This is a genomic window from Streptomyces sp. NPDC042100 (genome assembly GCF_055582325.1).
This window is the reverse complement of record NZ_JBVJDK010000015.1, coordinates 1-55,147: the sequence shown is the minus strand read 5'-3', so window position 1 is coordinate 55,147 and position 55,147 is coordinate 1. Positions and strand designations below refer to the sequence as shown.

Sequence of the window (55,147 nt, the reverse complement as noted above, 5' to 3'; positions counted from 1 at the left end):
GAGCCAGATCAGCACCTCGTGGGCGTCGTCGCCGTCCCGCGCGGCGGCGGCCTCCAGGATGTCCACGGCCTCACCGAGGCCGCCCGACGTCTCGGTGAGCGCGGCGCGACCCGTCAGGATCTCCACCTGCGGCCGCCACGCGGGATCGCGCGGCGTGCGGCGCCGCAGCACCGCCTCCGCCTCGGCGAAGTCCTCCAGGCTGCGCAGCGCCAGGCCCTGGGTGGTGAGCGCGTGCACCCGGTGCCGGGCGACGGAGCGACCGCCGTCGGCACGCCGGGGCATGAGCCGGTCGGCGTCCTCGAAGAGCGACACGGCCCGGACGATGTCGGCGGGATCGTGCGAGAGCTCGTAGCGGAAGGTCAGCAGGGCGCCGAGCTGGGAGAGGATCGATGCCCGCTCCTGCTTGTAGTCGCCGGCGAACGGCGACACGGCCCACCGGAACGTACGGCTGAGGGCCTCGGCCTCGTCGCTCGCCTCGATGGCCCGCTGGAGGTCGTCGTAGGTGCGCAGGAACGCGAAGCGCGTATGGAGTACGTCACCGAGCCCGAGCAGGACCGCGAAGCAGATCGTCCGGCTCAGCGGAGGCCACACCTGGCCCTCGTCGGGGTACCACTGGGCCCGCCACCACCGCCGCACCGACGCGCGCCACGGACCCCTCGGCGCGGTGAGCCAGATCCGGCACAGCTCGGCGGCCCGCCTCTGGTGCGTGATCGCCTCGTCCACATCGGCCCGGTCGCCGCGCTCCTCGAACCGCCGCAGGAGGCACTCCGCGAGGAGGCCGCGGTCGTAGGCCTCCGTTTCCCAGCGGACGGGCGGGTCCGCGACCGCCTCCAGCCCCAGGGCCACGGCACGGTCGAGGAGGTCAGGGGCGCGGAGGACATCGGAGGCGGGCGCCAGCACGCAGATCTCAAGCCTGCGCATCAGATCGCGTGCCCAGCGCGGAAGGGCGTCCGCCGTGCGGATCGCGTCGATGCGCCGGATCAGGTCCGGGAGCGCGGCCGCGTCCCGGCGCTCGACCGCCCGCAAGGCGCGGGTCCCCAACGGCCGCCACCTCACCAGGAACAGCGACTGGAAGCGGAGCGACGCGAGCGGCCCGGTCGACGGCCGCGCGGTCATGGACACTCCTCCACCGTCTTGAGCTGCGTCAGCGCGCTCGCCGCCACGTCGACCGTCGTGCCTCCGGTCTTCAGGAGGATCCGGCCCTGACGCACTCCCGTCACGGTGCCGCACAGCTTGCCGGTCGCCGGGGTGCTGAGCTCGACCGCCGGAGGCTTCGCGCTCGGCCCGTACCAGGTGCTCGCGACGGCGCAGACGAGGAACAGCACGCACCCCGTGGTCATCGCGATGCCGCCGCGCAAGGCGCGCCGGGCCGAAATGACCTCAAGGTGTTCGGTCGCCGAGCGCGTGGTGCGCGCGCCCAGCCGGGACGGTTTCGGTGCCCCGTGAGCCGCCCGGTTCAGCAGGTACGCCCCACAGGCACCGGAGACCAACGCCAGCAGGAGCAGGCACCCGACGCCCAGGGCCCACCGGTCGGCCAACTGGCCCACGTCGGTACGCCCTTTGATCAGGCCGAAGGCGACCAGGCCGGCCATCAGCGCCCCGGCCGCGTTCCGCCAGCCCAAGGAGGCCGCGCGCACCCTCGGCAGGGCCTCGGCGGCCAGCCGGTGGCGCTCCTGCGAGGCCAGCAGGTCCGCGGCCGTGGCCGTCGGACCGGCGGCGATCCGCCGGGGAGTGCGCGGGGGCGTCACAGCAGCTCCAGGGTCCAGTACGCCCCGCAGCCGCTGCGCCCCGCGGGGCAGCCGGCGTGGAGGTCGCCCTGGCAGCGACAGCTCATCGGCAGGACGGTGCTCGGGGCGGCGGCCGCGGGGGCGTTGGCGGCCCCGAGGGCGCGGAACCCGGGCTCGAAGAGCGGGTCCTCCTGCGCGGCGCCGCAGCGCGGGCAGGTGAAGACGATCACGTAGGCGTCCGACTTGACGTGCTGGAGCTCGTGGTCGCGCACCACCTCCTGCGCGTAACGGGGATCCGTCGTCTCCTCGTACGGGAGGGGCAGATGGCCCGGGGGCGGCGGCGCGGGCGCGGGCGGGGGAACGACGGGCGGCTGGGGTGGGGTCACGCGGTTTCTCCCTGCTGGTTCGAGGGTGCCGGTCCGTGCGGTGTGCGCGGTGCCGGTCCGTGCGTGTGGTTCAGGGGCCGATGTGGACGAAGGGCACCCACGCCGTCAGCTGCCCCGGGCGGTGCTCGCGCAGGGCGCGCACGGCGCGGTGCAGATGGCGGGCGGCGGCGGACGCGTCGAAGGCGGGCGCGGGGGTGGGTGCGGCATCGGTAGCCGTCTCCTGGGCGGTGGCGGTGTAGAAGTCCCGGGTCACGGCCGCGGCGGCCCGGTCCTGTACGGACCAGAGGGTGCCGATGACGTGCCGGAAGCCGGCGACGTGCAGGGCGGCGCCGAGGGTGATCGCCTCGTTGGCGAGGTCGATGCCCCCGACGGCCGTCTGGCAGGCCGACAGGAACGCCAGCTCCCCGTCGTAGCTCCCCGCCGCGAGGTCGTGCACGGTGAGGGCGGCGTCCCGCAGGGCGATGGCGCCGAGCCCGGGATCGCCGAGGTCCTGCCCGGCGTGCGTGCTGAAGTGCACCCAGCGGTGGTGCCGCAGGGCCGCCAGGACGGAGGCGGCGGTCGCGTCGGGGCCCTCCAGCCGGGTCAGCCGTTCGCCGAACCGCCCGGTGAGCGCCGCGCGGTCGTCGGCGATCGACTCCAGGACCGGCATTCCGGCCGGTTCGGGCGCTACGAACAGCATCCGCCCGGCCCCGTCGCCCCGGTCGCCCCCGTCCGCGGACCGGGAGCGGGCCGCGAGCAGCGTCCGGACCGTCGGGGTGTACGAGGAGACCACGCGGTCCAGGACCGTGCGGGGCCGGTCGCCGGCGGGCTCGTCGTGATGCCCCGCGGCGTGCAGGGGCAGCAGATTGAGCAGGCCCGTGGGGCACCACCAGAGCCGGGGGAGCGGTGCCGTGCCGACCGGTTCACCCGTGTGCCCGAGGGCGTCCAGGACGGGCCCGCAGATCTCGTCCCACAGCCACGCGGTGAGTCCGGCCAGCTCCTTCTCGGCACCCGTCCGGGCGGCGGAGAGCGCGGCCCGTGCCCCGGACACCCGGAAGAACACCGCGGGCGGCCTCTCGCCCGCCTCGAACTCGGCCAGGGCCGCCTGGAGTTCCCAGGCCGCCCGCTCCAGCGTGCTCAGGGCCACCAGATAGGCGACGGTGCGGGTCTCGACCCCGTCGGCCGTGACACCGGGCAGCGGCAGGCTCCGGACCCGGCCGCCCGCGATCAGCAGGGCGTCGCACCGGCTCCGGCTGATGTTGACGACCACCACGGCTCCCTCGCGTCCCGCCTCCGCGAGGAGGGCGGCCTTCGGCGGCCGCAGGAAGCCGGCCAGCTCGGGAATGCCGCGCGCACGCCCCAACTCCCTAACGGAGGCGACGAGTCCGTCCCACTCGCGGGACAACGCGATACGCCGGTCCACGGCGTATCCGCCCGCCGCGCCTGCCGTACCCGCCGTACCCGCCGCGCCTGCCGTACCCGGCGTGCTCTCCGCACCCGCCGTGTCCGCCCCGTCCGCGTCCCCCACGCGTCCCCCTCCCGCCCCCAGCGAGACTAGACAGTCCCCGTCCCCGTGTCCCGCCTTTCGCCACAGCCTCCGCCGGGTCCGCCGGGTCCGCGGCTCCCGTCCCGCGACGGCAGGCGCGTGAGCGCGGCGGCCACCAAGGCGTCGATCGCGGGCGGCAGGGCCGTCCGCGGGTCGGGGGCGAAGAGCGGGGAGTGGTTCGGCGGCAGGCGGCCCGCCGACGCCTTCCACTGGCGGGGGCTCGCCGTGCCGACCATCCAGTACACGAGGGGCACATCCGGTTCGCCGTGCAGCTCCGCCCCCGCGTCGCCGTACAGCGCGAAGTCCTCCGCGGCCGACGACGGCGGCCAGTCGGCGACCCGGGCGGCGCCGAACAGCTCCGTGTGCGCGGCCCGAACCGCCCCCGTCGCCGCCGGGTCCCCCCACAGCGCCGGGGCGCGGGACACGGTCGCGATCGCGGGCTCGCGCGGGCAGGCGGAGGCGGCGCACTCGGCGCGGATCACCCGCTCCACGGCCGCGAGCGCGCGGTCCAGGGACGCGTCCGACCGGGCCCGCAGTCCGATGCCGAGCTCCGCCGTGTCCGGGACGACGTTCACCGCCGTGCCCGCGCGCACGGTCCCGACGGTCAGCGTCAGCTCCTCGCCCGGGGCGCTCTCGCGGGAGACGACCGTCTGGAGCCGGATGATCACGGCCGCGGCCGTCACCACCGGGTCCACGGTCAGGTGCGGTGTCGCCGCGTGCCCGCCGCGCCCGTGCAGGACGACCTCCAGCGCCGCGCTCGCCGCGGTCACCGGAGACCGGCCGGTGCCGTGCGCGACGAGCCCCGCCGGCAGCGGCGCCGCGTGCTGGGCGAGGACGGCGTCCGGCCTGCCGCACCGCGCGTACAGCCCGTCCGCCAGCATCGCCCGCGCGCCCGTCAGCGTCTCCTCGGCGGGCTGCCCGAGGACGACGAGGGTCCCGCGCCAGTGGGCGGCCGCGCGGGCGAGGACCTCCGCCGCCCCGACGGCCGCCGCGAGGTGCAGGTCGTGGCCGCAGGCGTGCATGGCGCCGTTCCCGCTCGCGTACGGCAGCCCCGTGCGCTCCTCCACCGGCAGGGCGTCGAGTTCGGCCCGCAGGTACACCCGGGGGCCGTCGCCGTTGCGCAGGACACCGGCCACGCCGTGCCCGCCGATGCCCCGGGTGACGTCGAAGCCGAGGGCCGCGAGCCGGTCCCCGAACAGGGCGGCCGTACGGCGTTCCGCGCCTGACGGCTCCGGGTCGCGGTGCACGTCCAGGTAGAGGGTGAGCGCGGGGCGAAGGGCCGCGTCGGCGGCGGCGAGGACCGCCGGGAGGCGCGACGCGGGCGGCGGGGGCGGATCCGACGGGTTCACGGGCACTCCAGAAGGGGGCGGGGCGGGGCGCTGGCGTCGCGTGCCAGCGATGTGCGTGCGGGACGCCCGTCGAACGGTGAGCGGGCGGCGGTGGAATGGGTGACGTACCCACCCCCGGCGGTCCCGTGCGGGACCGTGGTCACGAGGAGGCGCCATGAACAAGGACCTGAGCACGCTCGCCGACGAGATCCTCGAGCTGGAGGCCGAGACCTTCGAGATCTCCGACTACTCGGACGCCAGCGAGGTCGTCCTGGCCGGTTCCACCAGCACCAGCTCGACCTCGACGTGCAGCTCCACCACCAGCACCACCTCCTGCTCGGCCTGAACCACCGGCCCTGCGGCCGAAGGAGCGCCCGGTGTCCGCCAGGACCCCGGGCGCTCCCGCGTCCGCGTTCCGTTCCCATGGGCTCCGGGGCTCCGGGGGCTACGGGAACGGGTGCGGGACCCGGCGGATCTCGGCGTCGGTCAGGTCCGTCGTCCGGTGCCCGCCCCGGCGCAGGGCCGTCCGCAGGCGCGGCAGCAGCGGGGCACGCTGCCGGTTCCACCCGAAGTCGATCGGCAGCAGCCCCGGGACCAGCGTGCTGACCGTGCGCAGGCCCATCCGCTCCTGCTCCGGAGTCGTCTGGTCCACCACCACGACGTCGTGGCCCGCCGCCGCGAGCAGCTCCGTCACGGCCGCCACGTCGTCCCGGAGGTCGTGCGTGCGGGGCCGCCCGGTCGCCTCCCAGTCGCGGTACGCCTCCTCGAACGGGCGCACCGCCGTCGGCTCCAGGTAGCCCCGGGCGTGCCCGGCCATCCGAGGCAGCCCGTACAGCTGCGCGTGGTCCTTCAGGTGGCGTACGCGGTCGAAGTCGTCGGCCATCGCCTCCAGTTCGGCCTCCCGCTCCAGCGTCTGGCGGGACAGGTGCGGGATGTAGGTCAGCACCTCCGACAGGGCGCCCTCCACGGCGGACCGGGGGTCGAGCGAGGCCGCCGCCGCGAACGACAGGGTGCCGGGGCCGCCGTCGCGGCGGACGGCCACGGCGGTGACGACGGGGACCGGCAGGTCGACGCGGTTGTCCAGGACGTGCACGTCGTAGCCCTGGAGGGCCGCGCGTTCCGCCATGGCGGCGGCCGTGCGGCCGCCGACGGTGGCCAGGTCGATCGCGGGCAGCCGGGCGCCGCCGTACCAGGCGTTGAGGAAGGCGTCCCGCTCCACGAGTTCGAGCAGCCCGCCGAGGACCGCCTCCTCCAGACTCCCGCCGATGGCGCAGCCGTTGGAGCACTCGAAGACGAAGTTGTCGGCCGCGAGACCCGCGCTGTAGTACACGAGCCGGGAGGGCACCAGGACCGGACGGGCGTCGCGCAGCGACCAGCCCCACTCCCAGGGGATCGGCCGGTCCGGGTCGAACGGGTCGACCAGCGGATCCTCGCGGTAGGTGCGCGGCTCGTAGAAGCCGCACACCGCCGGGTCCACGGCGCTGTCCCGGAGCTCGTTCCAGGAGCCGGTCACGGGCGCCCGGCCGTGCCGCCGGTGGGTGCCCGCGTACCGTTCGAGGCCCTCCAGGAAGGCCAGGGTGCGGCTGGTGGAGAAACTGTTCTCCTGGCCGCTCCACGTGACGTCGTTGAGGCCCGCGTAGCCGCGCACGAAGACGCTCCCGGCGACCGGTGCCGTCGTCGGCGAGGTGACGCTGATCCAGGTGCCGCCGCCGAGCGCGCCGCACACCGGGTTGGCCAGTGCCTCGCGGGGCAGCGGGTACGCGGACGCGGCCCGCAGCCGGTACGTGCCGGGGTCCGGCTTGCGCCGCTCGGCGAGCTCCAGCGGGCGCGGTCCGGACGGCGCCGGGCCGGCCGCCCCGGCACCCGGCGCGCAGTCGGGGCACAGCGGGTCGGCGAGCAGGGGATACGTGCGGACGGCGAGCGTCGCGAGATCCACCCGCGACACCTGCGGCAGCGCCCGGTCCGCCGGTTCGGGCGACGGCGGTTCGGCGTGCGGGGGGCCGTCGAGCAGCGCCTGGTGCAGGGCCGCGACGGTGTCGTACACGTGGTCGGTGAGCAGCGGCCACACCCCGGCCGGGCGGGGCCCGTCCGGGCCGCCGGTCTCCAGCGCGTCGCGCTCGCTGCGGCTGCGCAGCCGCTGCCAGCGCAGCGCGAGGCAGCGCCCGCAGGCGGACGCGGTGCCGTCGCCGCCCCAGGGGCCGACGAGCACGGCGGAGGCGGTGAGGTGGACCCTGGCGGCGGCGCGTTCGGCCGCCCACGGGTCGGGGGCGCCGGGGCCGCCGAGCGGTGCCCCGGCGTCGGTGGCGCCCACCGGGACGACGGGCACCTCGCGCCCGAGGCGGGCGGCGAGCGCGGCCCGCAGCCCGGCCCGCGCCTCGTCCATCGGCAGCGGCAAGGGCGTCCCGGCCCGGTCCTTCGCGGGCGCGGCGGTGCTCACGAGGACCTGGTCCAGCGGAAGGTCTTCACCGCGACCGCGCCGAAGACGAGGGCGAAGACGAGCAGTCCGGCGCAGCCCACCCACACGTCGGAGGCGTCGCCCCGGCCCGCGAGCGCGTGCGACACGGCGTCGTTGAGGTAGCGCAGCGGCATCACGAGCGAGACCTGCCGCAGCCAGGACGGCATCGAGTCCAGCGGGAAGAACGACCCGGACAGGAACGCCATCGGCAGCATCAGGAAGTTGGCGACGGCCGCGACCGACTCGGGCGTGTTCGCGAACGAGCCGATGATCACCCCGAGCAGCAGGAAGGTGGTGATGCCCAGGACCAGCACGGGGATCAGCAGCGGCCAGCCGGAGGCCGGCCGGAGGCCGAACACCGGCAGCATCGCCACCCCGACGAAGAGCAGCGACTGGACCGCGCCGACGACCAGCGCGATCACGTACCGGGAGCCGATGACGGCCGACAGCGGCGCCGGGGACATGCGGATCAGCCGCAGGATGTCGTCGGTGCGCCACTGCATGAGCGTGAAGGCGATGCCGAAGACGGCCGCGTTGGCGACGCCCCAGGACAGCACGCCGGACGCCGTGTACGACAGGTACGACAGGCCGCTCTGCTCGACGGCCTGGCCGCGGAAGATCAGCCCGAAGACGACGAGGAAGAGCAGCGGGAACGCGAAGGTGAAGAACAGCGTGGTCTTGTCGCGGACCTGGGCCCGGTAGCCCGCCCCGGTCAGTGCGGTGTAGGCGCTCACGGTCAGGCCTCCGTGGTCTCGGCGTGCGGGCGGGCCGGGCGGCCGGCACCGGCGGGGTGGCTCGCGTCGGCAGGGTGGCCGGCACCCGTGAGGCGGGCGGTCAGTTCGAGGTAGACGTCCTCCAGGCTGGCGGAGCGGGTCTGGACGCCGTCGAGGCCGACCAGCCGGTCCACGGCGGACAGCACCCGCCCGGACGCGTGGGTCTCCAGGACCAGCGAACCGCCCTCGACGCCGACCCGCTCCACGCCCTCGATCGCCGCGGCCCGGTCCTCGTCCAGCCGCCCCAGCGGCAGCAGCACCCGGCTCGGCGCCCGGGACGCGCCGACCAGGTTGTGCGGCGAGTCGGTCACCGCGATCCGGCCGTCCACCAGGATGCCGATCCGGTCGCACAGCGCCTCCGCTTCGTCGAGGTGGTGCGTGGTGTGCACGATGGTGCGCCCCTCGGCCTTCAGGCCGCGCAGCACCTCCCACAGGGCGCGGCGGGCCTGCGGGTCGAGGGCGGCGGTCGGCTCGTCCAGGAAGATCAGCTCGGGGCCGTGGACCAGCGCGGAGGCGATGGCGAGCCGCTGCCGCTGCCCGCCGGACAGGTTCTCGACCTGGACCCGGCGCTGCTCGGTCAGGCCCACCGACGCGAGGGTGGCGTCGACGGCTTCCGCCGGAGCCCCGTACAGGGCGGCGACGGTCCGCAGGTGCTCCCGCGCGGTCTGCCGGACGAAGAAGGCGGAGCTCTGGGTCTGCACGCCGATCCGGGGGAGCAGCGTGGTGTCCCGGGGCCACGGCGAGCGGCCGAAGACGGCGACCGTGCCCGAGTCGGCCCGGCGCAGCCCCTCCATGATCTCGATCAGGGTGGACTTGCCCGCACCGTTGGGGCCGAGCAGACCGAAGAACTCGCCCCGGTGGATCTCCAGGGTGACGTCGTCCACCGCCTGGCGGTCCCCGTACCGCTTGGAGACTCCCCGGACCTGGACGGCGGCGGTCGGCGAACCGTCCGCGGCGGATGTGGTTGACATGGCCGGTACCTCATTCATGTGGTGCGTGGTTCCTTCGGGTCAGCCGAGCAGTCGGAGCACGAACGCGACGGTCCCCGCCGCGGCGAGGAGGATCAGGACGGTCGAACCGATCGCGTACGCCGTGTAGACGCGACGGGCCCGGGCCGGATACGCGGCGAGGGCGGCGGCCCCTTCGGCGCCCCGGCGGCGCAGGGCGAGGAAGGCGCGGGTCTCGGGGGCGAGGCGGTCGGCCCCCAGGGCGTGTCCGAGCATCCGGTAACCGTCGAGCGGCGGCAGCGGGACGAGGTTGCTCAGCGCCTGGAGGGTGCCGAACACCAGGAGTCCGGAGAGCGGCACCCGCTCCGGCGCCCCGGCGGGCAGCAGGGCCCACCAGACGCCGAAGGGCAGCAGGAGCAGCAGGTTGAGGTGGGCGCCGGCCCCCGCGACCACCAGTTTGGCCCGCCGTCCGGGCAGGAACAGGTAGTCGTCCACGGTGCAGTAGAGCAGGACGGCGGGCAGCCGCCAGCGCAGGCCGATCTCGGCGACGTGGCCGCCGTAGTGCTGGGCGGCGACGCCGTGCGCCAGCTCGTGCAGGGTGATGCTCGCCCAGAGGAACAGCGCGACGCCCGCCAGCGCGGCCGGCTGCCGGACCAGTTGGGCCGTCCCGTCGAGCAGCGCCCCCGCGTCCCAGACGAGCCGCCCGAGGAGGACGAGGGCGGCGGCGAGCAGCGGGAGCTGTACGGCCGGGCGGAGCAGCGGGCGCAGCGCGCGGTGCAGCCGGGCGGTGGTGGCGTCGGCGTCCGCGACCATCCGGCGGGTGCCCCGCCAGACGGAGTTCGGGCGGGCGGGCGGCGCCGGCCGGGGTGCGGGGTCCGGCGCGCCCGCGAGCAGCCCCCGGGTGCCGAGCAGGCCGAGGAGCCGGTGCCAGTGCTCCTCGCCGAGCCGCCGCCCGAACTCCCGCGCGTACAGCGGCGCCAGGTCGTCCAGGGTGCGCGTCCCGTCGAGGCGCGCCATGAGGAAGTGCTCCTTGACGCCCACCTCGAACGCGTCCCCGGTGACCGGGTGCCGGACCAGGTGCACGATGCGGGGGCCGCGCAGCAGCGGCGGGCCCAGCAGCACCCCGGGCCGGAGCGCGGGACGGTAGGCCCGTGCGGCGGCGGCGGTCACGCGTCGGCCGCCGCGGCCCGGGGGTCCCGCAGGACCTGGCCGAGGGCGAAGGACAGGTACGCCTCGTCCCGGATCGTCACGTGCAGCCGGTTGTTGGTCATGTGCATGTACGGGGAGAGGAGCCGGGGGAGGACCGACGGCAGGTGCGTGAGCGGCGCGAGGGGTACGGCGTCGGCCGGCTCCGTCCGGGGCTGCCCGGTGTCCTCGCGGGCCGGGCCCTCGTGGCGCGGGAACAGCAGCTCGCCCCGCCCGGCCAGGTCGGCGATCCGGCCCCGGAGTTCGAGGCAGTGCTCCGCCCAGCCGCGCAGGAACGAGGGCAGCCGCCCCAGCTCGCCGTCCGCGACGGCGCCCCGCACGGCGGCGAACCGGCGGCCCAGGGCGGGCGCCATCTCGGCGAAGTTCCGCTCGTACTCCTCCGAGCCGATGAAGCCGGTCCCGGGAAACGCCCGGTGCCAGAACTCGTAGTAGCCGTCCAGGTAGTCGGCGAGCCGGTCGTCCTCCGGCAGGAAGCAGCTCGCCATCACCATCATCAGCTGCGCCGAGGTGCCGAGCAGCACCGTCCGCAGGTGCAGGTTCATGGTGCGGAACGCGTCGACGACCAGCTCGCTGGAGTGCCGGAAGTGCCACTCGGCGAGCTCGACCCCGGCCGGGCCGCCGTACTTGGCGTATTCGGGGGCGTACGGCTCCTCGCTGAACGTGTTGTTCGGCCGCAGCCGCATCCGGCCGTCCTCGCCCATGTACCGCCCCCGGTCCTCCCCGGGGAACTCGATGTCGAACAGGGCGTTGTAGAAGTCCTTGAGGAAGCCCGAGTCGACCTCGTACAGCGCGGGACGGCTCTTCAGGAAGGCGGTCAGCGCCTCCTCGGCCCGGCGTCTCACCTCCCCGGCCGCCTCGGGGCTCGCGGGCCGCAGCCGCAGCCGCACGTGCGGACCCTCCAGCCAGTAGTTGATGAAGAAGTGCCCCGCGAGCAGTCCCTCCGAGGTCAGCCCGGCGACCAGCGGGCGGACGCAGTCCACCAGCATCGGGCGCGGGCTGGCGGCGTAGAACACGTGCAGCGCGAGCCACTCGCCCGGCCCGGCCGCGCTGGGCGGCCCGGAGGGGGAGTGCGACGAGATCAGTTCCGGCATGACGGGCCGTCCTCCGTGCGGTGGTGGCGGGTGGTGAAGGTCTCCACGGCCAGTTCGGCCACGTGCCGGCCCTCGGGCGAGGTCAGGTGCAGCCCGTCCTCGGCCGGCAGCATCTCGCGCAGCGCGACCCCGGCGCCCGGCTCCCGGTCCAGCAGGGCGTCGAACGAGGTCAGCGACAGCGGGCTGGCGAAGTCCACGTACACGGGTTTGGCCCCCAGCGGCCTGCGGCCGTCCCGGAGCACCGTGGCGAAGACCTGGTCGGGCAGGCCGTGCCGGTGCTGCCAGCGCCGCCACTCCAGATACCAGGCCGCCTCCTCCGTGCCCGCGCGCCGCACCGGCAGCACGGCCGCGTCCGCCGTCCAGGCCCGGCGGCTCAGCACCAGGCCGCCGTGGACCACCCGAGGCCTGCGCGTCACCCCGTCGACGGCCGGCCCCTCGGGCACACCGCCCCACACGTCCGTCGGGGTCATCGAGCTCGGCGAGAGCAGCAGCAGGGTGCGGGGGATCTCCGGCAGAGCCACCGGCACGAGGTAGCCGAGGTAGACCGGCAGGACCTCGCGGCCGAGCCGGCGCGACCGCAGCACCAGCCGGTCGCCGGCCTCGTCGTGCTCCAACGACAGGTCGCCCAGCTCGATCCGGGCGTCCACGGGAACCGTGGACGTCTCGCCGGGACACACGATCTGATAGTCCGTCAATCGGCCGTGCAGGTTCAGATTGCTGGTGACCGGGCCACCGGTCAGCTCGGCGAACACCGCCCCGTCCGGCTGCCGTTCGCGCAGCTCGGCGCGCAGCCGCTCCGAAAGCCCGGCCCCACCGGCCCCGGGTCCCTCGTCGGAGCCCGGTCCCCCGTCGTAGACGTGGGTGAAACGGCTGAAGGGGAAGGCGAGTCCGCCGTACGAGCGGTTCAGCACCACCCGGGCGTCCGCCCCGCCGTCCGGCCCGGCAAGCGTCACCTGGAGGTGGTGGCTCTGCGGCGTGAACGCCCCGGCCAGCGGCTCCAGCAGCCCCGCGACCTCCCGCAGCAGCTCCCCGGGCAGTGCCACCTCCGCATCCGTCCCCCGCCGCTCCCACACCTCCCGCATCCCCGCCGTGAAACACCGTCGGGCGCCGTCCAGTTCGCGCATCGCGGACTGTCCCAGCCAGTTCTCCTCGGGAACGTACTCCCCGTCCGCGTCGAACGGCGTCCGCTTCGCGGCGAACGACACGTACTGGTCGAAGAAGTCCTCGTGGAAGTCGTGCACCAGCCCGAGCAGATCGTCGCAGCGTCCGCCGCGCCCGTACCGGGCCAGGAAGAAGCCGTGCAGGGTGACGCGGTGCGGCAGCGTCAGGTCGAACATCGGCAGCACGCCCTCGACCGCGCGCAGCGCCGTCAGCGCGGCCTCCGGCAGCGCCCCCGTCCCGCAGGGCAGGTCCTCGCCCGCGCTGACGTCCTCGTAGAGCAGCGTGCGCGGCAGCGTCGGCTCCGTCGCCCCCAGCGCCCGCTGCGCGTCCAGGAGTTGTCCGCGCAGGCTGCCGAGGAGCGCCCGCCGCCCGGCGAGACCGGCGGCGGGATAGGCGGCCAGGCAGGCGGCCGGACCGTCCAGCGCGTCGGCCAGGGCATCGGACCAGGGCGCCGCGAGACCGCGCAGGGCCGCCTGGAACGCGGCCAGCGGGTCGGGGCTGTGCACATCCGTGCGCAGCCCCGGCACCTGCACCATGCCGAGCTCCAGCAGCGCGGCGGCGTACCGCTCGCACTCGGCGGCGTCGGCACCGTGCGCCTCGCCCAGCCACGCGACCAGGTCGCGGTGACGCAGCCCCTCGGCCCCGTCCAGGAACGCCAGCAGGCGGTCCAGGGTGCCCCCGCCCCGCAGGTAGAACAGCCGGTCGCGGACCGAGTCGAACGTGACGGCCGCGTCGTCGTCGCCGCTCGTCACCCACTGGCGCACGTACCGGATCCGGTCCTCGTCCCGCCCCCACCCGGGGGACAGCGCGACCGGCAGGTCCCGGCGGCGCACCGGGTCCGCGACGATCAGCTCGGCCAGCCGTCCCAGGGCGACCACGTTCAGCCGCACATGCCCGGTCCGGCTCTCCGGCCCGCCGATCCGCAGCCCGGCACCCCCGCCCGCCGCCGGTTCGAAGACGCCGGTCGCCACCGGGGTGAGCGTGCCGAAGGGGCTCGTCTTGCACGCCGTCCGGTGGAGATAGGCGAGCGCCGAGCGCTCGACCTTGCGCATCCGCTTGTCGGGTACGTCACGGCTGTCGCGCAGATACGCGTCGAGCCGCCCGTCCAGCACCGGCGAGGCCAGCAGCAGCCCCAGCCGCAAGGGATCGCGGGTGAGTGCCGCCTTCAACTCGGCCCGTGCCGCGCGCAGTTCGACGGACAGCAGGGCCGGTCCCGTCGCCAGGAGATCCGCGTACCCCACCCGTTCGTCCAGCCAGGCCGACAACCGCGCCCCGGTGGCGGCGTCGAGTCCGGCCACCAGTCGCGCGGCCGCCTCCGGATCGGCGGGCAGCCGGTTGTTGAAGACCTGGCGGCGCAGCGCGAGGAGCGCCCGGCGGGCCTCGTCGCCGACCGCGTCGGCCGCCTCCACCAGCGTGTGCAGCGCGTCGCTCAGGGCGGCGCCGCCGTCGGCGAGCCGGCGTTCGCGGGCCAGCGCCTCGTCGGCCCACGCCCGGGTCAGGGGGCAGCGGAGCCCGTGCACGGCCGCCACGGGCAGCCCGGCGGCACGCAGCAGGAAGCGGCGGCCGAGCTCCCAGGAGGTACCGCGCGCGTCGTCGCCGGTGCCGGTATCCGTGTCCGCCCCGGTGGCGGTGATCGGCGTCATCGTGGCTCCCCTCAGGCGATCTCGTGTCGGAAGTCGGCGGGGTCCGGCCGCTCGTTGCCCAGCGGCATGATCAGCAGGGGCGCCTCGCCGGTGTCCTGAAGGCCGAGCCGCTCGACGAACGACACGTTGTCGAAGCCGAGCGCCACCCCCGCGCCGAGCGACAGCGCGGACGCGGCCAGGTAGAAGGTCTGCGCCACGGCCCCCGCCGCTCCCACGGCGAGCCGGTAGCCCCGGTCCCCGACCGCGTCCAGCACGGCGCTCGTCCGCACCGTGGGCACCAGGACCGCCCCGGCCCGTTCCAGGTTGTAGTTGGCCAGGAAGTAGTTCTCCTGGACGAACGCCCCCTGCGGACCGGGGACGACGAGCGCGAGCTCGCCCGCCTCCGGGTCGTAGGCGTACGCGCCGGGCGCGATGCCCTCGACGTGGTGGACGAACGCGTACAGCTTCACCTGCCGCGCCGTGCCGTCCGGGTCGGCCTCCCCGCCGAGCGAGGTCGCCGCGCACGCCGCGAGCACCGACGACAGCTGCCCGGGGGTGACGGGCACCGCCGGGTCGAACCGGCCGAAGCTGCTGCGCCGGGCCCGCAGCACCCGTCGCACCGGCGTCTCGGGGAAGGCGGGCGCCGGCAGGGCGATCCGGGTGCCGCCCGAGGGCGCCGGCCGGGCCGAGGCCAGGGCCAGCGCGCCGGGCGCCGGCCGGTCGGCGGCGCCCGCGAGGGCCGCCGCGTGCATCGCGAGCACCGTGGGGAACGCGATCACGGTACGGGACCGTTCGGAGTCCCGGTGCCGCACCGAGGGGTCGGGCCCGACGGCGACGGCCGTACGGGTGAGGGAGCCGCCGGTGCCGGAGGCGGAGCCGGCGCCGTCGCCCGCGCCGTCCGGACGCGCGTCGCCCTCCCAGCGCAGCGGAACGACGGCGAACACGCCCTCCTCCTCGCCGACGGTGCCGAGCAGCCCGTTCAGGCGCGGCTCGTCGAACCAGAACACCGGCGCGGTCCGCAGCCCGTGGGCGGCGGCCCAGATCCGCCAGGTCCCCAGGAGCGTCCCCACATCGGTGCAGACCACGTGGTAGCCGAAGCTGTTGTACTTGAACGCCGTCTGCCAGTACTTCACGCCGAGGATCAGGTACTGGTCCGTCTCCAGCGCCTCGGCCGGGGCGTCCGGCCCCAGGGCCTCGCGCACCCGGGCCGTCACGTCACCCGTCAGCAGGCGCCGCAGGCCGTGGTGCTGCACGTCGTAGTAGTGGATCCCCGGGGTGAGCGGGCCCGAGGGGCCGCACGCCCAGTGGACGCCGACCGGATAGAGGCCGCCGCCGCCCGCCGTGCCGCGCGACCAGTTGGCGTGCGGGTACGACGGCAGCCCGGACAGGTCGCTGTTGGCCTGGATCCCGAGCCGGCGACCGGTCAGCCCGTACGAGTCCTTGAGCATCGCCGACAGCAGGGGCAGCGTGAAGCCGCCGGGCGTGCCGCCGGGACCGGGGAGCAGGCCCGCCCGCGCGGGAGCGTCGGGCAGGCCGTCCCCCTCGGGGAGCGCGTAGCACTCCGTCCCGGGATGGAACTTGCCCCGGCGCGGCCCGTCGGGCCAGTCGGGGACGAAGTCGGCGGGCTCCATCGGAACGCGTCCGCGGTGCAGGACGGCGTCGGCGTACTCGTGGGCGTACCCCATGGGGGCGGTCTCCTTTCGGACGGCGGGCGGGACGGGCACCGCTACGGGAAGGGGTGGGGTGCGGGGTGGAGACCGGCGGCGCCCAGCGCCGCGCGCATCCGGGGCATGTGCCGGGCCCGCTGCCGGGACCAGCCGAAGTCGATGGGCAGCAGACCGGGCACCAGGACCTTGACGGTGTGCAGCCCCAGCGCGCGCTGCTCGGGCAGGGTCTGGTCGACCACCACCACGTCGAAGCCCGCCGCCGTCACCGCGTCCACCGCGTACCGCAGGTCCTCGCGCACGTCCGAGGCCACGGCGGAGCCGGCGCGGCCCGCCCGCCCGGCGCCCGGCGGGGCGAGGTCGGCGACGGCGAGCGGCGGCCGGCTCTCCGGCCGCCGCAGCAGGAAGTCGGCGTGCCGGCCCATCTCGGGCACCCCGTAGAGGAGGGGGTGGTCGTGCAGGGTGGTGACCAGGTCGAAGTCGGCGGCCATCGCCCGCAGCCGGGCCTCGTCGCGCCGGGTCCGGCCGACCAGGTTGACGGCGTCGGTGGCGATCTCGCAGAGCGCCGCGTCCAGGGCGGATTCGGGGTCGAGGCCCGCGCCCGCGCCGAAGCACATGCGGCCCAGACCCCCGTCGAAACGCTCGGCGCACGCGGTGACCACCGGGACCGGGAGGTCGGCGCGGGTGTCGAAGAACCGTGCCCGGTAGCCGTACATCGCGAGGCGGTCGACCAGGTGCCGGGTGCCCGGCCGGGCGCTGGTCGCCGGGTCGATCTCGCGCAGCGGGACCTGCCCGTACCAGGCCAGCAGGAAGGCGTCGCGCTCGATCACCTCCATCAGGCCGAAGTAGACGGCCTCCGCCAGACTGCCGCCGGACGCGCACCCGTTGGAGCTCTCCTGGACGAACCGGTTCTCCAGGCCCGGCGCGTGGTAGTACGCCAGGATCTCCGGCACCGCCCGCGCCGCCCCGTCGCGCAGCGACCAGCCCCACACCCAGGGGATCTCCCGGTCCGGGGCGAAGGGCCGCACGCGCGGGTTGTCGCGGTGGAAGGCGTCCGCGTACAGACCGGTCACGCGCGGGTCGACGGCGACCTCGCCGAGCTCGTCCAGCGTGGCCCGAAGCCGCGCCTTCCGGGTCCGGGCGCGCATCCCCGCGTACCGTTCGAGCCCCTCCAGCACCCCGATGTCCCGGCTGTGCGCGTACGAGTCGGCGTGCCCGCCCCAGAACGTCTCGCGCAGGTACTCCCCGGACCGGGACGAGAAGCAGCCCACGGTGGCCGAGGTGGTGGTCGAGGCGACGTCGAGGACGACGGACGGCCCGATCGCGCCCCAGTGGGGGTTGGCGAACGCGTCGACCGGCAGCCCGTACTCCTCGATCCGGCGCACCCGGAAGGCCCCCGGCCGGTACTCCGGGGCAGGCGGCGGCGCCAGGACGGCCGCCTCGGCGGTGTCCTCCTCGGGCGTCCCGCACCGCGGACACTCCGGGTCGGGCACGAGCGGATGGGCGCGCACGGTCATGGCGTCGAGGTCGAGCAGATGCACCCGGGGGAACGGCCCGGCCGCCGGCTCCCCGGCCGCGAGGCCCGCGATCAGCGCGGCGACGGCCTCGGCGGCGAAGGGCACGCCGTACGGCCAGTCGCCGACCGGCCGGGTCCCGGAGCCGCGCTCGATCGCCTCCCGCAGGGGCACCGAGCGCACCGCCTGCCAGCGCCGCCGCAGACAGGTCGCGCAGCCGGCCCGGCCCGCGCGGCCCGACTCCCCGGGCGCCGCCGGCCACGGCCCGACGAGGACCTGGCGCCCGTGGAGGTGCACGGGGAGGGCGGAGACCGGCGGATCGGCGGGGGCGCCGAACGCGTCCTGGACGCCCAGCACGTGGACGGCGACGGCGGGCAGCGGAGCCCCCGCCACCGTCCCCGGCTCACCCGGCCCGGCCAGGGCCGCCAGCTCGGCCAGGGCGGTCCGCAGGTCGGCGGCGAACCGGGAGACGGGCGCGGCCTGGAGGGTGTCCGGGGCGGCGCCCGGCGGCGGGGGCGCGGTCCCGGCCCCCGCCGGAGCCACGGTCCCGGCTCTCATCGGGCGTCCCGGGTGAGCAGGACGCGCACGGTGTGGATGCCCGCCGCCGCCAGGTCGGCGGCGTGCGTGGGGACGACGAAGGCGTCGCGCCCGGCGGCGGCGAGGCGTTCCAGGACGTGGGCCCAGGTGACGGGGGCGCCGGGCGACGGCGCCGGGCCGTCGACGGTGACCGGCACGAGCGCGGGCGCGAGGTCGCGCAGCAGCGGGTCGCCGCCGTCCGCCGTCAGCTCCTCCCCGGCGAGCTGGACCTCGCCCAGCAGATCGCGGACCGCGTCGACGGCCGCCGAGGTCAGGTCCAGCGCGACGCCCACCGCCCAGCGCCCGGGGGCCGTGCCGTCGGCGGGCGTCCTGGCGAGGACGACCGAGGCGCCGGAGCGGTCCCGTTCGCCGAGGTCGAGCAGCTCGACGGTGAGGCCGAGCAGCGCGGCCGAGCGGAGCAGGAACGTCGTCTCCGGGTCCGCGCCGAAGGCGTCGGGGGAGATCTTCGCGATCGCACCGGCGCCCGACACGGCCCGCCGCAGCGCGTCGTGGGCGAGCGCCGACAGCAGCCCGGCCGCCGCCGCCTCGGGGAGGTCCGCGCCCGCGCCGGCACCCGCCCGGGTCGGCTCGAAGCGGCGCGCCGCGTTGTCCGGGCCGAAGGGCCGCACGGCGCCCGCCGGGACCCGTACGAGCTCCTTGGTGAGCAGGGAGGTGGCCGCCGTCCAGGCGGTCGCCCCGCCGGAGCCGCCGGTGCCCGACGCCAGGGTGAGGGTGTCGGGGCCCACGGCGGGCAGGCCGTCCAGCGGCTCGGTGAACACGGCGGCGGGGACGGTGTGTTCGGCGTGGACGACGGCGGCGGCGTTCAGCGCCCGGAGCCGGGCACCGGCCGTGTGGTGCACGTCGAAGGCGGTGACCGTACGGCCGCCCCCGGGCCCGTGCCCGAGGACGACCGCGCCCACCTTGAGGGGCGTCTGCGTCACCGGCTCGTCGGCGTACGAGGTGAACACCCCGGTGAAGGGGCGGACGAGCGCCGAACGCCGCTCCAGCTCGGCGAGCGGCCCCTGGGCGGCGTCGTCGTCGGGCGCGGTGGCGACCGTCGGCAGGAAGGCGGGGCGCGGCGGCGCCGACGTCACGTCGACCGGCTCGGGGAGTGCGGCGGCGGTCGAGCAGAACGGGCAGCGCGGGTGCGGGAGCAGCGGCTCCGACGCGACGTCGAGGGTGGCCATGGACTGGACGAGAACCCGGTCCCGGGTCTCGGCCGGCAGGGCCCCGGTGACCAGCCGGAACACCTCGTACCCGAGCAGGTTCCCGAGCATCGCGGCGAGCGGGCCGGTCGGTCCGGCCCCGGGCGTGCCGGTGCCGAGCGCGGCACCGCTCCACAGCTCCGCCGCGTCCGCCGCGGCCGAACCGCCGCCCGAACCGCCGCCCGAGCCGAGCCGGAGCGCGGCGCAGGCCCAGCAGGCCGCCGAGTCGGTGGAGGACACCGGGCCGACGACGGCGAGGCCGCCGAACGTCCACGCGGGCAGCAGCGTACGGCCCGGGGGCACGCCCTCGCGCAGCAGCGGCAGCACCAGCCCCGGGACGCCGGACCCGGCGGCGGCCACCACCACGTCGTAGCCCTCGTACGCCGACCAGGAGGTACGGCCCGCGGCCGGGTCCGGCAGCGGCTCCAGGCCGACCGGGCAGCCCTCGTCGGCGAGCGCGTCGGCCTCCGCGCGTACGGCCGCGAACTCCTCCGTCGTCACCGCGCCGGAGCCGTCGGTGAGCGAGCGGTCCACGCCGATCGCGGCGCAGCCGTTGCGCAGGAGGGAGAGCACGCACCAGCGGGCCACCGGACCGTCGCCGAGCACGGCGACCCGGGTCCCGCGGAAGCGCGCGAAGCGCTCCTCGGCGGCGTCGGCGTAGTGGTCGAGGTAGCCGATCTGCGGGGCGAAGCGCGCCGAGACCTCCGGGGCCGGAGCGGGCGCGGAGGCGTCGGCCGTCTCGTCCGGCGCGGGCACGGGACGGGCGAAGCCCCGCCCGTAGAGCGCCCGCACCAGCTCGCCCACCATGGCCTTCTGCGCGTCCCCGAATCCGGCGCATATCTCCTCGACGGCTCTGCTGCCGTCGAGATAGGGCATGAGGAGCGTCGCGAAGCGGTAGCCGGACTTCGCGGTGAGCTGGAAGCCGCCGTCGGCGTTGTGGAAGATCACGCCGTCGGGGGTCTGGGTGAACAGGACGTCCCGGCGGACCCGGGGCCGGGTTCCGGCGATCTCCGCGTACGACGTAAGGGTCATGCGTGCGTCACACCTCTCGGTACGGGGGTGGTGGGGAGGGGCGGTGTGGTGAGCGTGGTGGCTGTGGTGTGTGCGGTGTGTGTGGTCGAAGTGCTCGGTGTGGATGGGGGCGCGGGCCGTGCGGGAGGGGGCCGGGTGTCGCGGTCCGGGGCGGTCGGCCCCGGAGCGTCACCTCAGGGCGGGCGGCCGGGTGCCGTCCCGGCGCGGTGCGTCACCGGACCCGTCGTGGGCCCGGTACCGGGGCGGGCGGGGCAGCCCGGGGGAGCGGCCGGGAACGGCATCCGCCGCGCGACGGGCATGGGCCCGCAGCAGTTCGTGCGCCCAGAACGCGCCGGGCCGCCCCTCCTCCAGGAGACCGGCGTCGAGCAGCCGCTCGATCACCTGCTCCGCCGTGTCCTCCGGGAGCCCGAGGAGCCCGGCCGCCCCGGCGGCGGTGAGCGGATCGTGCGGCGACGCGGCGAGCCGCAGATGGGCCGTGGCCAGCGCGGGCGGCAGCCGCCGCAGGGCCTCGTCGAACCGCTGGGGCACCGACATCCGGGGATCGTCCGCGAGGCTCAGCCGGCCCACGGGGTCGTGCCGGAGCCAGTCGGCGTAGTCGGCGAGGCGCAGCCGGGGGCGGGTCTGGAGCCGGGCGGCGGCGATCCGCAGGGCGAGCGGATGGTGCCCGCAGACGTCCGCGAGGGGGAGCGCCGCGTCCGGTTCGGCGGCCAGGCGCTCCCGGCCGAGCACGGCGGTCAGCAGCTCCCGCGACCGTTCGGGGGCGAGCGCCCCGAGCCGGTGCACGGTGCCGCCGTGCGTGGCGACGAGCGCGGCGAGCCCCATCCGGCTGGTGACGATCGCCGCGCCGCAGCCCGGGGCGGTGAGCAGCGGCCGGACCTGATCGGGGTGGACGGCGTCGTCCAGGACGAGGAGGGTCCGCGCCCGGCCCGCGCCGGACCGGTCGGGCAGCGCCCGGCGCAGCTCCTCGGCGGCCTCCTCCGGCGGGCGGGCGGTGCCGTCGGGGCGGGTCAGCGGCACCAGGAGACAGCCGTCCGGGAAGCGACCGCCGACGAGGCGGGCGACGTGCAGCGCGAGGGCGGTCTTGCCGATGCCGGGGGCTCCGGAGAGCACGGCGAACGGCGCGCGCCCGGAGCCGTCTTCGGGTCTCTCCGCGCTCAACAGGCGCACCAGCGAGTCGACTTCGTACTCCCGCCCGGTGAAGCCGGGGGCGGTCTCGGGCAGGGGGTGCGGACCCGTGCCAGGCGGGGAGACGGTCTCCCGAGGCGGTGTCGCGGCGGACACCACGGCGGAGGTCACGGGTGGGGCCACCACCGCCGTGCTCCCGCCCGCCCCGCGCGCCGCCCCGCCGCCCGCGTCCCGCCCGAGCTCCTCGCCGCGCAGGATCGCCAGCTCCAGGCGCCGGAGTTCGGCCCGGGGATCGACGCCGAGCCGTTCGCGCAGGTGCTCCTTGGTCCTGCGGTACTCGGCGAGCGCCTCCGTCTGCCGGCCCGTGCGGTAGAGGGCCTCGATGAGCTGCTCGGCGAAGCGCTCGTGGGCGGGGTATACGCGCGTAACCTCCCATAGATCGACGAGCGCTTCGCGACATCGGTCGTGCTCCAGCTCGATGTCGCAGACCCGCTCCAGGACCCGGAGCCGCTCCTCCGCGAGGCGGGGCACCTCGTCGCGGTGCAGCAGGTCGGAGGGGACGTTGGAGAGCAGGCCGCCCTGCCACAGGGCGAGGGCGCTGCGGAGCGTGTACAGCTCGGAGCCGTCGTCGCGGGCCCCGGCCCGCTCGACGAGCCGGCGGAAGTGGAGCAGGTCGAGCGTGTCCGCGTCGGCGTCGATCCGGTAGCCGCCGGCGACCGCGACGACCGCCTGGTGCTCGATGCCGTACTTGGCGAACAGGCGCCGCAGCCGCAGGACGCAGCTCTGCAGGGCGGTCTTGGCCGTCGGGGGGTGCTCCTCGCCCCAGACGACGTCGCGGAGCCGGTCGGCGGGCACGACCGACCCCGGCCGGATGAGCAGCGCGGCGAGCAGCGCCGTGGGCTTGGAGGGCGGGAGCACCACGACGTCCCGCCCGTCGGTGACGCTCAGGGGCCCGAGCAGTTGGAATCGCACCGTCGTCTTCGCCTTCCTCGTCCGCTGGTACCGGGGGGATTCCTACGGATGGCCGGAGCTGTGCGGCCGGAGGCGGGAGGTGGGGGGCCGGGCGGATGCAGCGAGCATGACGAACCACCGGGAAGGCAGAGGGGTGCGGGGGGTGTGCGGCGCTGGGTGGCCCCGGTCGGCGTCAGGGTCAGGAGGAAGGTACAGCGGTGACGGCCGGGATGGGGACGGGGCCCGCGCCCTTCCGGACATCCGGCGGTACGTGGTTGACGGTGCGGTGTGGTCCGTGCAGCGGGGCGCCGAAGGCCACGACCGGAACACTCGGTGATGAGGTCATGACACCATCCGTCCGCTATCCGGACGTCGACCGAGAACGTGCCGCGGCCCCGGCGGAGGTGCGCTCAGGGTACGCCGGAGGCAAAGAATGGCCACTTTCGATCCATCCGACTTCGGCCTCCGTGGCCGTGAATGGTCGATGTCCCGGTCGCACGGGTGTCCGCGCGCCCGCGCGGCCGTCCGTGACCAGCGTGAACAACGCATCTCGACGAAACGTCCCATACACGAACACCCGGTACGGCGGAGATGGTCACCGGTCACCGGACACGCGCGGTGGCCGTCCGCGACGGAATCCGGCGACTTCCGGCCAACGCCACGAAAACGCTCGGAACGCGCCTAATCCGCGTAACCTGCATCCCTACGGAGCGACGACGGAAGACGGAGCGGGAGAAGGGGAGGACCGGTCGATGGACGGCGTGAGCGGGTTCTGGTGGATCGTGGCGGGCCTGCTGGTCGTGGCCACCCTCGCGGTCGCGGTCGTCCTGGCCGTACGCCTGTTCCGGGCGCGCAAGCTGCTCGCCGACACGGAGATCCCCCTCTCCCGCAAGCTGCTCTTCTGGGGCGCCCTGCTCTACCTGGTCAGCCCGGTCGACCTGCTCCCCGACCCGATCTTCCTCGACGACATCGGCCTCCTGCTCGCGGCCCTCCGCTCCCTCCACCAGGCGGGTGCCCAGGCGGGTGTCCAGGCGGCGCTGAAGCCGGCGGACCCGGCGGACCCGGCGAGGTAGCCCCCTCGCGGCCGCTCGGGGCGAGCGGTCACGGCGCTTCGTGGTGCGCGTGCCCCTCGCCGAGGAGGTGCTTCCGGCCCCAGGCGCCCAGCGGCCCCAGGGCCTCGTTCAGGGAGACGCCGAGGGGGGTCAGGGCGTAGGTGACCCGGCGTACCGCCCCTTCGAGCGTCTCCTCCCGGGAGACGACGCGATCGCCCTCCAGCTCCCGCAGGTGCGAGGCGAGCACCTTCTCGGTGACGCCCGGGATGCCACGCCTCAGCTCGCCGAACCGGCGCGGCCCTCCGTCCAGCGCCCACAGGATGAGCACCTTCCACTTGCCGCCGACCACGTCGATCGCGGCGTCGATGCCGCACACATAACCGTCCCGCCGAGTCATCCGCTCACCTTAAGGTAACCACCTACGAAAGAGTGCGTACTTGATCATGGTCCGGGCGTGAACGAGCCTGATCCGCATGGACGATCACAGCACCTCCAAGACCCCCGTCACTCTCCTCGGCCTCGGCGACATGGGCACCGCGCTCGCCCGATCCTGGCTGGCCGCGGGCCACCCGCTGACCGTGTGGAACCGCACTCCGGGCAAGGCCGCGCCGCTGGTACGGGAAGGCGCCCGGGTGGCGGCGACCCCGGCCGATGCGGTCGCTTCGGCCGCCGGCCCCGTCGTGCTCTGCCTGCTGGACGACGCCTCCGTGGGCGAGACGCTGGCCGGCGCCGACCTGCGCGGCAAGGAGGTGGTGAACCTGACCACGAGCACCCCCGCCCAGTCCCGGCGGCGCGCCCGCTGGGGCGAGGAGCGCGGCGCTCGCGTCCTCGGCGGCGGAATCATGGCCGTACCGCCGATGATCGGCCGACCGGGGACCGGCGGCTACATCCTCTACAGCGGAGACCGCGCGCTGTTCGAACGCCACCGGGAGACCCTGGCGGCCCCCGCCGGCACGAGGTTCGTCGGCGAGGACCCCGGCCATGCGGCGCTGCAGGACATCGCCCTGCTCAGCGCGATGACCGGCATGTTCGCGGGCATGACCCACGCCTTCGCCCTGCTGGCCCCCGAGAAGGACCTCGACCGGAGCCGGTTCGCCGCGCTGCTCGCGGAATGGCTCGGCGCCATGTCCGGGGCCGCCCACGGCATGGCCGCCCAGCTGGAGAGCGGCGACTACACCGAGGGCGTCACCTCCAGTCTCGCCATGATGGCGGCGGCCGACGACACGCTCCTGACCACGGCGCGGGACCAGTCCGTCGATCCCCGGCTCCTCGTCCCCTACATGGAGCTGATGCGCCGCAGGGTCGCCCAGGGCCACGGCGACGAGGGGCTGGCGGGCGTCGTGGGGCTGCTGAGTGGCGAGTGACGAGCGACCCACCCCGGGGCGGACCAAGGACTCTCCCGGGTAGTTAAAGGCTCAACTATATTGGGAGTGTCAGCCGCCGCGCATCCCGCGCGCGCATCTCACGCAGGAGGCATCGCCATGAGGCTCGTCGTGATCAACGGGGAAGCGGGCGCGCTGTCCACGGCCCGCTCGCTGGCCGACCGTCTGGCCGAGTCCACCCGCACCCGGGTGGCCCGCCGGGGTGAGGCTCTGGACATCATCACGATCGAGCTTCGCGACTTCGCGCACGACATCGGCAACGCCTCGCTCACGGGCCTGGTCGGCCCCGCTCTGCACCGGCGCCTCGATACCGTGCGCGGGGCCGACGGCCTCATCGTCGTCACCCCGACGCTCCACGCCTCCTACAGCGGGCTGTTCAAGTCGTTCTTCGACCTCCTGGAGGAGGACGCGCTCGCCGACAAGCCCACGCTGCCGGCCGCCACCGGCACCGGCCCGGGGCACGCCCTCGTCGTGGAGAGCGCGCTGCGCCCCCTCCTGGCCCAGTTGGGCGCCCACACCGTACCCACCGGCGTCTACGCCACCGCCGTGGACCGGGCCGACGACGGCGACGGAGAGCTCGCCGCACGGATCCACCGGGCGGCGAACCAGCTCGCGGCCCTGATGGTCACCTCGCGGATGGACGGCTTCATGCCCGAACCCGGCACCGCCGCCGGGGACGCGCACCTCACCCAGGACGACATCGTCCCCTTCGAACGGCACCTCGCCGCCCTGCGCGCGGACGAGCCGGCGCACGCCCCCCACTGACCGGCCACTGACCGGCCGACGACCGACCGACCTACCGACGACCGACCGATCGAGCACCGACCGACCATGGAACGGACCGAAAGAGCATGAGCCACCCGAAGACGTACACGGGCACGCGCATCGCGGTGCACTTCGACGCGGAACGCTGCCGTCACGCGGCTCGCTGCGTGCAGGGCCTCCCGGAGGTCTTCGACATCACCCGCCGGCCGTGGATCACCCCCGACGCCGCCCTCGCCGAGACCGTCGCCGAAGTCGTCCGCCGCTGCCCTTCGGGCGCCCTGACCTCTACGACCCAAGGGACGCCAGAGGTCTGACCGGGAGAAGCCGTGGCGCAGTCGGGTGCCCTCACGCCTCCCCGGCGTCCCCGGGCTCCCTGGGCTCCCTGACCTCCCCGGGCTCGGCCAGCGCCTTCCTGATCAACTGCACCGGGTGCCAGGCGTCGCGCTCGGTGCCGAACGAGCCGGCCATGCCGCAGCAGCCCGCGTCCAGTTCGACCACCCCGACACCAGGGATGCGGTTCAGCAGCGCGACCGTGGCCGCCGTGCCCACCTCCGCCTTCTGGTGGCAGTGACCGTGGTAGAGGAGGCGGCGGCTGGCCGGCAACGACGTGGCGCCGAGCGTGATGCGCACTCGTTTCGGTGTACGTGGTGAAGGAGTCGGCCAGGTAGTGCCCTTCCCGCTCGCCGGGGAGGTCGGCGCGGTGGGCATGGTGACGGCCCAGGCCATCTCCTCCTCGGTGGTGGACTCCTCACCCGTCTCCACCAGCGGCGCACTGGTCACGGCCAACGCGCCCGAGGGCCAGCGCGATGCCGTCTTCAAACGCCTGATGGCCTGGGGGATGAGCATGGCGGTGATCGCCCCACCGGTCACGTGGGCGCTCTTCGTGACGCCCGGCCGGCTCTGAGCGGAGCCCGGCCGGTCCCGCCAAGGCCCGGCCGGGCCCTCCTCACGCTCAGCGCGAACGCTGCCCGGTGAAGAGGCGGTACAGCAGGAGCACGATCACCGAGCCGGCGATCGCGGCGATCCAGGTCGACAGGTGGAAGAAGCCGTTGATGGAGTGGACGCCGAAGACCACCTTGCCGAGCCAGCCGCCGAGCAGACCGCCGACGATGCCGATCAGCATCGTGACGAGGCAGCCGCCCGGGTCCCTGCCGGGGGTGAGCGCCTTGGCGATGGCGCCCGCGATCAGGCCGATCAGAATCCAGGCGATGATGCCCACGGTATGCGTCCTTCTCTGTAGATGTGGCGTGCCCTGCCGGGGTTCCGCCAGGACCGTCCGCCGGCCGCTCCCCGCGAACGGCCGGTCACCTACGCCTATCCCCTCGAAGCGAATTCACACCCGGAACACCCCGAATACCCCGCACCCCGCACACTCGGACACTCGGACCGAGGCCGAGCGCCACACGGGGGAGGGGCGGCCTCTGATCGTGGCGTGTGGATGAAGGGGGCGGGGAGGCGGAGGGCCGCCTTCAGGCGCAGGTCACCGTCACGCGCTCGAACCCGAGGGCTCGTAGGAGGCCTTGGAGCATGGCGGTGGTGTCGCGTTCGGCCCGTGTGGTCAGGTCGGACTGGCGGGCGGCCTCGCCGATGCGCTGGGCGGCGAGGACGTCGACCGCTCGCTCACTCGCGGGGTTGTCGGAGAAGAGGTCTCCGAGCCGGTCGAGCAGGCCGCGCTGTTTGGACACGGCGTACGAGCGCTCGGGGTCGAGCGCGGGTGTGGCCAGCCGGGCGTGGGGAAGGCGCCCACGAGCGCCGGCCACCGCCGACGGCGGGCCCCCTCCGGCCGGCTCTCGTGGGCCGGGGGTCTGTTCACGGTGTCTTCCATGCGCCGCTGGTGCCGCCACCTCAAGCCGCTCATTCCCAACTGCTCTCTTAGTTGGTGTTGTTGGGGGCCGGGCGACGTGATGGGGCGGCTGCGCATCGGAGCCCCGGTGCCTCGGCATGGGAGCGGCCGGGCCGGGTAAGCGGGCTTCGTCGGCGGGGCCGGCCGGGGTCGGGCGACGGGACAGGCCCGACGGGACGGCCCCGAGGGAGAGAGGGAGTTTCGCATGATCGACTGGAGAGCGATGCGAAGACGGACCGCCGGGGAACCGCGCACGTCCGCCCCCGGGAAGGCGGCGCGGATGAGGAGGCCGGAGGCGGTCGGTCCTTCCCGTGGGGGCTCGCGGCGCGGGGACGCCCCCGGCTCCATCGTGCGCGACGCCGCCCGCACGGGCCCGGGCCGGATGGTACGTACGCTGGTCGGGCTCGTCGCGCTCGCCGGTATGGTCGCCTTCGCCATGGTGCTGGCCAAGCTCACCCTGGGGGAGTCGGCCGCGTCCGTGCCCCTCGTCCACAGCAACCTGACTCCAGGCCGGTCCATCGAGGCGTACCTGCGGCAGCCGGCCTTCATCGAGACCGTCAAGCAACTCGGCGGCAACGTGGCCCTGGGCATGCCGTTCGGCGTGCTCCTGCCGCTGCTGTCCCGCAGGACCCGGGGCTTCGTCCGGGTCGCGCTGGTCACCGTAGGCACCATGCTGCTCGTGGAACTGATCCAGGGCGCCCTCATCACGGGGCGCGCGTTCGACATCGACGATGTCCTGCTCAACACCGCGGGCGCGCTCCTCGCCTACCTCCTCGTGGGCCGCCGCCTCGGCCGGGCCGTCCACCCGCGCCCGCGCGACCGGTGGTGGCGCCGGGCGCCGGAGCCCACCCACGAGCGGTGAACGCGACCGGGGCAGGCGACCGCCCGGCCGGCTCCGCACCGGGCGGTCACCTGACGGGTGGGCGCGCGGTACCGAGCCGGGTGCCGGCGGACGCGGTGGCCGTGGTCAGCCCGTCGTTCCGGGAGCCCCCGAGGCGTGGGCGGAGAGCCGGAACCGCTCGGGCACGCCCCCGGCGCCGGTCACCAGGTCGGTGGTGAGCTCGCCGATGAGAGGGGCGAACTTCGCCCCATGGCCCGAGCAGGGGGAGCACACGACGAAGGGGCCGACGCGGTCGAGGAGGAAGTCCTCGCTGGGCGTGAAGGTGTACAGGCAACTGGTCTCGTTCCGTGGCGTCGGGTCCAGTCCCGGCAGCCACTCCTTCACGTAGGCGACCAGCGTCTCCCGGGTCGCGGCGGAGACGACGCCGTCCCGTCCGGCGGCGGTCGTCGGCAGGCCGCCGTAGTGCTGGCCGATCTTGCGGTCGTCCAACGGTCCGCCGTGCGGGCCGCCCGCGAGGTGGTAGACGCCCGCGCCCCACTCGTGCACGACGCTCGGCCACGCGGGGGACGCCGGGTCCCGTCGGGGGAAGTGGAAGGTCTCCTGCTGGGTGACGTTCAGCGGGGGCAGCGAGAGCTGTCCGCCGAGCAGTTCGCCGGCCCATCCCCCGGCCGCGACGACCACGGTGCCGGCGAGCACCTCGCCGCCGTCGGCGAGCAGCACCCGGACTCCGCCGTCCGGGGCCGGCTCCAGCGACGCCACGGCGGTGTGCTGGCGTACGACCGCTCCGCGCCGGACGGCACCGTCCTGGAACGCGGCCACGGCCGCGCCGGCGTCGACCGTGCCACCCTGCGAGTGGTGGACGACGAGCCCCTCGAAGCGCATCCCCGGCCAGCGCCGTTCCGCCTCCGCTGCGCTGAGCGTCTCGTGCTTCACGCCCGAGGAGGCGAGTTGGGCGGCCACCGACTCGGCGTACGCGCGCGAGCCGAAGTCCAGGTTGCCGAGCATGCGGAGCAGGGGTGTGCCGGAGTCGAGCTCCAGCTCCCGCCACAGCTCGAACGACCTCCCGGTGAGCTCCGTGTACAGCGTCTGCTGGTACCCCCGCCGCACGATGCGGGAACTGCCGTGTGAACTGCCCCGGGCATGCCCCGGTCCGTACTGTTCGAGCAGCAGCACCGACAGCCCTCGGCGGGATGCCGCCCAGGCGGTGGCGGAGCCCATCAGGCCGCCGCCTATCACGACGAGTTCAGCTCGGCTTTCCATGGCTGCCTCCCGGGAACGTACGGCGCCCGGCACACCCGGCCCGCCGAACCTGTCTTCGACTGTCGCGAGCTTACGGACCACGCCCCCTCCCCGGCGGCCCCCGCCCCCGAGCCGAAGACGCCCGAGCCCGGCCCCACCGGCCACGGCGCCGAGCCGCAGGCGAGTCAGAACCCACAGGTCGTCGCGGACGAAGCCGGCCGAACCTCTGCGGAGGGCCGGTCAAGGCACCCTGCCCGTCCCCGACGCGGCATCCCACCTCGTCACACACTTGTCACACGCGCGCATTCCGCGGGCTGAGACGGCGTAGCGAACGAAGGTGTGGAGCCACTCCAGGAGCGCGGCGCGGCCGTCCTCGGCCGTGCTCAGGCGCCGGGCGTGTGCGCACAGGGCCTCGACGCGTTCCTGGAAGACCGCTTCCAGAAGGGCGCGGCGCGTGGGGAAGTGGCGGCGCACGGTCGCCGAACCGACGCCTGCGGTACGCGCGAGGGTCCGCTCTCCCACACCCGCCGCCGGGCTCTGCGGCGGGGGGTGGGGGAGAGGGTCCTCGACGTCGCGTGCCCGGTGCGGATCGCCCAGACCGCCGACCACGCTCACTTCGGCCGCGGGGGTGTCGGCGGGCAGGACGAAGGTGACCTTGGCGGAGTTCTCGCGCAGGGCGCGTTCCAGCACGGCAGCTCTCCCGAGGGGCGAGAAGGGGGGCGGGATCCGTGCCCCGGCTCGACGCCGGGCACAACCTCGACCGGTGACGCCGCCGTCCGGGCCTGAGGGTCACCCACCCGCTACACCTGGCACGCCCGAGGAGCCGCCGCGTGTGACAGTCCACGTTTGGGAAGACCGGACGACGGGTTGCCCCACGCAAGCAGGGCCCGGTCGGCGCCCGGTAGCCACACCGGCCGGGCCCTGCGCCACACCACGCGGCCCGAGGGAGATGTCCCTGCTCTCGTGCGGCGCGGAAGTAGTGATCATGACGGTCATGGGCGAGCCCATTCACAGCTGGCTTGCTCGGCTACGAAGCCGCAATCCGTCGCAGGACCGGCGACCGGGCTCGTCACGGTGCCGCGGTCTGGGCCGGGCAGCCGTGTGCCCTCGCCTGTTTGCTGGTGAACCTCGCGATCGCCACGAGGCCGGTCGTGAATGCTGGGGTACAGGGTCGGGGAAGGCGTCTGGACTGATCTGGCAGGCAGGTGGCGTTGGTGGATGGTTCCGGTGGGCCGGCATGGCGTGCCGCTGTTCGCCGCATCCGCATGACGAAGAGTCGTCCGGCCTGCGAGGGACAGGGCGGTCATGTCCTCGAGGGAGTGGGGAGGGAGGGGGCTGTGACGATCAGGCGTGCGATGAGGCCAGCGCGCCGCTCCATGCGGCGGGTGATGTGGGCGCGGGCCGCTGCGTCCGGGGCGTTCCACAGGGCGAGGATGTCGCGCCAGATCCGGTCGCGCCATGCCACCAGGACGAGCATCGTCAGGCGGACGCTCGCGCGGCGGCCGGCGGGCAGGCGCCGTAAGGCCGTGGTGGTGCGGCAGCGGTAGCGCTCGGCCAGCATGTCCGTGCACTCGAGGACCGACTGTTCCAGGATGCGGTTGACGCGGAAGTAGTCGTGGCGGTAGCGGCGCAGGAGGCGTTGGTCGATGTGCGTGCGGTTCGCCTGGAGGTAGGCGTGGACGACGAGTCCGAGGTCGTGGTTGATGTGCGCGTTGATGCCCAGGATCGCGCTGCGGTACGGCGCCGCGATTCCGTGGGCGGCGTAGCAGGTGGCCAGCCGCCAGGAGGTGGCGGTCACCGGTGTGCCGTGCAGTGAGTTCCGGGTGGCGATGAGGGCTTCTTCGGCGAAGAGGCCAGTCACTTCGGAGAGCCACTCGGGTTCGAGGAAGCCGTCGTGGTCCTCGGCGAGCATGACCTCGACGACCCGGCGGGTGATGACGACGTAGACGTCGAGGAAGACGGCGCGGTCGTCGCCGGCCTCGCGGAGCCGCTCGGTGAGCAGTTCGAGTGCCGCGAGAGCCTCCGATGCCGTCCGGGGCCGCCAGTTGATGTCCTCGGTCGTGATCCGCACCCTGTACTCCGGTCGCCAGTGATCGACTTCGTGCTGACAAGTTAGCGGGTACGCAAGCCGCGGGGACCGGAACCCGGGAGACTTCCCGTCCCCGGCAGGGGCGCGAGGGCGCCCGGGCCGCACCGGCTCCGCCTGCTGGGGAGAACAGGTCCTGCTCCTGCGCCACCTCGCGGCGTGCCAGGTGCGCGGAGGGGGCGCGTACGGGCGGGTTCAACCGGTCGGATCCGAGCGGTACCCGGGCCGGTTAGGCTCGGCCCGGGGCGTTGCACGCGCCCCTTCCTCGCTCACTGCCGACCGATCCCGGAGCCCTGTTGAACACGCGTGCCGCTGTGCCGTCCCCGCGCGTCGCCGGTCTGCTTGGCCAGGCGCGTGACCGTACGGATGCGGTGGTCCGCGCCCTCTTGGAGCGGGTGGAGGAGGGCCCTGGCCGGGTCTTGGCCTACCAGTGGGGTCTGTGGGACCCCGAGGGGCGGCCCGTGCCCGCCGGCGGACCAGGGAGGGGCAAAGCGGTGCGTGCCGCGCTGGTGTTCGCGGCCGCCCGGGCCACGGGCCGCCCCGGCATCGATCCTCTGGTGCCTGCCGGGGCCGCAGCCGTCGAGATGCTGCACACGCTCTCTCTGCTCCACGACGACGTGATGGACGGGGACGAGCTACGGCGGGGGCATCCGGCGGCGTGGCGGGTGTTCGGGGCGGAAGCTGTCGAGAACGCTGTGCGTCACTTGACCCCGCACGCGGTCAGCCTGCTCTTCGACGCGGCAGCTGGCCCCGGCCCTGACCCGTCGGCCGCCGGCCGGGACCCGGAGGTGCTGCGCGGCCCCGCACGTGCGGCGGGCGTGCTCGGTGCGGCGCTCGTACGGCTGGTCCAGGGCCAGGCCCTCGACCTCGCTCTGGAGCAGGAGGCACAGCCCGGCGTCGCCGCGACCCTGCGTGTCCACGCCGACAAGACGGGCTCGCTGTTCTCCTGCGCCTGCGAGTTGGGGGCCGCTCCGGCCGCGGGCGCGGAGCTGGCGGCCTTCGGGGAACAACTCGGCATCGCCTTCCAGATCGTCGACGACGTTCTCGGCATATGGGGGGACCCTCTGGTGACGGGCAAGCCCGCCGGCTCGGACCTGACGGCCCGCAAGAAGTCCTATCCGGTCGCCGTCGCCCTGGCCCCGACGGCCGCATCGGATGGTGCCGCCGACGACGCCCGCCGAAGGCTGACCCGCCTCTATGCCCGCACCGAGTCCTGGACGGCGCCGGAGACCGATGAGGCGCGCCGGCTCCTCGACCGTACCGGCGCCCGCTTCGTGGCGGAGGCGGCCGCACGCCGCCACGAACGGACCGCCCTCGAAGCCCTGTCCCGGATCTGCCCGCCGCACGAGGAGGCGGGGCAGGACCTGAGGGCACTGGCCGCGTTCGTCACAGGCCGCCTGTACTGATCGCCGACGGGGCCGGTAGCCGTGCACTCTCTTCACGGCTGTTCCCAGGGGGCGGGCCGGTCGAAGGCGTTGGGCAGGCCGGCCGCGTAGAGCTCGTCGTCCAGGCGGTGCAGACGGGCGAGTTCGGCGGGCGGCTTCCAGCCACGTATCACGCATGCCGGTGCGGTGGAACCGGCGGCCGCGAGGACGGCGTTCACGGCGGCTTTGGCGCTCTGGTCAGCGGCTTCCATGGTGGCGAGGTTGAGGTCGACGTCCACGTGGTCGCCGGCCTGGAACAGGTTGGGGACCTTGCCAGCCGGTTTGGGCCGCCACCGGCGCGAGCCCGCCGTGCTGATCAGCAGCGGTTCCGTGTTGTGGGCGAGCCCCCCGGGCACGGTGGGCCAGCGGATGGCGGGATCGGTGAAGCAGGAGTGCACCAGCCCGGGGGAGAGCAACTCGCGGCCGTCGCGGCGCAGCGAGTCGGCCAGCTGGTGCCACACCTCGCGGATCACCTCCCGCCGGGTGCACGCCCGGGCGGGTTTCCCGGTCAGTGCTCCGGGGACGTCCCAGGCCGACACGTCGACCGACAGGCAGTCGTGGACGGTGCCGTCCCCGTACCGAGCCGGCATGTCGATGCCGGACCAGAACTGGGCCTGGGCGACGGACGTCAGTGCCCAGGGCGAGTCGACGTGGATCACATGACCGTGTACGAGCGGGGTGCGTTCGCGCAGGAAGAACTGGATGCCGGTCATCCAGTCCGTCTCCAGGCGGTCGATGTCTGCCAGGCCCTCGTCGAGCTCGCACACCTCCGGTCCGAGGGTGCGCACGGCGGCCTCGGCGGGGACCGCGCAGACGAACCAGTCCGCCTCCACCTCGTGCACGGCACCGGACGGAGTGCGCACGACGGCGGCTCGAACCGCTCCCCGGGCCGTCCGCAGGCCCTGGACCCGGTGGCCGACGAGGAAGCGGACCCCGAGCGAGACCAGATGCGCGGCCCACGGCCCGATCCACGCCTCCGTGGTCGGCGCGTCGAGAACCCTGTCGGCCTCGGCGTGGTCGGCTCCGCCGAGCAGCCCGGACCAGAACTCCACCTGGGTACGGCCGATGGAGGCGACGGTCGCCACCTCGGCCTTCGCGGCGACCAGCGTGCGGGTGGGGCCGATCACGCAGAGCCGCCGGTACTCCTCGGAGGCGGTCGCACCCGCTGTGAAGTCCCACCATGAGGTGTTCTCGAACTCGCCGTCGCGGCGGGCGGCCCCGCTCGTGGCCCAGACCAGCAGCCGGTTCGCGAAGTGGGCGCTCTCCCCGGCGGCGAGCCCGGGCGTGCGGGCCAGCAGGTGGCCCACCGCACGCAGCGTGGCCTCGACGCTCCTCGACGAGGGTCCCCCGGAGATGTCGACGACCACCCCGTCGCGCTGCCGGTCCCGCGCGTACAGCACCTGCGTGGTCGCCACCAGCCGGTCGGCGACCGAGCCGCCGCCGGAGGGAATGCGTGCCATCGTCTCGGTCACGTTCCGGTAGAACCCCGGGAAGAACCGGAACCCGTGCTCACCCGGCAGATCCCGGCGCCCCTCCGTACCCGTCCCCGGAACAGGAATGCTGCGTGCCTTGCCGCCCAGCGCCCGGGCCTCGATGACGGTCACCGCGAACCCCCGCTCGGCCAGCTCCATCGCAGCGGTCAGGCCGGCCGGTCCGCCCCCGATCACCACCACCCGCCGTCCGGCACGCCCGCCCCGGCCGTGGCCTCGCACCCCTGCCCCGACAACACCCGCCGTGGCCCCGTTCCCGCCCGCCCCCACGCCTCTGCCCTCCATGTGCCCGGTGCCCGACCGGTGTGCCCGAACCCCTCGCACAAGATCGGGGATGACGGCCAGGCAACGTGCCCGGGCCGTCCTCGAAGATCATTTCAGCACGCGCCCCTCGGCTCCAGGCGGCCGGGATTGAGCCATGTACGTCTCCAGCCCTCGCTGAGTGGCTGTTGTCGTTCCGATCTTGTGCGGTGCTGATCGAACAGGCGTCTTGATCAGGTGGCTTCGGCGGGGCCTCTGTCAGGCGCAGATCTAGGCCGAGCGAGGGCGTGATCACACCGCCAGGCGGTAACTATAGTTGTCACCCATGGGGCCGTGAACTATAGTTGTCGCATGATGCTGCCTGAGATCACCCAAGAAGAACAGGTAGAACTCGACAAGGCTCTGTATGACGCCTTGAACCCATTGGCCTCGGCCATTCGCTCCCGAGAGACCGGGCTTTCCGCGGACCGCATGTGGGACGCGGACCCCGTAGCGGTGGCTCTGTCGGTCCTTGCTGCTTGGAGAACGGTGGACGCGGAGGTCAAGCGACTGACCGCGAACGCGGCAGCGACGGCCGGCTCCTACGGGGCAAGTTACGAGCAGTTGGGAGCCGTGTGGGGCATCACCCGCCAGGGCGCCCGCAAGAAGTGGCCCGACGCCATCACCCGCCCGACGCTTCCGACAGCCCGCCCGACCAACCTTGAAATCTTCGGTGGGACTGCCGAACTGGTCCAGGCGCCATCCGGCGGCTGGAGCTGGACGGGCGAGGGCGCCGACGGGGCACTTGGTGCGGCCGGCGACGGGGCGTGCTACGCGACCGTGGAGGAAGCCGCAGCCCATGCGGGCGCATTCCTCAAGGAGCATGCAGCTGACACTGTCGGCCACCCCTGAGCGACTGGCATCGCTCCGATCTTGAGGGGTGCCGGTCGAACGGGAGTCTCGATGGGCTGAGTGCGGCGGCCGCCGTGCATGAAAGCAGAGCCTCTTGGTAGCTCGAAGGGTGTCTACGCCAAAGAGCGTTCCAGGAGGCCCTGTTGTCGCAGTCCTACGGCATCGCGGGAGCGGGGTCCACTTCGGTCACTCTCGCGTGTGACTGCCTGGCACGCCAGCCCGGGAATGCCGCCGGCCACGGGGTCCGTGCGCGCCGCTACCCGACGGACATGTGCGATGTGGAGTGGGCGGTGGCGCGGCCGCTACTACCGGTGCCGGGCTGGCTGCGCGGGCGGGGCGGGCAGCCGGAGGCGTACTGCCACCGCGCGATACTGGATGCGGTCCGCTACCTCGTCGACAACGGAACGAAGTGGCGGGCCATACCGGCCGACTTCCCGCCATGGGACCGGGTCTACGCGTTCTTCCGCCGCTGGCGCGACCACGGTCTGGTCAGGGAGTTCCACGACCGGCTCCGCCGCAAGGTCCGCGAGCAGGCCGGGCGGGACCCGGAGCCGAGCGCGGGCATGATCGATTCCCAGTCCGTCAAGGCGGATGCCGTCGTCGGCCGTGACAGCCGCGGTTTCGACGGCGGCAAGCTGGTCAACGGGCGCAAGCGGCACGTCGTGGTCGACACCCTCGGCCTGTTGCTGGGGGTGATGGTCATCTCGGCGGACGTCGGCGACCACCCCGCCGGGCAGGTTCTGCTCGCCCGGGTCGCCGCCGCGCACCACCGGTTGGCACTGGTCTGGGCCGACGGCGGCTACACGGGCGGCCTCGTCGAGCACTGCCTGGCCGTCCTCGCTCTGGTCCTGGCGATCGTCAAGCGCAGTGACGACATGCGCGGCTTCGTCGTGCTGCCCATGCGGTGGATCGTGGAGCGGTTCTTCGCCCACCTGATGCGAAGCCGCCGCCTCGCGCGGGACTTCGAACGGTCCACCGGCAGCGCGGAGTCGGTGGTCTACTGGTCGGCGACGATGCTCATGACCCGCCGCCTGGCCCGGCCACGGCCTTCGCGAGCGTGAACCGGCCCGGCCCGGCGCCGGCTCGGCCAGCCACCCGCGCGCTGTCAGCCGCTTCGCCTTCGACCGCAACGCCTGGATCTTCGGGGGCACCGGGTCCAGGCCGAAGCAGCCGGCCATTTCCTGGCAGGTCAGCGGGCCTTGACCGAGCCGGTTCCGGTCCGCGAGAGCGTGCAGGATGCGCTGGTAGTCGGCCGACAGTGCCGACCAGGCCAGACCCGCACGCCACGTCGGCACCACTGACTTCGGCTTCGCCGCCTCCGAAGATGCAGGCGGTGCGGGCGGTTCACCGCGATCCGACGGCTCCTCGGCGGTGTCCGGGCCGGCGGTCTCTCCTTCGCCCCGGGGACAGCACCTCGCCGACGCGTGACCGGGCGATGACCCACTCGTTCCACTCCCGCTCGGCCACGACCAGCTCCGCCTGGATAGGGTCCGCCTCCTCCCGTAGCGCGTCCACACGACGGCGAGCGGTCAGCTCACGCTGTTCCAGCAGCCCCACGACCGACGGCGTCCCCGACCTCCACCAGAGCGACGACACGACACGTCACCACTCCCCGACAGCGCCGACCCCATGCCTGAACAGCGGAAACGCAGCCCTCAACCCCGGAAAGGCAACAGCCACTAAGGGCGGTGGGCATAGCTGAATCCGGAAGGACGGCTCGGTGCCGTCCCCGGGGTCGCAGCGGTGGGTTGTGGCCGGTCGCGGGCGGGAAGGCCGGCAGTCCCGCCGCCTCTGATCGAGGGATACGGGGCTGCCATTTGACCGTTTCGTCCGGGTTGGCTGGTGGTCAGGTGATGATCGGGACGACGACGGGGTTGAGCGAGTTGACGATGGCGAGGACTGCGGCGAGGACTTCGGCGGACATGGCGGGCCTCCTGGCGGTGTGGGCGTGCGGGTGCTTCCCGGAACTGTTGATCAAACCGGCCGGGGAGGCCTGGGGGCAACGCCCGCATTCCGCCGAGCCCTGGGCCGGTCAGCGGCCGGGGGCCGGCTGGGGCTGGTGCGGTCCGGCCGCGGTGTCGCCGTCGCCGTGAGCCGGGGCCGGTGCGGCGGCGGGTTCGATGGAACGACGCCGCGCGAGCAGGACGACGATGAGTACCACCTGCAGGAGGAGCGGAAGTAGCATCGCGAGGGACATCTCGGGGTCGGGGCCGACGCCGTTGGAGACGAGGCTGAAGTCCCACAGCCCGTGGACCAGCATGGGCAGCACCAAGGCGGCGCCGGCGCGAAGGCAGAGGTAGAAGAAATAGCCGGAGGTGGAGACCACGATCGCCTGGAGGACGGCCTGGAAGCCGGAGCCGATGGCGTTGGAGAGGTGGACCGCGCCGAAGACGACGGACGACCACAGCGCGCCCCGTCCCTCGCTGAACCCGGCCTTCTTGAAGACCTGCACGCCGATTCCGCGGAACATCAGCTCCTCGCCGATACCGACGCACGCCGTCATGGCCAGCAGCGCCAGGACCATGGCGAGCGGCTGGCCGGCGAGGTTCCCGTAGTTGATCGCGAGGAGGGAGGCGGCCAGCATCGAGACGGGCACGAACCACACCCAGCGCCGCACCGGGGCCCGGTAGATGACCGATGGGCAGCCCGGATGGCGAGGAGAACGTTCGTCGCGGTCGACATCACCGAGATCTACGTCCACTGGTACGCGGGTCGCTCGAAGAGCGAGCTGGCCGCGTCGCTGGGGGTGGACCGCAAGACGGTCAGGAGTTCTTGGCCAGCTGAAGCGGCCGGGATCAGCCCCGGCGGGCCGCCGATGAGCGAGGCCGACTGGTCGAAGCTGATCAAGGAGTGGTTCCCCGGCCTCATCGACAGAAGGCTCAGACAGGTGCCCTGGCCAGACATCGACCAGCATCGTGACCCGATCGAGAGCCTGCTCGGGACGGTGGCCGTCTCGACGATCCACCAGCGGCTCCGCGATGAGCGCAAGCTGCAGGCGTCGATCTCGTCGTGCCGCCGCTGGATCCATGCGACGCTGCCGGATGAGGTGGCGAAGTCGCAGGTCACCGTGTGTCGGCGTACGCGAGAATGCGTTCGGTGAAGTACGGATGAACGTGCTCAGCGAGATGGCAGGCTGCTCGCTGGGCACGGTGGGCGGATCACCAGAGGCCGAAGAACCGCGTCCACCACGTGGGCCGCGCCGCGAAGGGCTCCAGCGCGCTGGAGCCCTCGTAGTCGCTCTCCAGCAGTTCTTCCGGGACGCTCACGTAGCCGAGCTCAGCCAGGGCCTGCTCCACTGTGGCTAGGTCAGCGGGATCCAGCGCGCCCTCCTCACGGGCTTCGTCCGTGCCGAGGAAGGCCCCCGGATTGTCGGCGCATACCTCGGCGAGGGAACCGAACTTGCTCACGCAGACCACGATCCGTGTTCCGCAGATCGTCGCGGCCGCAGGCACATGGATGCGGCCGTACTCACTGGAGTCCTGGGTGTCCCGCTCGGACTCGCACGGGGCTCCGAAGTCCGCTTCGAGCCGGCGGATCAGGCCGCTGAACGCGAGGCCGGTCACGGCACGGTCGTAGTGCTGCGGCTGTTCCAGCCGCTCGGGGTCGTCGAGTTCGCGCAGGAGGGCCAGCAGTTCTGTCTCGCTCATTGCCATCCGCCCATCCTGCCGCCCGGCGGGCGGCAGCAGAGGGGCAGGGGCATGCGAGCAAGTGCCAGATCCCAAGGTAGGGGCGTAGGCCGTGTATCGAAAGCGTCGTTCGTGTTGCTTGTCGACGGTTGCGGGCAGCGCTGGAGGTGCGAGCTGTAGGGATGGCTTCCACTCTATGGCCAGACCTGTTGAACGCGTTCAACAGGTCTGGCAAGGTATCTCTCCACGGCCGCTCCTACTCGGTTGGCCGATACGGGCTGAGGGTGGGAGGTCCTGGTGGCGGGCGGAGGCAGGCTGCGTGCGTGGGGGAGGGCCGTCGGTGGCTTGGTGGCGGTTTGGGCTGTTCTGACGGCGTGCGCCGGCCCCTATCAGTACTACGAGGGGACAGGGCTCCACGACGCCGCGGAGGCAGAAGTGGCCGGGGGCTGGGAGAACATCGAGGGGACTCGTGTGGAGCTTCGCGAGGACGGGACGGCTCTTGTCGAGAAGCTCGACGGAGATGCCTTCGACTTCGAGGACGGCTGGCGTCTCTCCGGTACGGGAACCTGGCAGCTGACCGACGACGAAGGCGGACAGGTCGTCCGACTCGCGCTGACGACCCGGACACGAGTCGAGAGGCGCTTTCCCGCATCTGCGACTGACCCCTCGACTCCGGAGCCCCCGTCGACATACACGTGGTTCTTCTACGTGGACCGCGATCAGCACGATGGGCTGGTGCTGTTCTTCATGTACGGCGATCCGGACATCGGGAACATGTATGTGATGACGCGCGAGACAGGGTCATAGCCATTCGTTGATCGCTGCGACCGGCACGGTCCCGGCATCCTCGGGTAGCGCGACGCGGGCGACCGGGCTGTTGCCGACGAGCGTGATTCCCCAGTGGAACAACTGGGGCCCGGTGCGACCGTGGACGGTGACACCGCCAAACGGGGTACAGGCCCGCCATAGTGGGCGCTGATCCCGGTCCGCTCGAAATGATCCGCGCCCAGCTCCCACACTCCGGACTCTCTCCAGAACCAGAACCAGAACCAGAACGGGAAGGAGCCTTCCCGGCCGACGGGGCGCTCACCGAGGGCGGCGGCGACCTCGGGCGGGCTCATGCCGAAGGCGAGCGGCCCGACCCGCTTCATCGGCGTCCACTCCCAGCGCGGCCGCTCTCCCCCGGGGACCACCGGCCACGCGCCGTCGTTGGGTACTTTGCCCTGGACGTCGTGCCAGTGGATGACCGGCGCGGACATGTACGGATCGTCGGCGATGCTCGGGCCGCACAGCAGCGCCGAGGTCACCAGCGTGTCCAGGCGCGCCGCGTATCCGCCCCAGACAGCATCACCGTCGCGCAGCTCCACGAGGCCGTGCCTGGCGGGGACTTCTCGATCGCACAACTCGCTCGGACTTTGAACACGACGACGGCTCACGTCATCTGCCTGCTGTCGCAGCACCTCGTCGACTGGAGCCCGCCCCGGTTCCGCCGTACCCAGCACACCGCCACCCGACTCGACCAGTGGCGCGCCTGGTACGAACGGGACCGCCTGTCGCTCCAGGACATCGCCGACCGTGAAGGAACCAGCCTCGCCACTGTGCGTCTGGCTTTCCTCAAGAGCGGGGTCCCGCTGCGCCCCGCCGGGTCCTATCCGGGCCGCCCTCGGCGGAAGCGAACTTTCTTGTCCGGGGAGGCCACGGGAGCTTCCTCCCGGCTACTCGGGCAGGGCCGATCGCCGATGACGTTCTTCATGACGAGGGTTGACGTCGGGCGCTGGACCCCAGGCAGCTGGGCAAGCTGCTGGAAGGCGGCGAGGTCGGCGGTGGCGACGCGCAGGAGGTAGTCAGGTTCGCCGTCCGACTTTGGCCCCAGGGTCGACGTAGCCGGCTGGCGGGCTTGTGGTGGCCCGGCATCGGTTTGCCGGGCCACGTTCGGTCAGTGGGCGTCGGTGCGCTGTTCGAGGCGGGTGCCGTGGCGCAGGGTGATCGACATCAGGTCGCTGGGGGTGTCGAGTTCCAGGCGGTGCCAGCGGCCGCGGGGGACGACGAGGGCGGTGCCTGCTTGCAGCCGCACCATGTCCTCGGTGGCACCGGGAGTGTCGGGACGGAAATAGAGGCGGACACCGCCGGTCAGGCAGCACACCGCTTCCTCCGCCTCCGGGTGCATCTCCCAGTGGTCGGCGTGCACATCGGCATCGGTTTCCACGTGGAACGTGGCGATCTGCCAGGTCCTGGAGGTGCTGCTGGTCATCTGGCGCTCGACGGCTCGGACGTCGCCGTCGGGGTGGAAGTGCAGCGCCGAGGCGAACAGGTCGACGACGGTGGTACTCATGACGGAGTTCCTTCCAGTTGGTTGTCTGTGGTGGCGGTGGACTGTGGTGACCGTATGGCGGTCCGGCGACCTGGCAGGACGGTGATCGCCACGACCGCCGCGAGCACGAAGACGGCGGCGGCGAGGGCCAGGCCCAGGGCGTAGCCGGCATTGAGCGCGGCCGGGTCGGTGGCCGTGCCGGTGTGATGTGCGGCGATGGTGGCCAGGATGGCCAGGCCGATGGAGCCGCCGAGTTGGCGGGAGCTGTTCATCAGGCCGGAGGCCATGCCGGCCTCACTGGGAGCGACCCCCGTAGTTGCGGCGGCGGCGACCGGGGCCAGGACCAGTCCGGCGCCGAGACTGGTGACGAGGGACGGGCCGAGTACGTCGGTGAGGAAGCTCCCGTCGGGGCTGATGAGCGCGAACCATGTCAGGCCTGCGGCGGCCAGCAGGGCGCCGGGCACCAGGGAGACCCGGGGCGTGCGGGAGGCGGTGAGACGGGTGGCCACGATGGTTCCCGCGACCAGGCCCAGGGAGAAGGGCAGGAAGGCGATGCCGGTCGCCGCGGCTCCCATGCCCAGGACCTGCTGCATGTACAGGGACACGAAGTAGAAGGCGGTGAACTGCCCGGCTGCGGCCAGGAACACGAGGGCGTTCGCGCCGCCGACCCAACGGCTGCGCAGCAGGCCGAGACGGAGCAGAGGTGTGGTGGCCCTTGACTCGACGACGACGAAGGCGGCCAGCAGCACGGCCGCGGCGCCGAGGGTCGCCCACGTGGTACGGGAGTTCCAGCCGAGGGTGTCGGTGCGGACGACACCGAGCACGAGCAGTCCGACTCCGCCGGTGGCCAGGGCGGCGCCCGGCACGTCCAGCCTCTCGCGCCGGGCGGGTGACACTCCGGCGGGCACCCCTGCGGGGACGAGTGCGAGCGCCACCGCCACTATGGGGAGATTGATCAGCATGATCCAGCGCCAGCCCGCGTACTCGGTGAGCAGTCCACCCGCCAGTACGCCCAGGGCTCCACCTGCGGCGTTCACCGCGCTCCACACCCCCAGCGCGCGGACGCGCCGGGGGCCTTCGGCGAAGGTGGTGGTGAGCATCGCCAGCGCGGCGGGCGCGGCCACGGCGGCGCCCAGGCCCTGTCCGGCGCGGGCGGCAACCAGGTGCCAGGGGGTCTGGGCCAGCCCTCCTGCCAGCGAGCACAGCCCGAAGACTGTCAGTCCCAGGACGAACATCCGTCGCCGGCCGTACAGGTCGCAGGCGCGGCCGCCCAGCAGCAGGAACCCGCCGAACGCGAGCGCGTAGACGTGCACGACCCACGACAGGTCGAGCGGTGTGAATCCCAGCGCCGTGCGGATCGCGGGTAAGGCGACGTTGACCACGGACATGTCCAGGGCGAACACGAACTGGGCGACGGCGGCTGCCGCCAGCACCACTCCGGGCTTCCCTCCAGAGTTTCTATACATGTAAGAAAAGTAAGCGGCGGGGTACACCGCTGTCCACACCTGAGGAATGATGGGGGGCATGCCGCGACCGTCCGCACCACGCAAAACCCTGGGCCGACCTCCCCGTATCTCTCGCGAGGAGATCATCGAGGCAGCTCGTCGGATCATGGATGAGGGAGGCGCGGACCGGCTGACGATGCGGCGACTGGCCACGGAGGTCGGCAGTACGCCGATGGCGCTCTACCACCACGTCCGTGACAAAGAGGAGCTGCTCGTCCTCCTGCTCGACGATTACGCGACCCGAACCCTGCGCCGGCCCGAACTGCCCGACCATCCTCGCGAGCGGACCATCGCCGCCGCCGCCGCGGTCCACGAGGCGCTCTCCGCCTGCCCTTGGATCACGGAGGTGCTGACCGCCGACGACTTGATGTCCACGTCCGCGCTGTGGTTCGTCGAGCAGATCGTCGATGGCCTGGTCGCGTGCGGACTGACCCCCGAACAGGCCGTACGCGGTTACCGCGCGATCTGGTACTACACCGCCGGAGAGATCATGGTCCGCGCAGCCGCGGCCCGGCGCCGCGCGGACGACGACCGTACGACCTACCGGGAGCGAGTATTCGCCGATCTCGACCCGGGGGAGCTTCCCCGCCTGGCCAAGGTCGCGGACCGCTGGGCGTCGCTGACCGCCGAGGACACCTACCTGGACGGACTCCGAGCGCTGGTGGACGGCCTCCTCGCCACCCGCTGACGGAGCGCCGCCCGTCAACGCTTCAGGACCCGCGACGCTGACGTGCCGTAAGCGTGCCAGCGCCCGTCGTTTCTGCCGAGCATGGTCGTCGTGAGGTTGGCGGGCAGCCGCTGCCGCCTCTCCCCCGGGGATCGGGATTCCGCCGGGCACCGTGCACAGATCGAGGACGGCGGGCCCGGTTACGGAAGGCCGAGATCTACCTGGAGCACCTCGCGATCACCCGCCGTCGCCGGCCTCGCCGACCGTCGCCCGATCGTCGTGCCGGTCCTGCCCGAGCACCGGACTACCTCGGCATCCTCGCCGCCTTCCACCATGCGACCGGACCGCTACGGGCCGAGGACATCTGCGAAGCTCTCAGCCACGAACTGCTGCCGAAGAATGTCGAAGGGGCCCTCGCCAAGCTGAATCGCCTGGTCGAATCAGGTGGCAATAGCCAGCGCCCCTGCCCCAGTCATCACCCGGAACGGATACCAGCTCATGGACCACCGTGTCAGGGGTTTTTGACGGTGATGTCCCCGTTGCTGCTCTTCAGGTCGAGTCGGAACTTACCCGCCGGATCATCGGAGACGCCGATGGTCGTCATCGGATCTGATCGGATCGGATGCGCCGACGGGCCCCGGAACCAGCGGGTTCATTGGACACCCGGCGGACCTGTCGTCATTCGTACGTGTGACGACAGAAGGGTCAGCACCGCTGTATGGCACCGCGTGAAGGACTGGGAGCAGGGACGCGGCGGGAGGGGTTCTCTCACGTGCTCTTGGTGCGGAGGTCGGTGATGAGGCGGCTGATGTGGAGTCCGAGGTAGGCGACTTCGTCGCGGGTGAGGGGGGAGCCGAGTCCCATTTCGAATCGGTATTGGATTTTGGCGGCGCAGTTGACTGATTCGGGGTGGGTCTGGGTGATGGCGTCGGCGAGGAGGGAGGTGGGTTCGGTGATCTGCTGGTCGCTGGTGATGCGGGTGAAGAGGTAGCGCAGGTGGGTGACGAAGCGGGTGGCGTTCATGGACTGCTGGTCGACGGTGACGCCGAAGGTGTGGTCGATGATCGCGAAGGTCTGGGTGATGATTTCCGTCATGCGCATGGCCTGTCCGGTGCCGGGGTGGGTGCCGGCGAACTGGGCGTTGACGAAGTGCAGGGCCAGAGCGACGGCTTCGTCGGGTTCGAAGCGGACGTCGAGGGCGTACTCGGCCTGGGTGACGGCGGTACGGGCAGTGGCGAGTTCGCGGGGGTAGAGCTGGGAGATCTCCCAGGCGAGGGGGAACTGGGCGGGGATGTTCTCGCGGGCGCGCTGGGCCGCGTAGTGGAGGTGGTCGGCCAGGGGCAGGACGAGGCTTTGGGTGATGCGCAGGCCGAGGTGCTCGTGGGCGAGATCGGCGACACGTCCGGCGGCGCGGATCGCGGCCATGGGGGTGTCGGTGAGGAAGTGGCCGAGGTGCTCTTCGTCGGTGGCGGTGGTGGTCTCGGCGGTGAAGATCTGGTCGATCTTCTGCGGGTCGAGGGCGTCGCCGGGGCGCCGGGAGTGGCCGAGTCCGCGGCCGAGTGCGACGAGGTCGCGGCCTTCGTGCTCGGCGATGACGGCGTTGTTGTTGAGGACGCGTTTGACGTGCACCGACGTGCTCTCTTCGCTGAGGGCGGCGGAAGCGCGGCGCGCACCGGCTGGTGGTGGGTATGGCGCGCGCCGCGGTTGTCGCGGGCTGGAGTCAGGGGGTGCCGTGGGGGCGGTGGAGGTCGTTGCCGTCGCGGGCGATGAGGTCGCGGTACCAGAAGAAGCTGTCCTTGCGGGAGCGGGCCAGGTTCTTCGGATCGGTCTCGTCGCGGTCGACGTGGATGAATCCGTACCGTTTGGCGCAGCCCTGGTGGGTGGAGATCAGGTCGAGGGCGGACCAGGGACAGTAGCCGAAGACGTCGATGCCGTCGCTGAGGGCGCGCTGGATCTGTTCGATGTGGCGGCGCAGGTAGTCGATGCGGTAGTCGTCGTGGACGCGTCCGTCGTCGGTGAGGGTGTCGAAAGCGCCGAGCCCGTTCTCCGTGATGATCAGGGGAAGGCGGTAGCGGTCGTGGAGGTGGCGCATGGTGGTGCGGAAGCCGTCGGGGTCGATGTCCCAGCCGAAGGCGTTCTTCTCCAGGTGGGGGTTGTCCGCGCCGCGGTAGAAGCCGATCTCGCCGCGGACGATCTGCTGGTCGGCGCCGCGGATGGTCAGGTCGGAGGCGTCACCGCGGGAGGCTCCGACGGTCTGGGTGGCGTAGTAGTTGAAGGCGATGAAGTCCGGCTTGCCGGCGGCCAGGATCGCGTTGTCGTCGTCGCCGATCGTGGGGGCGTAGCCCTTCTCGGTGAGGTAGGTCCAGGCGAGGGGGTGGTAGGTGCCGTGGACGGCGAGGTCGGTGTAGAGCCAGTTGCGGACGGCGTTCCAGTCGTCGGCGGCCAGCACGTCGCCGGGGGCACAGGTGGCGGGGTAGATGTAGGAGATGTTGGGGGCGGGGCCGATCTTGGCCTCGGGAAGCAGGTCGTGGCACAGGGCCATGGCGCGGGCCTGCGCCAGGAACATGTGGTGGTTCTGCTGGTAGAGGTCCTTCTTCCCGGCGTCGCCGGTCAGCTTGGTGGTGCCGATGGCGTCACCGTGCAGGATCATCATGTTCTGCTCGTTGATGGTCAGCCACAGGCGGACCTTGTGGCCATACTCGCGGTAGAGGATGCGGGCGTAGCGGACGAAGGCGTCGACGGTGGCGGGGTTGCTCCAGCCGCCCTTGCCGTCGAGGGCCTGTGGCAGGTCGAAGTGGTACATCGTCAGGACGGGTTCGATGCCGTGGTCGAGGAGGGCGTCGATGAGGCGGTGGTAGAAGGCGATCCCGGCCGGGTTCTCCGCTCCGTCGCCGTCGGGGAGGATGCGGGTCCAGGCAACGGAGAAGCGATAGGCCTTCAGCCCCATCTCGGCGAACAGGGCGACGTCCTCGGCGTAGTGGTGGTAGTGGCCGGAGGCGACGGTGAAGTCGGCGGTGCCTTCGGGGCGGTCTGTACGGGCGTCGATGACGGAGGGGCCCTTGCCGTCCTCGTTCCAGGCGCCTTCGACCTGGTAGGCCGAGGTGGATGCGCCCCACAGGAAGTCGGCGGGGAAGAGGGTGGGCTGGGAGTGCTGCACGGGAGTTGTTCCTTGCGGTCGCGGGTGAGGGGAAGGGCTTTCAAGGAGCGAGGGCGAGGAGACTGTCGCTGGTGGTGACGGTGCCGTCGGTGTGGACGGTGATGGGTTCGTCGCTGTCGTGGTTGGTGATGATGAGCAGGACCGTCCGTGGATGACCTGCGGCTGTGATGGCGCGGAGGTCGGCGGAGACGAGGTGGTCTCCTGCTGCGACGCGGGTGCCGCGAGCGACGGGGGCGGTGAAGCCGGTGCCGTTCATGGTGACGGTGTCGATGCCGACGTGGACGAGGACTTCCACGCCGTCGTCGGTGCGGATACCGAAGGCGTGCCCGCTGTCCATGGCAACCATGACTGTCCCCGCACAGGGAGCGACGATGCGGCCGTCAGCAGGTTCGATGCCGACTCCGGGCCCCATGGCACCGGAGGAGAACACGGGGTCGGCCACGTCGTCGAGGGGCACCACTGTGCCGGCGCACGGAGCGGTCAGCGAAGTGGTGCCGGCTTGTACGACGGTCGTCGTGGCGGTGCCTGTCGTCGGGGCGGCCGGGTCGCCGTCCTGTGTTCCCGCCGTGGCGGAGGGTTCGGTTCCCTCTGGCGCGAAGGACTTCTCGTACTTCCAGGACAGCACCAGAGTGAGTACCGCGGTGACCGCAGCGCCGATTCCCATGGCGACGAGCATGTTCGCCAGGTGGCGCATAGTGTCGTCGCCGATGTACAGCAGGACGGCCGGGATGCCGGAGGAGCCGGTGGCGAAGCGGGCCGTCTGGGTCAGCCCCGCGTACAGGCCCGCTGCTCCGCCGCCGATGCAGGACGCGATCAGCGGGTACTTGCGGGGCAGGAGAACACCGTAGAGGGCGGGCTCGGTGACCCCCATGAGGGCGGTGACGCCGCCTGCGGTCGCGATCTGGCGGACTTTGCGGTCCTTGGTGCGCAGAGCGACGATCAACGTGGCCAGGCCGACGGCGATGTTGGAGCACAGGGCGCCGGGTCCGAAGATGCTCTCGCGTCCGGTCTGGGCGAGCTGGACCACTCCCACCGGGGCTACCGCGTTGTGCAGGCCCAGCATCACCATGAGGGGGAGCAGAGAGCCAATGATCAGGGGTGGGGCCCAGGAGGCATGGGTGGACAGGAAAGTGAATGCGGTGGCCAGGTAGCCGCCGAGGAATCCGCCGGCCGGGCCGATCAGCGTGAGCGAGAGGGTGCCCATGATCAGGAAGGTGAGCATGGGCACGAAGACCAGGTTCACGGCGTTCGGGACGATCCGGTTCAGCGCCTTCTCCACGTACGACTGGACGAGGACGACCAGGATGATCGGAATGACCGAGGAACCGTAGGCGGTGAGGTGGACGGGGAGTACCTCGAAGAGGTGGACCGGCTTGCCTTCCTGCACCATGGCGACCCAGGCCGGATGCAGCATGATCCCGGCGACGCCCGCAGCGAGGATGGGGTTGCACTCCAGCTTCCTGGCTGCGGAGAAGGCCAGCAGGAACGGCAGGAAGTAGAAGACCGCGTCGGCGAAGAAGCTCAGCAGTTGGTAGGTCTGGGAGTCTGTGCCGACCCAGCCGAGCACGACGAGCAGCGCGAGGAGCGCCTTTATCATGCCCGCTCCCGACAGGGCGGGGATGATCGGCATGAAGATGCCCGCGATGAAGTCGATGAGTCTGCCCGCGGGTCCCTTGCGGTCCTTCTCCGCACGGGGCGCGTCGGCCGCGGCTGAGGCGGCGTGACCGAGCAGGGCGAGCCGCCTCTCGACAGCCCGGTGGACGTCTTGGACGTGCAGGCCGACCACCACTTGCAGCACGCCACTGCCCAGGACCGCCTTGACGACACCGTCATGCCGCTCCAGCCCCGCCCTGTCGGCCTTGGCGTCATCGTGCAGTACAAAACGCAGCCGCGTCTGGCAGTGATACACCGAATCAATGTTGTCCGCACCGCCGACGAGGTCGACGATCTCTTCTGCGAGCTGAGCGTATTTCTTGCTCATCTTCGTCCGTGCCTTTGCAGGAGGAGGGGCTGAAATTCACCCCGGGGGAATTATGCAGGGGTGAGGCCGAAAGAGGAAAACCGGGTGAGAGATTTCTGGTCTCAGCTTTCCGGTCGGGTTTCCAGGAGGGCGGCCAGTTCGTCCAGCTTCTGCACGGCGTTCGGACCTGCGGAGCGCAGAGTGACCCGGTCTCCGCCGCGCAGGCCCAGGGTCATGAGGCCGAGCAGGCTCCGGGCATCCTGGACCTGCTGGGGTTCGGCTCCGGCAGGGGCGATAGAGACGTCCAGGCCGGTCGCGGTGACCGCCTTGACGAAAGCTCCGGCAGGCCGGGCGTGGAGGCCGGCGGGGTCGGCGATGGTGGCGGTGCGCTCGTACACAAAAACCTCGCAAGAATCGGGAGAGGGTCACTCTCCAGGGTTCGGACGACCGTTTTCGGGCAACAAAAAGACCCAAGCCGTGACACCGTACGAAGTGAGGTGGTGTCAGAGCTTGGGTCTTGCTTCGCGGTTAAGCGAGTGACATGCCCAAATCTCGGTTGCGAGAATTCATTCTCGCGTTCCCAATCAATCATCCGGAGTGTTCCCTGTCAACTGGCCCAAGGGCCCGGAATTCACGTGACTTCCGGCTCTTCGCGCCTTGTTCGGCGCCCGGTGAACTGAGTCACGGCCGCCGCGGCGAGCAGCAGGACGACCGTGAGGGCCAGCGACAGACGCATCGCCTTCAGGAAGGGTTTGGTAGCGAGCAGGGAGCCGATGCCCGCCACCGCGAGCGCCCCGCCGATCTGCCGGGAGGTGTTGAGCAGGCCGCCGGCGGTTCCGGCGCGTTCTGCGGGGGCATTGTCCAGCAGCAGTGTGGTCATGGACGGCACGGCCAGGGAGCCGCCCAGGCCCACGGGCACCATGAGAGCGACCACCGCCCATACGGGTGCGCTGGAAACCAGGGCTGCCGTCGCCGCCATGGCGAGCGCCATCAGTGCCAGACCGGCCGCGATCGTTGCCCGTGCGCCCAGCCGGTCACAGACGCGCGGCGCGAGCAGGTTGCCCACTGCGGACAGACAGGTCATCGGGAGAAACGCCAGCCCCGCCTGCCACACGGAGAGCCCGCGTTCCTGCTGGAAGTACAGGCTCAGCAGGAACACCAGCCCATAGAAGGCGGCCGTGAACGCGAACCCCGCCAGCAGCGGAACGGCCACACCGGGGTCTCTCACCAGGCCTGGTGGCACCACCGGGTGTGCTGTACGTCTCTGTACGCGTACGAAAGCGAGCGCGCAGACGAGCGCGAATCCCAGCGCCGCGAGCACCGGCCAGGACGCGGGTCCGGTGCTGCCCGCTTCGATCACGGCGAAGACCAGCGCGCACATGGCGGCCATCGCCAGGATTTGGCCGGGCAGGTCCCAGACCACCGCATGTCGAGGTGAGGAGGCGATCCGGCGGAACAGAAGAAGGACCAACAGCCCGAGCGGCAGGTTCACGAAGAAGATCGCCCGCCAGCTCCACTGGGCCAGCGCCCCTCCGGCCAGCGGCCCAGCGGCGGACCCCACGGCCGCCCCCAGTGCCCAGATCGACAGTGCCCGTGCGCGGGCGCGCGCCTCGGGAAAAGCCTCCCGTATCAACGCCATGGAGGCGGGCAGCATCAGCGCGGCGCCTGCCCCCTGCAACAGCCGGGCCGCGACCAGCAGCCCCAGGCTCGGAGCGAGGCCGCAGGCGGCCGAGGAGCCCAGGAACACGCCGAAACCGGCAGCGTACGTGCGCTTGGCGCCGAACCGGTCGGTGAGGGCGCCGGCGGACAGCAGCAGCCCGGCGAACATCAGGGTGTACCCGTCGACGACCCACTGCAGCCCGGCCAGCCCGCCGCCCAGCTCGTCCTGGATGGTGGGCAGGGCAACGTTCACGACCAGGGCGTCCAGGGTCACGATGCCGAAACCGATCACCGACACCGCCAGCGCGGCCCGCGCCCGGCGACCGGACAGAGCCTGCGGCGCAAGCGGTGCGGTGTCCGCGGATATCGGCGAGGGACCGGTGCGGTGCACGGTGAAAACTCCTGAACAGAAAGATGAGCGGAATGGGGCGTGGCGGCGCGCGTGATGTCCGGGCAGGCCGTGCACTCCGGACGGCCAGCTGTCTGCCGTGCGGGGTGACGGTGGTGGGCGGGCCGCTCCCGCGGGGGCGGGGCGTGCTACCGGCTTCGGTCCGGGCTGTCGGGTGCCGGTGCGGGATGCTCGGTGGCCGCCCACGCGGCCAGCAGCTGGAGACGGTCGTGGTCGGGGGTGTGCGGCGGGGTGCTGTAGGCGGTCAGGGTGAGGCCGGGCTGGGCGGGCAGTTCCATCGCGTCGAAGCCCAGCGTCACCTCCCCCACCACGGGGTGGCGGAAGGCTTTGCGGCCGGTGACGTGCAGGCGCACGTTGTGCTTGGCCCACGCGGCGCGGAACTCGTCGTTGCGGGTGACCAGTTCCCCGATCAGCCCCGTGAGATCGCTGTCGCCGGGCGCGCGCCCGGCTTCGGTGCGCAGCAGCGAGACGGTGGTGTTCACCGACTCTTCCCAGTGCGGGAAGAAGTTGCGTCCGGCGGGGTCCAGGAACTGGAAGCGGGCGATGTTGACCGCCTGCCCGGCAGCGCGTGGGCTTGCGTAGAGCGGGCTGTACAGGGCGCGGCCGAGGATGTTGGTGGCGAGGACGTCGAGGCGGCCGTTGCGGATGAAGGCCGGGCAGTCGGTCATGGAGTTGAGCACCCGCAGCACGCTGTCCGGCAGCGGTCCGCGGGGCCGCGGGGCGCGCCGGGCCGGGCGGCGGGCGGCGGCGCGGGCCAGGTCGTGCAGGTGGGCGCGCTCCGCGTCGTCCAGCTGCAGGGCCCTGGCCAGTGCATCGAGGACTTCTTCGGAGGCGCCGGCGAGGTGGCCGCGTTCGAGGCGGACGTAGTAGTCGATGCTGACGCCCGCGAGCAGGGCCACTTCCTCCCGCCGCAGCCCCGGAACCCGCCGGTTGCCGCCGAACGCGGGCAGCCCGGCCTGCTGTGGGGTGATCCTGGCGCGGCGCGAGGTCAGGAAGTCGCGTATGTCGCTCTCGGTACTCACGCCGTCCAGGCTAGGCGAGTATGAGCCTATCTGGGGGGGTCTGTCATTACCTGTAACAGCAGGCCCTTCTTCACGCTCGTGAACTGCGGTTTCCTCGATGGCAAGCCCCCACAGGGGCCGCCCGCAGTCCCGGAAATCCGGATACCGGAGGGCGCGTGACGTCAACCGTGGCAGCGGGGATAGCACCATCTTGTCGAGGAGACGCGCCATGCCGAAGCAGTCCGCACCCCAGGAGCTGGCCCAGATCGCACCGAAGCTGTACGAGGTGACCAACGAGGTCCTGTTCGCCGACGTGTGGGAGCGGCCCGAGCTGTCGCCCAGGGACCGCAGCCTGGTCACCGTCAGCGTGCTGGCTGCCCTGTACCGCACCGAGCAGCTCGACTACCACCTGAACACAGCCCTGGGCAACGGGCTCAGCGTGCAGGAGCTGTCCGAGGCGATCACGCACCTGGGCTTCTACGCAGGATGGCCCAACGCCATGACCGCCATCACCCGGCTGAAGAAGATCACGGACGAGCGGTCCGCCTGACCCTCCACGCAACCAGCACACCGAATCCCCCACCGGCGGCACAGCAGGAGAGAACGACATGACTGACCACGCATTCGACCAGGTCTTCCCGCTCGGGGAGAAGAACCACGCCTTCGCCGAGTACTTCATCGGCCAGAGCTACCTGGCTCCGCTCACCTCGGGCAGTGTGCCCGTCAGCAACGTCTCCTTCGAGCCGGGCTGCCGCAACAACTGGCACATCCACCACGGCACCGGCGGCGCCGGTGACCAGGTCCTGCTGTGTACGGCGGGCAGCGGCTGGTACCAGGCCCAGGGCGAGGAGCCCGTCAGCATGGAACCGGGAACAGTGGTGCAGGTGCCGGCGGGCACCAAGCACTGGCACGGTGCCAAGGCCGACTCGTGGTTCTCCCACCTCGCCTTCATCACCCCGGGCGACGGCGTCAGCAACGAATGGCTGGAGCCCGTCACCGACGAGACCTATGGCACGCTGCCGAAGAACGGAGCCCACGCATGACCATCCTGGACGAGACCTACACGCTGGCAGGCGGCGTCGAGATCCGTCGAACTTCCTGACGTCCGACCTGGAGAACACCCTCGCCCACGGTTCCGTCGCCCCCAGGTTAATCAGGTACTGCTGAATGCCGGGAACACCCCGGCCGACCTGCTGGCGTTCTGCGAGGACCACAACATCCTGGTGCAGGCGTACTCACCGATCGCGCACGGCACGCTCCTCGACAGCCGCCGCATCACCGTGATCGCCGAGAAGTACGGGGTGAGCGTCCCGCAGCCACGCATCCGCTACGCCCTCCAACTGGGCACCCAGCCGCTGCCGAAGACCGTGAACCCCGAGCACATGCGCGCCAACGCGGCCCTCGGCTTCGAGATCTCCGAAGCGGACATGGCCGCACTGCGCACCCTCGACGAGCGGGATTACGGCAAGCACGCCGCCTTCCCCGTCTACAGCGGCCATTAGCACGCACCCGGGCCGCTCTGCCCCGCAGCACGGGCGGCTGGTCCCGTCTCACCAAAGCGGCCAGTAGCACGCACCCGGGCCGCTCTGCCCCGCAGCACGGGCGGCTGGTCCCGTCTCACCAACGGATGCCGCCACCATCCGCGGCCGAAGCGAAGGAGCCCCACATGACCGACACGATGAAAGCCCTGCTGCTCGGCCGCGGACCGCAGTGGGCCCCGACGCCAGCCGCGCACTGCTCGCCGAGGTCGGGGGATAGGGGCGGCATGGGGGTCGGCCTGGATCGCGACGACGCGTACTCTTCCGCGCTGATCAGCGGCCTTGCCGCACGACGGTACGCCGCCCGTGCGGCCCCGGCCGGTGACCATCAGGAGCCGAAGGTCCGGGCCGGGCCGACCACGACGCTGACCAGCGAAGCAGCAGCGAGAACACCACACGCGACCCTGACGGTTGTCGGCGTCATCAGCCGGTTCACACCGACGGTGCTCGCCATGAAGCCGTGGATCCGCGAGGCAAGATCGCGGAAGTTGAACGACACCGCCAAAGCAGCGGCCCCGCACGCCAAGCCCCACACAAGTTCAGCCCCCGTACCCATCAGTTGCCCGTTCCGGTGATCAGACCCCGGAGCGGAGCGTCGGCGGCGGTTGGCCCGCCGGGCTCGTCAACGCCGGCGCCGAGCGTGCGGCGTCTGCTCGGCGCGGTGCGGGGCCGGGGGTTGAAGAGCCCGTTGCCGCGCAGCTCGGCGAGGTCGGGGAGGCGGGCGCCGGGGATGGCGGCGTGGAGGTCGGCCTGGGTCGCGACGACGCGTGTCTGCGGTCCGGGGCCCAGGGTGCGGCGGTCTGTCACGCCGGTCATCGTACGGCCGCGCGGCGAGGCTCGGTTCGGGCACTCCTGGGTGGTCCTGGCCGGGAAGCCGTGACGCTGCCGGGTGCCCGGGGTTGGACGTGCCATACGAAGCTTGCCGTCTCGGTAACCCGGCCGTACTGACCAACGCCGTGCGGTACGCCGATCCCGCTCAGCACCGGACCGCGGACGCGGCGGTCTCGTTCGGGTGACACCCTGAACCTCGCCTCGCGTGTCGTGTCGGCGGGCCGCTGGGGTCTGGCTCCTCGCCTATCCGACCAGGGATGCCTATGGCGTTTCGCCAGGTGACCCTTTCGCTGGGGGCTGCTGTGCTCCTCGCCCTGGCCGTCGTGAACGCCCCGTACGTCACCGCTCGGGCGGTCGCCGCCGCGCCATGCGAGGAAGGCGACACCGAGTCCATGTCGGACTGCTGCGTTGACGAGGGCGAGATCCGGTGGACCGAGTCGTCCAAGTACGGCTCGGAGCGAACCCACGCGATCACCGAGTGGAACAAGCTCCGGAAGATCAACATCGCGCCCGACGCCGCGAACACCGTGAACGACCTGGAGTTCGTGGACTAAGCAAGGCCGACACCATCGGCGCGTACTGGGAACGCCGGGGCGGCATCGCCCAGACCGACTACATCCACCTGAACAAGCACAACATCGACCGCATGACGGCCCCCTACAAGCGCAACGTCCTCGTGCACGAGCTCGGGCACGCCCTGGGCCTGTGCCACAAGTCGGGCGACTACCTGTCGGTCATGTGGAACAAGAAGAGCGACGTCGACAAGCCGACCGCCGTCGACCAGGCCAACTACCGCAAGTTGTGGGGATGATGAAGCGCACCGTTTTGCTGTCGCTCGTCGGCATCGTCGTGGTCGCCGGGTCGGCCCCCGCCGCCGTCCTCGCCACCCAGGACGGTGACGTGACGGTCTACGCGATCTGC

The 55,147-nt window shown here is 72.7% G+C and carries 52 protein-coding genes and 4 pseudogenes (1 of these 56 cut by a window edge); 19 read left to right on the top strand and 37 right to left on the bottom strand.

Features of this window, described 5'->3' with window-relative positions:
* The 5 genes from ACZ6J5_RS29270 to ACZ6J5_RS29250 all read right to left on the bottom strand — a co-directional run.
* On the bottom strand, positions 1-1,116 hold the 5' portion of the coding sequence (locus ACZ6J5_RS29270; RefSeq protein WP_469396456.1) for an ATP-binding protein. It extends 528 nt beyond the left edge of the window; 1,116 of the gene's 1,644 nt are visible here — the first part of the coding sequence; the start codon lies at positions 1,114-1,116; its stop codon lies off the left edge, out of view.
* Positions 1,113-1,748 (bottom strand): hypothetical protein, encoded by a 636-nt coding sequence (locus ACZ6J5_RS29265; protein WP_469396455.1) that lies wholly within the window; start codon positions 1,746-1,748, stop codon positions 1,113-1,115. The genes ACZ6J5_RS29270 and ACZ6J5_RS29265 overlap by 4 nt, the downstream gene beginning before the upstream one ends.
* Positions 1,745-2,113, bottom strand: coding sequence for a hypothetical protein (locus ACZ6J5_RS29260; protein WP_469396453.1), 369 nt, complete (start codon positions 2,111-2,113; stop codon positions 1,745-1,747). The genes ACZ6J5_RS29265 and ACZ6J5_RS29260 overlap by 4 nt, the downstream gene beginning before the upstream one ends.
* 70 nt (positions 2,114-2,183) lie before the next feature.
* Entirely contained in the window at positions 2,184-3,515 is a 1,332-nt protein-coding gene (locus ACZ6J5_RS29255) for a CHAT domain-containing protein (RefSeq protein WP_469396452.1), read from the bottom strand.
* Between the two features lie 131 nt (positions 3,516-3,646).
* Entirely contained in the window at positions 3,647-4,987 is a 1,341-nt protein-coding gene (locus tag ACZ6J5_RS29250; protein ID WP_469396451.1) for an amidohydrolase, read from the bottom strand.
* A 154-nt stretch (positions 4,988-5,141) separates the two neighbouring features.
* Between ACZ6J5_RS29250 and ACZ6J5_RS29245 the strand changes: the two genes are divergently transcribed.
* Positions 5,142-5,312: a thiazolylpeptide-type bacteriocin gene (locus ACZ6J5_RS29245; RefSeq protein WP_030757923.1), complete on the top strand. Its 171-nt coding sequence runs from the start codon at positions 5,142-5,144 to the stop codon at positions 5,310-5,312.
* Positions 5,313-5,411: 99 nt separating this feature from the next.
* On the opposite strand, the gene ACZ6J5_RS29240 is transcribed toward ACZ6J5_RS29245, so the two are convergent.
* The 10 genes from ACZ6J5_RS29240 to ACZ6J5_RS29195 all read right to left on the bottom strand — a co-directional run bounded on the left by ACZ6J5_RS29240 (position 5,412) and on the right by ACZ6J5_RS29195 (position 22,309).
* Positions 5,412-7,349, bottom strand: coding sequence for a TOMM precursor leader peptide-binding protein (locus ACZ6J5_RS29240; protein WP_469396683.1), 1,938 nt, complete (start codon positions 7,347-7,349; stop codon positions 5,412-5,414).
* A gap of 50 nt (positions 7,350-7,399) precedes the next feature.
* A complete protein-coding gene (locus ACZ6J5_RS29235) occupies positions 7,400-8,155 on the bottom strand; it encodes an ABC transporter permease (protein ID WP_469396449.1) in 756 nt (251 codons plus the stop codon).
* A gap of 2 nt (positions 8,156-8,157) precedes the next feature.
* Complete coding sequence (locus ACZ6J5_RS29230) at positions 8,158-9,165, bottom strand: ABC transporter ATP-binding protein (protein WP_469396448.1); 1,008 nt, start codon at positions 9,163-9,165, stop codon at positions 8,158-8,160.
* A gap of 39 nt (positions 9,166-9,204) precedes the next feature.
* Entirely contained in the window at positions 9,205-10,311 is a 1,107-nt protein-coding gene (locus ACZ6J5_RS29225; RefSeq protein WP_469396447.1) for a peptidase M50, read from the bottom strand.
* Positions 10,308-11,438: a lantibiotic dehydratase C-terminal domain-containing protein gene (locus tag ACZ6J5_RS29220; RefSeq protein ID WP_469396445.1), complete on the bottom strand. Its 1,131-nt coding sequence runs from the start codon at positions 11,436-11,438 to the stop codon at positions 10,308-10,310. Before ACZ6J5_RS29220 ends, ACZ6J5_RS29225 begins: the two co-directional genes overlap by 4 nt.
* Positions 11,426-14,242 (bottom strand): lantibiotic dehydratase, encoded by a 2,817-nt coding sequence (locus ACZ6J5_RS29215; protein ID WP_469396443.1) that lies wholly within the window; start codon positions 14,240-14,242, stop codon positions 11,426-11,428. The genes ACZ6J5_RS29220 and ACZ6J5_RS29215 overlap by 13 nt, the downstream gene beginning before the upstream one ends.
* Before the next feature lie 11 nt (positions 14,243-14,253).
* Positions 14,254-15,906, bottom strand: coding sequence for a nitroreductase family protein (locus tag ACZ6J5_RS29210; protein WP_469396441.1), 1,653 nt, complete (start codon positions 15,904-15,906; stop codon positions 14,254-14,256).
* A gap of 41 nt (positions 15,907-15,947) precedes the next feature.
* On the bottom strand, positions 15,948-17,957 hold the full coding sequence (locus ACZ6J5_RS29205) for a TOMM precursor leader peptide-binding protein (protein ID WP_469396439.1): 2,010 nt from the start codon (positions 17,955-17,957) through the stop codon (positions 15,948-15,950).
* Entirely contained in the window at positions 17,954-20,212 is a 2,259-nt protein-coding gene (locus tag ACZ6J5_RS29200) for a TOMM precursor leader peptide-binding protein (RefSeq protein WP_469396438.1), read from the bottom strand. The genes ACZ6J5_RS29205 and ACZ6J5_RS29200 overlap by 4 nt, the downstream gene beginning before the upstream one ends.
* A gap of 168 nt (positions 20,213-20,380) precedes the next feature.
* Positions 20,381-22,309: an AfsR/SARP family transcriptional regulator gene (locus ACZ6J5_RS29195; protein ID WP_469396436.1), complete on the bottom strand. Its 1,929-nt coding sequence runs from the start codon at positions 22,307-22,309 to the stop codon at positions 20,381-20,383.
* A gap of 731 nt (positions 22,310-23,040) precedes the next feature.
* On the opposite strand from ACZ6J5_RS29195, the gene ACZ6J5_RS29190 reads away from it, so the two are divergent.
* Positions 23,041-23,361 carry a YkvA family protein gene (locus ACZ6J5_RS29190; protein ID WP_469396435.1) on the top strand — a complete coding sequence of 107 codons (321 nt, stop codon included), beginning with the start codon at positions 23,041-23,043 and terminating at the stop codon, positions 23,359-23,361.
* 28 nt (positions 23,362-23,389) lie between these two features.
* Here the strand turns inward: ACZ6J5_RS29190 and ACZ6J5_RS29185 are convergent, their stop codons facing one another.
* A complete protein-coding gene (locus ACZ6J5_RS29185) occupies positions 23,390-23,737 on the bottom strand; it encodes a winged helix-turn-helix transcriptional regulator (protein ID WP_469396434.1) in 348 nt (115 codons plus the stop codon).
* Positions 23,738-23,813: 76 nt separating this feature from the next.
* Here ACZ6J5_RS29185 and ACZ6J5_RS29180 point away from each other — a divergent pair, with 76 nt between their 5' ends.
* The 3 genes from ACZ6J5_RS29180 (at position 23,814) to ACZ6J5_RS29170 (ending at position 25,801) form a co-directional block, all read left to right on the top strand.
* Positions 23,814-24,704, top strand: coding sequence for an NAD(P)-dependent oxidoreductase (locus ACZ6J5_RS29180; protein ID WP_469396432.1), 891 nt, complete (start codon positions 23,814-23,816; stop codon positions 24,702-24,704).
* Positions 24,705-24,821: 117 nt separating this feature from the next.
* Positions 24,822-25,487 (top strand): CE1759 family FMN reductase, encoded by a 666-nt coding sequence (locus tag ACZ6J5_RS29175; RefSeq protein ID WP_469396430.1) that lies wholly within the window; start codon positions 24,822-24,824, stop codon positions 25,485-25,487.
* An 86-nt stretch (positions 25,488-25,573) separates the two neighbouring features.
* The gene (locus ACZ6J5_RS29170) at positions 25,574-25,801 is read left to right on the top strand and encodes a (4Fe-4S)-binding protein (protein WP_469396428.1); all 228 of its coding nucleotides are present in this window, start codon (positions 25,574-25,576) and stop codon (positions 25,799-25,801) included.
* Between the two features lie 31 nt (positions 25,802-25,832).
* Here the strand turns inward: ACZ6J5_RS29170 and ACZ6J5_RS29165 are convergent, their stop codons facing one another.
* Positions 25,833-26,117: a hypothetical protein gene (locus ACZ6J5_RS29165; protein ID WP_469396426.1), complete on the bottom strand. Its 285-nt coding sequence runs from the start codon at positions 26,115-26,117 to the stop codon at positions 25,833-25,835.
* 37 nt (positions 26,118-26,154) lie between these two features.
* On the opposite strand from ACZ6J5_RS29165, the gene ACZ6J5_RS29160 reads away from it, so the two are divergent.
* On the top strand, positions 26,155-26,391 hold the full coding sequence (locus ACZ6J5_RS29160) for a hypothetical protein (RefSeq protein WP_469396424.1): 237 nt from the start codon (positions 26,155-26,157) through the stop codon (positions 26,389-26,391).
* 48 nt (positions 26,392-26,439) lie between these two features.
* On the opposite strand, the gene ACZ6J5_RS29155 is transcribed toward ACZ6J5_RS29160, so the two are convergent.
* Both ACZ6J5_RS29155 and ACZ6J5_RS29150 read right to left on the bottom strand, forming a co-directional pair.
* Positions 26,440-26,706 (bottom strand): GlsB/YeaQ/YmgE family stress response membrane protein, encoded by a 267-nt coding sequence (locus ACZ6J5_RS29155; RefSeq protein WP_469396423.1) that lies wholly within the window; start codon positions 26,704-26,706, stop codon positions 26,440-26,442.
* A 250-nt stretch (positions 26,707-26,956) separates the two neighbouring features.
* Positions 26,957-27,229: pseudogene (locus ACZ6J5_RS29150) on the bottom strand (DUF4230 domain-containing protein); the annotation flags it as partial.
* Between the two features lie 483 nt (positions 27,230-27,712).
* Here ACZ6J5_RS29150 and ACZ6J5_RS29145 point away from each other — a divergent pair.
* On the top strand, positions 27,713-28,192 hold the full coding sequence (locus tag ACZ6J5_RS29145; protein ID WP_469396421.1) for a VanZ family protein: 480 nt from the start codon (positions 27,713-27,715) through the stop codon (positions 28,190-28,192).
* A 105-nt stretch (positions 28,193-28,297) separates the two neighbouring features.
* Here ACZ6J5_RS29145 and ACZ6J5_RS29140 read toward each other — a convergent pair whose 3' ends face one another.
* The 3 genes and pseudogenes from ACZ6J5_RS29140 to ACZ6J5_RS29130 all read right to left on the bottom strand — a co-directional run bounded on the left by ACZ6J5_RS29140 (position 28,298) and on the right by ACZ6J5_RS29130 (position 31,481).
* The gene (locus tag ACZ6J5_RS29140; RefSeq protein ID WP_469396420.1) at positions 28,298-29,431 is read right to left on the bottom strand and encodes an FAD-dependent oxidoreductase; all 1,134 of its coding nucleotides are present in this window, start codon (positions 29,429-29,431) and stop codon (positions 28,298-28,300) included.
* Between the two features lie 285 nt (positions 29,432-29,716).
* Positions 29,717-29,917: pseudogene (locus ACZ6J5_RS29135) on the bottom strand (TetR/AcrR family transcriptional regulator); the annotation flags it as partial.
* 796 nt (positions 29,918-30,713) lie between these two features.
* Positions 30,714-31,481: a DUF5995 family protein gene (locus ACZ6J5_RS29130; RefSeq protein ID WP_469396419.1), complete on the bottom strand. Its 768-nt coding sequence runs from the start codon at positions 31,479-31,481 to the stop codon at positions 30,714-30,716.
* Positions 31,482-31,990: 509 nt separating this feature from the next.
* Here ACZ6J5_RS29130 and ACZ6J5_RS29125 point away from each other — a divergent pair.
* Positions 31,991-32,902, top strand: coding sequence for a polyprenyl synthetase family protein (locus ACZ6J5_RS29125; protein WP_469396417.1), 912 nt, complete (start codon positions 31,991-31,993; stop codon positions 32,900-32,902).
* Between the two features lie 32 nt (positions 32,903-32,934).
* Here ACZ6J5_RS29125 and ACZ6J5_RS29120 read toward each other — a convergent pair whose 3' ends face one another.
* Positions 32,935-34,593, bottom strand: coding sequence for a hydroxysqualene dehydroxylase (locus ACZ6J5_RS29120; RefSeq protein ID WP_469396416.1), 1,659 nt, complete (start codon positions 34,591-34,593; stop codon positions 32,935-32,937).
* A 429-nt stretch (positions 34,594-35,022) separates the two neighbouring features.
* Here ACZ6J5_RS29120 and ACZ6J5_RS29115 point away from each other — a divergent pair, with 429 nt between their 5' ends.
* Positions 35,023-35,562, top strand: a complete 540-nt coding sequence (locus tag ACZ6J5_RS29115; RefSeq protein WP_469396415.1) for a hypothetical protein — start codon at positions 35,023-35,025, stop codon at positions 35,560-35,562.
* 269 nt (positions 35,563-35,831) lie between these two features.
* Complete coding sequence (locus ACZ6J5_RS29110) at positions 35,832-36,623, top strand: IS5 family transposase (RefSeq protein WP_469396413.1); 792 nt, start codon at positions 35,832-35,834, stop codon at positions 36,621-36,623.
* Here ACZ6J5_RS29110 and ACZ6J5_RS29105 read toward each other — a convergent pair.
* The 3 genes and pseudogenes from ACZ6J5_RS29105 to ACZ6J5_RS29095 form a co-directional block, all read right to left on the bottom strand.
* Positions 36,580-37,158: pseudogene (locus ACZ6J5_RS29105) on the bottom strand (hypothetical protein). The gene ACZ6J5_RS29110 and the pseudogene ACZ6J5_RS29105 overlap by 44 nt on opposite strands.
* Before the next feature lie 250 nt (positions 37,159-37,408).
* Complete coding sequence (locus ACZ6J5_RS29100) at positions 37,409-37,540, bottom strand: hypothetical protein (protein WP_469396411.1); 132 nt, start codon at positions 37,538-37,540, stop codon at positions 37,409-37,411.
* Positions 37,541-37,594: 54 nt separating this feature from the next.
* Positions 37,595-38,179 (bottom strand): lysostaphin resistance A-like protein, encoded by a 585-nt coding sequence (locus tag ACZ6J5_RS29095; protein WP_469396410.1) that lies wholly within the window; start codon positions 38,177-38,179, stop codon positions 37,595-37,597.
* Positions 38,180-38,212: 33 nt separating this feature from the next.
* On the opposite strand from ACZ6J5_RS29095, the gene ACZ6J5_RS29090 reads away from it, so the two are divergent.
* Positions 38,213-38,662 carry a hypothetical protein gene (locus ACZ6J5_RS29090; protein WP_469396408.1) on the top strand — a complete coding sequence of 150 codons (450 nt, stop codon included), beginning with the start codon at positions 38,213-38,215 and terminating at the stop codon, positions 38,660-38,662.
* 58 nt (positions 38,663-38,720) lie between these two features.
* Here the strand turns inward: ACZ6J5_RS29090 and ACZ6J5_RS29085 are convergent, their stop codons facing one another.
* Entirely contained in the window at positions 38,721-39,209 is a 489-nt protein-coding gene (locus ACZ6J5_RS29085) for a hypothetical protein (protein WP_469396406.1), read from the bottom strand.
* Positions 39,210-39,485: 276 nt separating this feature from the next.
* Here ACZ6J5_RS29085 and ACZ6J5_RS29080 point away from each other — a divergent pair, with 276 nt between their 5' ends.
* A complete protein-coding gene (locus tag ACZ6J5_RS29080) occupies positions 39,486-39,995 on the top strand; it encodes a hypothetical protein (RefSeq protein WP_469396404.1) in 510 nt (169 codons plus the stop codon).
* Positions 39,996-40,836: 841 nt separating this feature from the next.
* Here the strand turns inward: ACZ6J5_RS29080 and ACZ6J5_RS29075 are convergent.
* From ACZ6J5_RS29075 to ACZ6J5_RS29065, 3 genes and pseudogenes are all read right to left on the bottom strand, one after another.
* Positions 40,837-41,043 (bottom strand): annotated as a pseudogene (locus tag ACZ6J5_RS29075) (Lrp/AsnC ligand binding domain-containing protein); the annotation flags it as partial.
* Positions 41,044-41,124: 81 nt separating this feature from the next.
* The gene (locus ACZ6J5_RS29070; protein ID WP_469396402.1) at positions 41,125-41,520 is read right to left on the bottom strand and encodes a cupin; all 396 of its coding nucleotides are present in this window, start codon (positions 41,518-41,520) and stop codon (positions 41,125-41,127) included.
* On the bottom strand, positions 41,517-42,965 hold the full coding sequence (locus ACZ6J5_RS29065) for an MFS transporter (protein WP_469396401.1): 1,449 nt from the start codon (positions 42,963-42,965) through the stop codon (positions 41,517-41,519). The genes ACZ6J5_RS29070 and ACZ6J5_RS29065 overlap by 4 nt, the downstream gene beginning before the upstream one ends.
* A 58-nt stretch (positions 42,966-43,023) precedes the next feature.
* Here ACZ6J5_RS29065 and ACZ6J5_RS29060 point away from each other — a divergent pair, with 58 nt between their 5' ends.
* Positions 43,024-43,692 carry a TetR/AcrR family transcriptional regulator gene (locus ACZ6J5_RS29060; protein ID WP_306314225.1) on the top strand — a complete coding sequence of 223 codons (669 nt, stop codon included), beginning with the start codon at positions 43,024-43,026 and terminating at the stop codon, positions 43,690-43,692.
* 747 nt (positions 43,693-44,439) lie between these two features.
* On the opposite strand, the gene ACZ6J5_RS29055 is transcribed toward ACZ6J5_RS29060, so the two are convergent.
* From ACZ6J5_RS29055 to ACZ6J5_RS29030, 6 genes are all read right to left on the bottom strand, one after another.
* Positions 44,440-45,300, bottom strand: a complete 861-nt coding sequence (locus tag ACZ6J5_RS29055; RefSeq protein WP_469396400.1) for a PRD domain-containing protein — start codon at positions 45,298-45,300, stop codon at positions 44,440-44,442.
* 91 nt (positions 45,301-45,391) lie between these two features.
* On the bottom strand, positions 45,392-46,828 hold the full coding sequence (locus ACZ6J5_RS29050) for a glycoside hydrolase family 1 protein (protein WP_469396398.1): 1,437 nt from the start codon (positions 46,826-46,828) through the stop codon (positions 45,392-45,394).
* 40 nt (positions 46,829-46,868) lie between these two features.
* A complete protein-coding gene (locus tag ACZ6J5_RS29045) occupies positions 46,869-48,809 on the bottom strand; it encodes a beta-glucoside-specific PTS transporter subunit IIABC (protein WP_469396397.1) in 1,941 nt (646 codons plus the stop codon).
* Between the two features lie 101 nt (positions 48,810-48,910).
* Complete coding sequence (locus ACZ6J5_RS29040; RefSeq protein WP_469396396.1) at positions 48,911-49,186, bottom strand: HPr family phosphocarrier protein; 276 nt, start codon at positions 49,184-49,186, stop codon at positions 48,911-48,913.
* A 233-nt stretch (positions 49,187-49,419) separates the two neighbouring features.
* A complete protein-coding gene (locus ACZ6J5_RS29035) occupies positions 49,420-50,838 on the bottom strand; it encodes an MFS transporter (protein WP_469396394.1) in 1,419 nt (472 codons plus the stop codon).
* A gap of 146 nt (positions 50,839-50,984) precedes the next feature.
* Positions 50,985-51,878, bottom strand: coding sequence for a helix-turn-helix transcriptional regulator (locus tag ACZ6J5_RS29030; RefSeq protein WP_469396392.1), 894 nt, complete (start codon positions 51,876-51,878; stop codon positions 50,985-50,987).
* Positions 51,879-52,086: 208 nt separating this feature from the next.
* On the opposite strand from ACZ6J5_RS29030, the gene ACZ6J5_RS29025 reads away from it, so the two are divergent.
* The 4 genes from ACZ6J5_RS29025 to ACZ6J5_RS29010 all read left to right on the top strand — a co-directional run bounded on the left by ACZ6J5_RS29025 (position 52,087) and on the right by ACZ6J5_RS29010 (position 53,970).
* Entirely contained in the window at positions 52,087-52,407 is a 321-nt protein-coding gene (locus tag ACZ6J5_RS29025) for a carboxymuconolactone decarboxylase family protein (protein WP_469396391.1), read from the top strand.
* Between the two features lie 58 nt (positions 52,408-52,465).
* Entirely contained in the window at positions 52,466-52,900 is a 435-nt protein-coding gene (locus ACZ6J5_RS29020) for a cupin domain-containing protein (protein ID WP_469396389.1), read from the top strand.
* Between the two features lie 117 nt (positions 52,901-53,017).
* Positions 53,018-53,359 (top strand): aldo/keto reductase, encoded by a 342-nt coding sequence (locus ACZ6J5_RS29015; RefSeq protein WP_469396681.1) that lies wholly within the window; start codon positions 53,018-53,020, stop codon positions 53,357-53,359.
* Positions 53,360-53,523: 164 nt separating this feature from the next.
* Positions 53,524-53,970 carry a hypothetical protein gene (locus ACZ6J5_RS29010; RefSeq protein ID WP_469396388.1) on the top strand — a complete coding sequence of 149 codons (447 nt, stop codon included), beginning with the start codon at positions 53,524-53,526 and terminating at the stop codon, positions 53,968-53,970.
* Here ACZ6J5_RS29010 and ACZ6J5_RS29005 read toward each other — a convergent pair.
* Complete coding sequence (locus tag ACZ6J5_RS29005; RefSeq protein WP_469396387.1) at positions 53,951-54,202, bottom strand: hypothetical protein; 252 nt, start codon at positions 54,200-54,202, stop codon at positions 53,951-53,953. The genes ACZ6J5_RS29010 and ACZ6J5_RS29005 overlap by 20 nt on opposite strands.
* A gap of 287 nt (positions 54,203-54,489) precedes the next feature.
* On the opposite strand from ACZ6J5_RS29005, the gene ACZ6J5_RS29000 reads away from it, so the two are divergent.
* Entirely contained in the window at positions 54,490-54,780 is a 291-nt protein-coding gene (locus ACZ6J5_RS29000; RefSeq protein ID WP_469396385.1) for a hypothetical protein, read from the top strand.
* A 92-nt stretch (positions 54,781-54,872) separates the two neighbouring features.
* Positions 54,873-55,037: a hypothetical protein gene (locus ACZ6J5_RS28995; RefSeq protein ID WP_469396384.1), complete on the top strand. Its 165-nt coding sequence runs from the start codon at positions 54,873-54,875 to the stop codon at positions 55,035-55,037.
* Positions 55,038-55,147: the final 110 nt, after the last annotated feature.

Coding starts and splice junctions, on each gene's coding strand:
- ACZ6J5_RS29020 (WP_469396389.1), top strand. CDS start 52,466: ATGACTGACCACGCATTCGACCAGGTCTTCCCGCTCGGGGAGAAGAAC.
- ACZ6J5_RS29180 (WP_469396432.1), top strand. CDS start 23,814: ATGGACGATCACAGCACCTCCAAGACCCCCGTCACTCTCCTCGGCCTC.
- ACZ6J5_RS29220 (WP_469396445.1), bottom strand. CDS start 11,438: ATGCCGGAACTGATCTCGTCGCACTCCCCCTCCGGGCCGCCCAGCGCG.
- ACZ6J5_RS29110 (WP_469396413.1), top strand. CDS start 35,832: ATGTGCGATGTGGAGTGGGCGGTGGCGCGGCCGCTACTACCGGTGCCG.
- ACZ6J5_RS29175 (WP_469396430.1), top strand. CDS start 24,822: ATGAGGCTCGTCGTGATCAACGGGGAAGCGGGCGCGCTGTCCACGGCC.
- ACZ6J5_RS29205 (WP_469396439.1), bottom strand. CDS start 17,957: ATGAGAGCCGGGACCGTGGCTCCGGCGGGGGCCGGGACCGCGCCCCCG.
- ACZ6J5_RS29230 (WP_469396448.1), bottom strand. CDS start 9,165: ATGTCAACCACATCCGCCGCGGACGGTTCGCCGACCGCCGCCGTCCAG.
- ACZ6J5_RS29060 (WP_306314225.1), top strand. CDS start 43,024: ATGCCGCGACCGTCCGCACCACGCAAAACCCTGGGCCGACCTCCCCGT.
- ACZ6J5_RS29065 (WP_469396401.1), bottom strand. CDS start 42,965: ATGTATAGAAACTCTGGAGGGAAGCCCGGAGTGGTGCTGGCGGCAGCC.
- ACZ6J5_RS29090 (WP_469396408.1), top strand. CDS start 38,213: ATGGCGAGGAGAACGTTCGTCGCGGTCGACATCACCGAGATCTACGTC.
- ACZ6J5_RS29245 (WP_030757923.1), top strand. CDS start 5,142: ATGAACAAGGACCTGAGCACGCTCGCCGACGAGATCCTCGAGCTGGAG.
- ACZ6J5_RS29010 (WP_469396388.1), top strand. CDS start 53,524: ATGACCGACACGATGAAAGCCCTGCTGCTCGGCCGCGGACCGCAGTGG.
- ACZ6J5_RS29215 (WP_469396443.1), bottom strand. CDS start 14,242: ATGACGCCGATCACCGCCACCGGGGCGGACACGGATACCGGCACCGGC.
- ACZ6J5_RS29185 (WP_469396434.1), bottom strand. CDS start 23,737: ATGACTCGGCGGGACGGTTATGTGTGCGGCATCGACGCCGCGATCGAC.
- ACZ6J5_RS29210 (WP_469396441.1), bottom strand. CDS start 15,906: ATGGGGTACGCCCACGAGTACGCCGACGCCGTCCTGCACCGCGGACGC.
- ACZ6J5_RS29190 (WP_469396435.1), top strand. CDS start 23,041: ATGGACGGCGTGAGCGGGTTCTGGTGGATCGTGGCGGGCCTGCTGGTC.
- ACZ6J5_RS28995 (WP_469396384.1), top strand. CDS start 54,873: ATGACGGCCCCCTACAAGCGCAACGTCCTCGTGCACGAGCTCGGGCAC.
- ACZ6J5_RS29200 (WP_469396438.1), bottom strand. CDS start 20,212: ATGACCCTTACGTCGTACGCGGAGATCGCCGGAACCCGGCCCCGGGTC.
- ACZ6J5_RS29170 (WP_469396428.1), top strand. CDS start 25,574: ATGAGCCACCCGAAGACGTACACGGGCACGCGCATCGCGGTGCACTTC.
- ACZ6J5_RS29115 (WP_469396415.1), top strand. CDS start 35,023: ATGATGCTGCCTGAGATCACCCAAGAAGAACAGGTAGAACTCGACAAG.
- ACZ6J5_RS29145 (WP_469396421.1), top strand. CDS start 27,713: ATGGTACGTACGCTGGTCGGGCTCGTCGCGCTCGCCGGTATGGTCGCC.
- ACZ6J5_RS29140 (WP_469396420.1), bottom strand. CDS start 29,431: ATGGAAAGCCGAGCTGAACTCGTCGTGATAGGCGGCGGCCTGATGGGC.
- ACZ6J5_RS29025 (WP_469396391.1), top strand. CDS start 52,087: ATGCCGAAGCAGTCCGCACCCCAGGAGCTGGCCCAGATCGCACCGAAG.
- ACZ6J5_RS29240 (WP_469396683.1), bottom strand. CDS start 7,349: ATGGACGAGGCGCGGGCCGGGCTGCGGGCCGCGCTCGCCGCCCGCCTC.
- ACZ6J5_RS29045 (WP_469396397.1), bottom strand. CDS start 48,809: ATGAGCAAGAAATACGCTCAGCTCGCAGAAGAGATCGTCGACCTCGTC.
- ACZ6J5_RS29000 (WP_469396385.1), top strand. CDS start 54,490: ATGGCGTTTCGCCAGGTGACCCTTTCGCTGGGGGCTGCTGTGCTCCTC.
- ACZ6J5_RS29070 (WP_469396402.1), bottom strand. CDS start 41,520: ATGAGTACCACCGTCGTCGACCTGTTCGCCTCGGCGCTGCACTTCCAC.
- ACZ6J5_RS29085 (WP_469396406.1), bottom strand. CDS start 39,209: ATGAGCGAGACAGAACTGCTGGCCCTCCTGCGCGAACTCGACGACCCC.